This is a genomic window from Streptomyces sp. NPDC051740, from assembly GCF_044453165.1.
In the GTDB taxonomy this organism is placed as follows: Bacteria; Actinomycetota; Actinomycetes; order Streptomycetales; family Streptomycetaceae; genus Streptomyces; species Streptomyces atrovirens.
The window spans coordinates 109,200-165,365 of the sequence record NZ_JBITCL010000017.1; the positions used below are offsets into that span (position 1 = coordinate 109,200).

At 71.8% G+C, this 56,166-nt stretch carries 49 protein-coding genes and 3 pseudogenes; 27 read left to right on the plus strand and 25 right to left on the minus strand.

The window, feature by feature from the left end; translation table 11 throughout:
- Positions 1–163: 163 nt before the first annotated feature.
- Together ACIA6T_RS26040 and ACIA6T_RS26045 are read right to left on the minus strand one after the other, a co-directional pair.
- Complete coding sequence (locus tag ACIA6T_RS26040) at positions 164–850, minus strand: integrin alpha (RefSeq protein WP_399448941.1); 687 nt, start codon at positions 848–850, stop codon at positions 164–166.
- 261 nt (positions 851–1,111) lie between these two features.
- A pseudogene (locus ACIA6T_RS26045) lies at positions 1,112–1,756 on the minus strand (FG-GAP repeat protein); the annotation flags it as partial.
- A 208-nt stretch (positions 1,757–1,964) separates the two neighbouring features.
- On the opposite strand from ACIA6T_RS26045, the gene ACIA6T_RS26050 reads away from it, so the two are divergent.
- The gene (locus ACIA6T_RS26050; protein ID WP_399448890.1) at positions 1,965–2,831 is read left to right on the plus strand and encodes a hypothetical protein; all 867 of its coding nucleotides are present in this window, start codon (positions 1,965–1,967) and stop codon (positions 2,829–2,831) included.
- 223 nt (positions 2,832–3,054) lie between these two features.
- Positions 3,055–4,767 (plus strand): IS200/IS605 family accessory protein TnpB-related protein, encoded by a 1,713-nt coding sequence (locus ACIA6T_RS26055; protein WP_399448891.1) that lies wholly within the window; start codon positions 3,055–3,057, stop codon positions 4,765–4,767.
- Here the strand turns inward: ACIA6T_RS26055 and ACIA6T_RS26060 are convergent.
- A pseudogene (locus ACIA6T_RS26060) lies at positions 4,689–5,033 on the minus strand (VOC family protein); the annotation flags it as partial. The gene ACIA6T_RS26055 and the pseudogene ACIA6T_RS26060 sit on opposite strands and share 79 nt — an antisense overlap.
- Complete coding sequence (locus ACIA6T_RS26065; protein ID WP_399448892.1) at positions 5,003–5,503, minus strand: cupin domain-containing protein; 501 nt, start codon at positions 5,501–5,503, stop codon at positions 5,003–5,005. The pseudogene ACIA6T_RS26060 and the gene ACIA6T_RS26065, both read right to left, overlap by 31 nt.
- Positions 5,504–5,617: 114 nt before the next feature.
- Between ACIA6T_RS26065 and ACIA6T_RS26070 the strand changes: the two genes are divergently transcribed.
- The 6 genes from ACIA6T_RS26070 (at position 5,618) to ACIA6T_RS26095 (ending at position 10,912) form a co-directional block, all read left to right on the plus strand.
- A complete protein-coding gene (locus tag ACIA6T_RS26070) occupies positions 5,618–6,124 on the plus strand; it encodes a MarR family winged helix-turn-helix transcriptional regulator (RefSeq protein WP_399448893.1) in 507 nt (168 codons plus the stop codon).
- A 120-nt stretch (positions 6,125–6,244) separates the two neighbouring features.
- The gene (locus tag ACIA6T_RS26075; protein WP_399448894.1) at positions 6,245–6,406 is read left to right on the plus strand and encodes a hypothetical protein; all 162 of its coding nucleotides are present in this window, start codon (positions 6,245–6,247) and stop codon (positions 6,404–6,406) included.
- A gap of 116 nt (positions 6,407–6,522) precedes the next feature.
- Complete coding sequence (locus ACIA6T_RS26080; RefSeq protein ID WP_399448895.1) at positions 6,523–7,629, plus strand: hypothetical protein; 1,107 nt, start codon at positions 6,523–6,525, stop codon at positions 7,627–7,629.
- On the plus strand, positions 7,616–8,791 hold the full coding sequence (locus tag ACIA6T_RS26085) for a toxic anion resistance protein (RefSeq protein WP_399448896.1): 1,176 nt from the start codon (positions 7,616–7,618) through the stop codon (positions 8,789–8,791). Before ACIA6T_RS26080 ends, ACIA6T_RS26085 begins: the two co-directional genes overlap by 14 nt.
- Positions 8,788–10,332, plus strand: coding sequence for a substrate-binding domain-containing protein (locus ACIA6T_RS26090; RefSeq protein ID WP_399448897.1), 1,545 nt, complete (start codon positions 8,788–8,790; stop codon positions 10,330–10,332). Before ACIA6T_RS26085 ends, ACIA6T_RS26090 begins: the two co-directional genes overlap by 4 nt.
- Positions 10,319–10,912 (plus strand): hypothetical protein, encoded by a 594-nt coding sequence (locus ACIA6T_RS26095; protein ID WP_399448898.1) that lies wholly within the window; start codon positions 10,319–10,321, stop codon positions 10,910–10,912. The genes ACIA6T_RS26090 and ACIA6T_RS26095 overlap by 14 nt, the downstream gene beginning before the upstream one ends.
- 180 nt (positions 10,913–11,092) lie before the next feature.
- On the opposite strand, the gene ACIA6T_RS26100 is transcribed toward ACIA6T_RS26095, so the two are convergent.
- Positions 11,093–12,913 carry a phosphoenolpyruvate carboxykinase (GTP) gene (locus ACIA6T_RS26100; RefSeq protein WP_399448899.1) on the minus strand — a complete coding sequence of 607 codons (1,821 nt, stop codon included), beginning with the start codon at positions 12,911–12,913 and terminating at the stop codon, positions 11,093–11,095.
- 327 nt (positions 12,914–13,240) lie between these two features.
- On the opposite strand from ACIA6T_RS26100, the gene ACIA6T_RS26105 reads away from it, so the two are divergent.
- The 3 genes from ACIA6T_RS26105 (at position 13,241) to ACIA6T_RS26115 (ending at position 15,436) form a co-directional block, all read left to right on the plus strand.
- Positions 13,241–13,954, plus strand: coding sequence for a hemolysin III family protein (locus ACIA6T_RS26105; protein ID WP_399448900.1), 714 nt, complete (start codon positions 13,241–13,243; stop codon positions 13,952–13,954).
- 83 nt (positions 13,955–14,037) lie between these two features.
- Positions 14,038–14,691: a TetR/AcrR family transcriptional regulator gene (locus ACIA6T_RS26110; protein WP_399448901.1), complete on the plus strand. Its 654-nt coding sequence runs from the start codon at positions 14,038–14,040 to the stop codon at positions 14,689–14,691.
- Between the two features lie 13 nt (positions 14,692–14,704).
- Positions 14,705–15,436: a Mut7-C RNAse domain-containing protein gene (locus ACIA6T_RS26115; RefSeq protein ID WP_399448902.1), complete on the plus strand. Its 732-nt coding sequence runs from the start codon at positions 14,705–14,707 to the stop codon at positions 15,434–15,436.
- Between the two features lie 200 nt (positions 15,437–15,636).
- Here ACIA6T_RS26115 and ACIA6T_RS26120 read toward each other — a convergent pair whose 3' ends face one another.
- On the minus strand, positions 15,637–17,670 hold the full coding sequence (locus ACIA6T_RS26120; RefSeq protein ID WP_399448903.1) for a thioredoxin domain-containing protein: 2,034 nt from the start codon (positions 17,668–17,670) through the stop codon (positions 15,637–15,639).
- A 149-nt stretch (positions 17,671–17,819) separates the two neighbouring features.
- On the opposite strand from ACIA6T_RS26120, the gene ACIA6T_RS26125 reads away from it, so the two are divergent.
- Positions 17,820–21,020 carry a tetratricopeptide repeat protein gene (locus ACIA6T_RS26125; protein WP_399448904.1) on the plus strand — a complete coding sequence of 1,067 codons (3,201 nt, stop codon included), beginning with the start codon at positions 17,820–17,822 and terminating at the stop codon, positions 21,018–21,020.
- A 344-nt stretch (positions 21,021–21,364) separates the two neighbouring features.
- On the opposite strand, the gene ACIA6T_RS26130 is transcribed toward ACIA6T_RS26125, so the two are convergent.
- Entirely contained in the window at positions 21,365–21,607 is a 243-nt protein-coding gene (locus ACIA6T_RS26130; RefSeq protein WP_399448905.1) for a hypothetical protein, read from the minus strand.
- Positions 21,600–22,481, minus strand: a complete 882-nt coding sequence (gene mca / locus ACIA6T_RS26135) for a mycothiol conjugate amidase Mca (protein ID WP_399448906.1) — start codon at positions 22,479–22,481, stop codon at positions 21,600–21,602. Before mca ends, ACIA6T_RS26130 begins: the two co-directional genes overlap by 8 nt.
- Before the next feature lie 148 nt (positions 22,482–22,629).
- On the opposite strand from mca, the gene ACIA6T_RS26140 reads away from it, so the two are divergent.
- From ACIA6T_RS26140 to ACIA6T_RS26150, 3 genes and pseudogenes are all read left to right on the plus strand, one after another.
- On the plus strand, positions 22,630–23,028 hold the full coding sequence (locus ACIA6T_RS26140) for a DUF4307 domain-containing protein (RefSeq protein ID WP_399448907.1): 399 nt from the start codon (positions 22,630–22,632) through the stop codon (positions 23,026–23,028).
- A 168-nt stretch (positions 23,029–23,196) separates the two neighbouring features.
- Complete coding sequence (gene greA / locus ACIA6T_RS26145; RefSeq protein WP_399448908.1) at positions 23,197–23,694, plus strand: transcription elongation factor GreA; 498 nt, start codon at positions 23,197–23,199, stop codon at positions 23,692–23,694.
- Between the two features lie 138 nt (positions 23,695–23,832).
- Positions 23,833–25,101, plus strand: a pseudogene (locus ACIA6T_RS26150) (transposase); the annotation flags it as partial.
- 10 nt (positions 25,102–25,111) lie between these two features.
- On the opposite strand, the gene ACIA6T_RS26155 reads toward ACIA6T_RS26150, so the two are convergent.
- From ACIA6T_RS26155 to ilvA, 3 genes are all read right to left on the minus strand, one after another.
- Positions 25,112–25,957, minus strand: a complete 846-nt coding sequence (locus ACIA6T_RS26155) for an ABC transporter permease (protein WP_399448909.1) — start codon at positions 25,955–25,957, stop codon at positions 25,112–25,114.
- Positions 25,954–26,946: an ATP-binding cassette domain-containing protein gene (locus ACIA6T_RS26160; protein WP_399448910.1), complete on the minus strand. Its 993-nt coding sequence runs from the start codon at positions 26,944–26,946 to the stop codon at positions 25,954–25,956. Before ACIA6T_RS26160 ends, ACIA6T_RS26155 begins: the two co-directional genes overlap by 4 nt.
- 185 nt (positions 26,947–27,131) lie before the next feature.
- Positions 27,132–28,361, minus strand: coding sequence for a threonine ammonia-lyase (gene ilvA / locus ACIA6T_RS26165; RefSeq protein WP_399448911.1), 1,230 nt, complete (start codon positions 28,359–28,361; stop codon positions 27,132–27,134).
- A 168-nt stretch (positions 28,362–28,529) separates the two neighbouring features.
- Between ilvA and ACIA6T_RS26170 the strand changes: the two genes are divergently transcribed.
- The 3 genes from ACIA6T_RS26170 (at position 28,530) to ACIA6T_RS26180 (ending at position 30,028) form a co-directional block, all read left to right on the plus strand.
- Entirely contained in the window at positions 28,530–29,024 is a 495-nt protein-coding gene (locus ACIA6T_RS26170) for a MarR family winged helix-turn-helix transcriptional regulator (protein ID WP_235618020.1), read from the plus strand.
- A gap of 255 nt (positions 29,025–29,279) precedes the next feature.
- Positions 29,280–29,783, plus strand: a complete 504-nt coding sequence (locus ACIA6T_RS26175; RefSeq protein WP_399448912.1) for a sigma factor-like helix-turn-helix DNA-binding protein — start codon at positions 29,280–29,282, stop codon at positions 29,781–29,783.
- Complete coding sequence (locus ACIA6T_RS26180; RefSeq protein WP_399448913.1) at positions 29,780–30,028, plus strand: hypothetical protein; 249 nt, start codon at positions 29,780–29,782, stop codon at positions 30,026–30,028. Before ACIA6T_RS26175 ends, ACIA6T_RS26180 begins: the two co-directional genes overlap by 4 nt.
- Before the next feature lie 7 nt (positions 30,029–30,035).
- Here ACIA6T_RS26180 and ACIA6T_RS26185 read toward each other — a convergent pair whose 3' ends face one another.
- Positions 30,036–31,193, minus strand: a complete 1,158-nt coding sequence (locus ACIA6T_RS26185) for a cystathionine gamma-synthase (protein ID WP_399448914.1) — start codon at positions 31,191–31,193, stop codon at positions 30,036–30,038.
- Between the two features lie 132 nt (positions 31,194–31,325).
- On the opposite strand from ACIA6T_RS26185, the gene ACIA6T_RS26190 reads away from it, so the two are divergent.
- Positions 31,326–32,444: a hypothetical protein gene (locus ACIA6T_RS26190; protein WP_399448915.1), complete on the plus strand. Its 1,119-nt coding sequence runs from the start codon at positions 31,326–31,328 to the stop codon at positions 32,442–32,444.
- A gap of 130 nt (positions 32,445–32,574) precedes the next feature.
- On the opposite strand, the gene ACIA6T_RS26195 is transcribed toward ACIA6T_RS26190, so the two are convergent.
- A complete protein-coding gene (locus ACIA6T_RS26195; RefSeq protein ID WP_399448916.1) occupies positions 32,575–33,618 on the minus strand; it encodes an NAD(P)-dependent alcohol dehydrogenase in 1,044 nt (347 codons plus the stop codon).
- 174 nt (positions 33,619–33,792) lie between these two features.
- On the opposite strand from ACIA6T_RS26195, the gene ACIA6T_RS26200 reads away from it, so the two are divergent.
- Complete coding sequence (locus ACIA6T_RS26200; RefSeq protein WP_399448917.1) at positions 33,793–34,710, plus strand: helix-turn-helix transcriptional regulator; 918 nt, start codon at positions 33,793–33,795, stop codon at positions 34,708–34,710.
- Between the two features lie 182 nt (positions 34,711–34,892).
- Here the strand turns inward: ACIA6T_RS26200 and ACIA6T_RS26205 are convergent, their stop codons facing one another.
- From ACIA6T_RS26205 to ACIA6T_RS26230, 6 genes are all read right to left on the minus strand, one after another.
- Positions 34,893–35,405, minus strand: a complete 513-nt coding sequence (locus ACIA6T_RS26205; protein ID WP_399448918.1) for a hypothetical protein — start codon at positions 35,403–35,405, stop codon at positions 34,893–34,895.
- Between the two features lie 72 nt (positions 35,406–35,477).
- The gene (locus tag ACIA6T_RS26210; RefSeq protein ID WP_399448919.1) at positions 35,478–38,807 is read right to left on the minus strand and encodes a S8 family peptidase; all 3,330 of its coding nucleotides are present in this window, start codon (positions 38,805–38,807) and stop codon (positions 35,478–35,480) included.
- A gap of 209 nt (positions 38,808–39,016) precedes the next feature.
- A complete protein-coding gene (locus tag ACIA6T_RS26215; RefSeq protein WP_399448921.1) occupies positions 39,017–39,700 on the minus strand; it encodes an ABC transporter ATP-binding protein in 684 nt (227 codons plus the stop codon).
- A gap of 78 nt (positions 39,701–39,778) precedes the next feature.
- Positions 39,779–41,245 carry an ABC transporter permease gene (locus ACIA6T_RS26220; protein WP_399448922.1) on the minus strand — a complete coding sequence of 489 codons (1,467 nt, stop codon included), beginning with the start codon at positions 41,243–41,245 and terminating at the stop codon, positions 39,779–39,781.
- A 151-nt stretch (positions 41,246–41,396) separates the two neighbouring features.
- Positions 41,397–42,647 (minus strand): Ig-like domain-containing protein, encoded by a 1,251-nt coding sequence (locus ACIA6T_RS26225; protein ID WP_399448923.1) that lies wholly within the window; start codon positions 42,645–42,647, stop codon positions 41,397–41,399.
- A 242-nt stretch (positions 42,648–42,889) separates the two neighbouring features.
- A complete protein-coding gene (locus tag ACIA6T_RS26230) occupies positions 42,890–43,246 on the minus strand; it encodes a hypothetical protein (protein WP_399448924.1) in 357 nt (118 codons plus the stop codon).
- Positions 43,247–43,355: 109 nt separating this feature from the next.
- Between ACIA6T_RS26230 and ACIA6T_RS26235 the strand changes: the two genes are divergently transcribed.
- Positions 43,356–43,670: an LAETG motif-containing sortase-dependent surface protein gene (locus ACIA6T_RS26235; RefSeq protein ID WP_399448925.1), complete on the plus strand. Its 315-nt coding sequence runs from the start codon at positions 43,356–43,358 to the stop codon at positions 43,668–43,670.
- A 46-nt stretch (positions 43,671–43,716) separates the two neighbouring features.
- Here the strand turns inward: ACIA6T_RS26235 and hutH are convergent, their stop codons facing one another.
- The 3 genes from hutH to ACIA6T_RS26250 all read right to left on the minus strand — a co-directional run bounded on the left by hutH (position 43,717) and on the right by ACIA6T_RS26250 (position 47,346).
- On the minus strand, positions 43,717–45,255 hold the full coding sequence (gene hutH, locus ACIA6T_RS26240; RefSeq protein WP_399448942.1) for a histidine ammonia-lyase: 1,539 nt from the start codon (positions 45,253–45,255) through the stop codon (positions 43,717–43,719).
- Positions 45,256–45,330: 75 nt separating this feature from the next.
- Entirely contained in the window at positions 45,331–46,479 is a 1,149-nt protein-coding gene (locus ACIA6T_RS26245; RefSeq protein ID WP_399448926.1) for a diguanylate cyclase domain-containing protein, read from the minus strand.
- A gap of 66 nt (positions 46,480–46,545) precedes the next feature.
- Positions 46,546–47,346, minus strand: a complete 801-nt coding sequence (locus ACIA6T_RS26250) for an enoyl-CoA hydratase/isomerase family protein (protein ID WP_399448927.1) — start codon at positions 47,344–47,346, stop codon at positions 46,546–46,548.
- A 204-nt stretch (positions 47,347–47,550) separates the two neighbouring features.
- Here ACIA6T_RS26250 and ACIA6T_RS26255 point away from each other — a divergent pair, with 204 nt between their 5' ends.
- Positions 47,551–48,165, plus strand: coding sequence for a hypothetical protein (locus ACIA6T_RS26255; protein ID WP_399448928.1), 615 nt, complete (start codon positions 47,551–47,553; stop codon positions 48,163–48,165).
- Here the strand turns inward: ACIA6T_RS26255 and ACIA6T_RS26260 are convergent.
- Together ACIA6T_RS26260 and ACIA6T_RS26265 are read right to left on the minus strand one after the other, a co-directional pair.
- A complete protein-coding gene (locus ACIA6T_RS26260) occupies positions 48,162–49,268 on the minus strand; it encodes an adenylate/guanylate cyclase domain-containing protein (protein WP_399448929.1) in 1,107 nt (368 codons plus the stop codon). The genes ACIA6T_RS26255 and ACIA6T_RS26260 overlap by 4 nt on opposite strands.
- Positions 49,269–49,404: 136 nt before the next feature.
- Entirely contained in the window at positions 49,405–50,289 is an 885-nt protein-coding gene (locus ACIA6T_RS26265; protein WP_399448930.1) for a biotin--[acetyl-CoA-carboxylase] ligase, read from the minus strand.
- Between the two features lie 218 nt (positions 50,290–50,507).
- On the opposite strand from ACIA6T_RS26265, the gene ACIA6T_RS26270 reads away from it, so the two are divergent.
- The 4 genes from ACIA6T_RS26270 to ACIA6T_RS26285 all read left to right on the plus strand — a co-directional run bounded on the left by ACIA6T_RS26270 (position 50,508) and on the right by ACIA6T_RS26285 (position 53,232).
- Positions 50,508–52,097 (plus strand): acyl-CoA carboxylase subunit beta, encoded by a 1,590-nt coding sequence (locus ACIA6T_RS26270; protein ID WP_399448931.1) that lies wholly within the window; start codon positions 50,508–50,510, stop codon positions 52,095–52,097.
- 9 nt (positions 52,098–52,106) lie between these two features.
- Positions 52,107–52,313, plus strand: a complete 207-nt coding sequence (locus tag ACIA6T_RS26275; protein ID WP_399448932.1) for an acyl-CoA carboxylase epsilon subunit — start codon at positions 52,107–52,109, stop codon at positions 52,311–52,313.
- A gap of 137 nt (positions 52,314–52,450) precedes the next feature.
- Positions 52,451–52,579 carry a morphogenic membrane protein MmpB gene (gene mmpB / locus ACIA6T_RS26280; RefSeq protein WP_258039556.1) on the plus strand — a complete coding sequence of 43 codons (129 nt, stop codon included), beginning with the start codon at positions 52,451–52,453 and terminating at the stop codon, positions 52,577–52,579.
- Between the two features lie 32 nt (positions 52,580–52,611).
- On the plus strand, positions 52,612–53,232 hold the full coding sequence (locus ACIA6T_RS26285; protein ID WP_399448933.1) for a Maf family protein: 621 nt from the start codon (positions 52,612–52,614) through the stop codon (positions 53,230–53,232).
- Here ACIA6T_RS26285 and ACIA6T_RS26290 read toward each other — a convergent pair.
- The gene (locus tag ACIA6T_RS26290; RefSeq protein WP_399448934.1) at positions 53,201–53,686 is read right to left on the minus strand and encodes a hypothetical protein; all 486 of its coding nucleotides are present in this window, start codon (positions 53,684–53,686) and stop codon (positions 53,201–53,203) included. The two genes, ACIA6T_RS26285 and ACIA6T_RS26290, sit on opposite strands and share 32 nt — an antisense overlap.
- A 364-nt stretch (positions 53,687–54,050) precedes the next feature.
- Here ACIA6T_RS26290 and ACIA6T_RS26295 point away from each other — a divergent pair, with 364 nt between their 5' ends.
- Positions 54,051–55,823, plus strand: coding sequence for an acetyl/propionyl/methylcrotonyl-CoA carboxylase subunit alpha (locus tag ACIA6T_RS26295; RefSeq protein ID WP_399448935.1), 1,773 nt, complete (start codon positions 54,051–54,053; stop codon positions 55,821–55,823).
- Positions 55,824–56,166: the final 343 nt, after the last annotated feature.

Consider the following 56,166-nt stretch of genomic DNA (forward strand, 5'->3'; position numbering starts at 1 on the left):
CGGGGGGGGGGGGGCGCGGCGGGGCCGGCGCGGGGGGCCGCCCCCCCCCCCCCCCCCGCGGGGGCGGGGGGGGGGGGCCGGGGGGGGGGGGGGGGGGGGGCGGGGGCCGCCCCCCCCCCCCCCCCCCCCCCCCCCCCCCCCCCTCATGCGGCGTTACGGGGAATCAGCCGCCCAGCACCGAGCCGAACTCGGCGTTCGGGTGGGTGAGGCCGAAGTCCTGCGCTCCGAACGAGGTCGCGCCGGTCGTCGTCAGGCCGGTCGCCGAGCCGTACAGCACCCAGTCGGCGCCGTCGCGCACCGACCCGGTGAGGACGTCCTCGCCCTTCGCCGCGACCGTGAGGTCCGCCGCGCCGTCGCCGTCGAGGTCGGTGATGTCCACGGCGGAGCCGAACCAGTCGTCCGCCTCCGCCGTGTCGGGCACGCCGTCGGTGTCCTGGTGGAACACCTGGGCGCCGGTGTCGGTCAGGCCGGCGGCCGTGCCCCGGAGCAGCACCGTCGCGCCGGTCCCCGACACGCCTCGGACCGTCGCACCCGGCGCCCCGACCGCCACGTCCGCGTAGCCGTCGCCCGTGACGTCGCCGACCGCGACGGAGGCGCCGAAGTTGTCGCCGGACCGGCTCCCGCCCGGGGCGTCGAGCGTGGCGGTGCGGTGGGCGCCGAGGCCGTCCGCGCTGCCGTAGCGGACGTGGACGGAGCCCGCGGCGTCCGAGTACTCGCCCGTGGTCGTCGCCGACGCGGGAACGTGGCCGGTGACGAGGTCGGCGTGGCCGTCGCCGTCGATGTCCCCGGCGGCGACGGAGACGGTGGGCGCCTCGCCCGTACCGGACGCGTCGGCACCCGGGGACGGCACGGAGACCGCCTCCAGCCCGCTGTCGCTCCACGTGTGGACGCCGGTGTACTGGCAGCCGTCCGCCGTCCCACCGCAGTTCTCCGGGCCGGTGACGACGAGCTGGGCGCGTCCGGCGCCGGTGAAGTCACCGGCGGTGAGGGTGCGGGGCTGTATGTAGGAGCCGTAGTTGTGGAAGCGCGCCACGTCGGTGGGCGCCGTGCGGCCCGCCAGGTCGTCGTACGCCCACAGGTTGGTGCGGCTGAGGGTGGCGATCTGCGGGACGCCGTCACCGTCCAGGTCGGCGACGACGACCTTCTTGCCGTAGTCCTTCTCGGCGGACCACTCGCTGGTGGCGTACGGGCTGACCATCGTCATGCCGTCGCCGCTCAGACCGTCCGGGCCGCCCCACAGCACGGTGAGCGTGCCGTAGGAGCTGCTGTACCGCACCGCTTCGCCCGGTGCGCCGACGACGAGGTCGGTGTAACCGTCGGCGTCCAGGTCGCCACTGGCGTGCGTGGCACCGAACAGGTGGTACGAGCCGGCGTCGCCGGGGACGCCCGCGGAGTTCTGGGTGAGGGTGGTCGAGCGGGCGGGCGAGACGCCGTCGGCGGACCCGTACAGGACGGTGACCGAGCCGGCGTCGATGTGGCCGTCGGCGGGAGCGTTCGGGGTGGCCACGACGAGGTCGGCGACGCCGTCGCCGTTGAAGTCGTCGGCCGCGGAGGTGGCCGCGCTCGCTGTGGGGGCGAGGGTCAGGGACAGGCCCGCGGCTGCCGTGGCGACGGCCAGGGCGGCGGCCAGGGTGCGTGTGCGCAAGGTTGCTCCAGTCTCAAGGACAGAGGTGAGGCGTGGGGGGCCGCATGCATGACGATCAAGGTGTGGCGGGGGTTGCGCCGGACGGGGGGAACGAACACGGAAGCTTGACAAACAACCCTGCTTCCTTCACCCGCAGTTCACATCCGAAGCGCCCGGGTGGTCAGCGGTGGGGGAATCCCGCCAGGCCGGTTCCGCGGAGACCTTCCTCGGCGGCCGCACCGAGTCCGACCCGTCCCGAATACCGGGATTGTCCGTCGGCGTGATCGCGGACCCTGCGTTGTTGTACAGTCCGCGCCCTGTCGCGACGTAAGGAAACCCCATGCGAACTGGCCCTCCGCGCGCCGCCGTGCTCGTCCTCCCGCTCGCTCTCGCGCTGACCGCGTGCGGCACGGAGACGGAGGAGCCCGGCAGGACGGGGGACTCTCAGGAGGCTGCGGCGCCGCAGCCGTCCCAGGAGGCCCCGCGTCCCGAGTCCGCCGAGGACTTCCTCGATCTCGCCGAGAAGGCCATGGCCGACGAGTCCGCCTGGAGCTTCTCCGTGGAGGGTGAGGAGGGGCTGACCCTCCAGGGGCAGAAAAGCGCCGCCACCTACGAGGGCACCGTCCGGCGCGCGGGCGGACGGGCGGCGCTGCACTCGCAGGGCGTCAGCACCAGCAGCAAGGGCGCGAAGGGGACCGAGGAGCTCTACGTCGTCGAGGGCGCGGGCTACTTGAAGGAGGACGCGGGCGACTGGAAGGCCGTGGACCCCACCGGACCGGAGATGGAGAACAAGGTCGAGGACCCGGTCTCGGCCGTCGAGGACTTCCGGGGCTACGCTCGGGCCGCCGAGGGCGATGTGCGGGTGACCCGGGCCGGCACGGTCGAACTCCGTGTCACCAGCGGCAGGCAGAAGCTGAGCGCCGTGCGGGACCGGGCGTGGGCGGAGAAGGCCAGGCGCGAGTTCGAACCGACGGCCGAGCAGCTGGGCAAGGCCGGCATACCCGTGCGGGACGGTCAGTTGACGCTGTCCGGCCTGGAGGAGGTGCTGGTCCTGGACGCCAAGACGTACCGGATCAAGAGTCACCGTCTCGACTTCGGCTTCCTCATTCCGTACGACGGCCAGGAAGTCTCCTTCGAGCAGCGGGTCTCGGAGAAGAACCAGGGCCCGTACGCGGGGAAGATCGAGCTCCCCGCGGAACTGCGCTGACGCCTGGACACGCGGCGCCCGCCCCGGCACCTGGGGGCGGGAACTGCTGGCATTTGACCATGCATAGGTGTGTTCTGGCGCGTATGAGCGAGTGTCCGGGGCATGGCGTGGCGGGATCGTGGGAGGGAACGGGTGTGCTGCTGTCGTATGGGTGACCTTTGCCGGTGATGGTCGTTGGGTGGGGTGGCGGCTGTTGAGACCGGTACGGGGCGGGGGTGCGGGGATGGGCGGGTTGCGGGAGGTGGCGGCGCCGTTCGTTGCCGCGGGGCCCTCGGGTGTGGCGGTCCGTGGCAGGCTCAAGGGCCTGACGGCCGTGGACGAGGAGGTGCTGCGGCGGGTGGGTGACCACCTGGGCGCGCTCGCCTCCCGGGACCTGAAGGCGCGTTGCGCGGCAGGACTCCGGCACGGCAGTGAGCAGTGGGCCGTGCGCAAGCGTGCCCTGACGCCTGAGTCGTCGTCGCGTTGGGCAGGTGCGGTCACGAAGGCGACCCATGATCAGTGGGCGCTCGCCCGACGCGCGCAGCTTGCCCATGTCCGAGGTTTGGAGGCGGGGGTGCGCATGATCGCGCACCGGCTGTCCCTCCCGGTCGGGCAGAAGGGCAGCAAGCATGCTCCGGGTGGGTATCGCAGCAGATGGGAGTGGCATGCCAAGTCCCGCCGTCTGCTTGTGCTCACCGACCGGCTTCAGGCGGCCCGCGCGGACTGGAAGGCCGGGCGGGTGCGGGTGGTGCGCGGCGGGAAACGCCTGCTGAACACCCGCCACCACCTTGCGGCCGCGCAACTCACCGAGACGCGGTGGCGCACCCGGTGGCGGGCCGGACGCCGGTTTCTGCAAGCGGACGGCGAATCGGGGAAGCGGTTCGGCAACGAGACCATCCGCGTCACGGGCGACGGTGAGGTGTCCCTCAAACTCCCTGCCCCACTGACGTACCTGGCCAACGCCCCGCATGGCCGCTACGTACTCGCCGGCCGGATCGCCTTCCCGCACCGGGGCGAGCAGTGGGCCGACCGGGTATCGGCGAACCTGGCTGTCGCCTACCGCATCCACGAAGACACCGACCGCGGCCGCTGGTACCTGACCGCCTCGTGGACCATTTCCCCGGCCCGGACCGTTCCCCTGGAGGCGGCCAGGGCGATAGGGCTCATCGGTGTGGACACCAACGCCGACCACTTCGCCGCCTGGCGCCTGGATGCTCACGGCAACCCGACCGGCGAGCCCCGCCGCTTCTCCTACGATCTCGACGGGCCCGCCACCCACCGCGACGCCCAGGTGCGGCATGCCCTGATCCGTCTGCTGCACTGGGCGTGGCGTGAAGGCGTGTGTCTGGCGGTCGAGGACCTCGATTTCGGCGCGGAGACGACAAGGGAGAAGCACGGCCGCCGAAAACGCTTCCGCAGGCTGATCTCCGGCATGCCCGTCGCCAGGCTGCGGGCAAGGCTCGTGTCCATGGCCGCCGGACTCGGCATCAGTGTCGTCGTCGTCGACCCTGCCTACACCTCCCGCTGGGGTGCCGAACACTGGCAGAAGCCGCTCTTCACCACCCGCCGCAAGACCACCCGCCACGACGCAGCCGCCGTGGCGATCGGACGACGCGCCCTGGGGCATCCGGTCCGGCGTCGGACGGCACCGCCCCCACACGACCGGAGTGATCGTGTGGGGCATCGGACCGTCCAGGCCGTACCAGGCGCCCCGGGGCGTGAGGGACCCCGCCCCCGCGTTCCCGGACCACGACGGACACGATCCGTGTCGCCGGACGCGGAGCGAACGCGGGCGACCAGCGCATCCACAACCGTTCGGGATGCGCCAGTTGTGCAAGTTTGGGTCCAAGACTCACTCCTGCTCACTGATCAGGAACGGTTGTGCGCGGGAGTCCTGGCGCCCCCGTGCGCCTCCAGGCGTTCGACCAGCGATGCGTCGACCGGGGCGCCGAGGTAGACCACGAACAGGTCGTCCACCGTCGGAGTGGGCTCGACCGGCCGTTCGGGGTCACGGGTGAGTTCGAAGTGCCAGGCGGCGCCCGGCGGCCCGACCATGAGCAGGTCGTGCTCGCCGGGGACCCGTCCGGTGGTCCGCCACAGCACTTCGAGCCCGAGGCCCTCCGCGTAGAAGCGTTCGGCGGCGGCCAGGTCCCTCGAGGGCCGGGCCATCCGGATCCGGGTCGTGGGGCCGATCACGCGGAGCCCTCCAGGGCGGCACGCCATACGGGGCTGTCGACATAGTGGTTGTCGAAGCGCTCCGACGACTCGGCGATCTCCTTCGGGTCGGCCTCGCCGCGCATCACCCGGCCGAGCAGGCGCAGGTAGTCGAACCTGCCCATGCCGGGGGTGAAGACGAACAGGACGTCCGCCTCACGGTCCGGGGCGGCCGCGAAGGCGTGCGGGGTGTGGGGCGGGACCGCGAGGAAGTCGCCTTCCTCCAGGACGGTGACCTCCTCACCCACCAGCACCCGCAGGGATCCGCCGATCACGAAGAACAGCTCCGACGCCCGGGTGTGGAAGTGGGCCGGCGCTCCTGCCGCGCCCTTCGCGAAGGTGGACCGGTAGCTCGTGAAGCCACCCGCGCCGCCGTCCGAATCGGCCAGGAGGGTCATCACGCTGCTCGGGTCGGAACAGGTCTCGGCGTCTGCACGACGGGTCAGCACCACGGCGGGCGGAGTGTCGGTCGCGGACATGGCGGGCTCCTCCTTCAACCTTGATAATCTCAACGTTAAGATAAAAGCAGCACAGACGTCTCAACGTCAAGTCTCTTAACGTTGAGAAGATTTCGACGGAGAGGAGCGACGGAGATGAGCGACGCCGTGGACGCGATCATCGGCCAGTGGGCGAAGGAGCGTCCCGATGTGGTGGAGGACCTCTGGCCGGTGGAGCTCTTCGCACGGATCCAGCGGCTGGCCCGGGTGATCGACAGGTCCGCCAGGGCCACGGCCGCCGCGCACGGAGTGGAACACGGCGAGTTCGACGTGCTCACCACACTGCAGCGCTCCGGGCCTCCCTACGCCCTCACCGCCGGGGCCCTCCTCAAAGCGTCCATGGTGACCTCCGGAGCGATCACCAACCGCATCGACAGGATGGAGGCCAAGGGCCTCGTCGAGCGGGTACGCGAAGGCGGCGACCGGCGCACCGTCGGGATCCGCCTCACCGAGCACGGACACGAGGTCACCCGGGCCGCCTTCGCCGACCATCTGGCGGACTACGCACACCTGCTCGACGGCGTGGACCGCGACCTGGTCGGGAGGACCGCCGAGGGCCTCCGGCAGCTGCTGGAGAACCTCGGCGACACGGCCGTCACGTGACGGCCCGTCGACGGCCGGCCCGGCACCGGCAGCCGGAAGGCGTTCCAGCGGCACCTCGAGGCGAGCCGGGACCACGACGACTCGGTCGACGGCGTTCCCGGGACCGACACGATCAAGGCGTTGCGGCGCAAGCCGAGCCGGCCGGCCTACGGCTACGACGGCCCGGTCGACGGGATCGCCGGGGACGGCACCGAGGCCGCCTCCAAGAAGTGCGCCGACCGGGGAAGAGCGCCTGCCGATCCCGGCCACGGGACCACCGGCCGGCGGGCGCGGGACGAGTGACGTCCCTCGCCCGCCGGCCGGACTGGCCGGTTCCCGTTGCGTACCGGTATCACCCGGACACCGGCCGTTCACCGGGACCGCCGGGGAACGTTGGATTCCGGCGGGATGCTCCGGCCGTGAGAAGGATTACGGGAATCGTCCTCGCGGTACTGCTGACGGCCGGCGTGGTGGCCGCCGTCGTCGCGGGCCGGGACAGCGGGGAGACGGGCACGGCAACGAAGACCGTGCGCATGGTGATCGGATCGGAGAAGGCGGAGTTCTTCGCCGATCCGGACGTGGTGGAGGCCCTCGCCGCCAAGGGCTACACCGTCGAGGCCGAGACCTCCGGGTCCTGGGCCATGGAGGGGCTGGACCTCAAGGGGTACGACCTGGCGTTCCCGTCCAGCCGGGCGCCCGCCGCCGGACTGGCCGAGAAGCACGGGGTGCGGGGCATCCTGCCGCGCCCGTTCTACTCGCCCCTCGTCGTCGTGTCCCGCCGCGGTGCCGCCGAAGTACTGGCCGCCAACGGGCTGGCCGTGCTCGACGGGAAGAACCCGGGCACGCTGAGGACGGCCGCCTACCTCGACGCGGCCGAACGCGACCGCACCTGGCAGCAACTGAAGGGGGCCGAGGAGTACGGGGAGCTGACCGGCACCCTCTACGTCTCCAGCACCGACCCGGAGACCTCCAACTCCGGCGCGTTGTACCTGGCCGCCGCCTCCTACGTCGCCAACGGCGGCAAGGTGGTCGCGAGCGACGCCGAGATCGGGCGCACCGCCCCCCTGCTGCGCAAGCTGATCGGCGTCCAGGGCGCCCAGCAGTCGAGCACGGACGCGGCGTTCCGGGACTTCGTCAGCGGGGCCGGCAACCCGCTCGTCCTCGTCTACGAGTCCCAGGTGTCCGCGCTCCTCAACGAACAGCAGCACGCGGACGACCTCGTCGTCCTCTACCCGGACACCACGGTCAACAGCGACCACACCGTCGTCCCGCTCACCGGGAACGGCCGGAAGATCGCCGAACTCCTCGGCAGCGACCCGGCGTTGCGCAAGCTGGCCGTCCGGCACGGTTTCCGCCCGCAGGGCGACGTCGCCGAGTTCGCGGCGGCCGCCGTGGGCCGCACCGCCTACCTCAAGCAGCGACTGACCGGCGTCCGCCAGGCGCCCGTGCCCACCTCCGCGGTGCTGCACGAACTGGCGCGACGGGCGCGCGGACAAGGGGGAACAGCAGCAGATGAACAGCACTGACGGGGACTTCGTCCTCACACCGCCCCAGGCCGTCACGCCCGTGCCCCGGGAGAGGGCCGGCGGGCTCGTGCCCGTCGACGACGGCGTACGCGCCGACATGGCGGCCAGGGCCGCCGCGTACGTCGAGGGGCTGGCCTCCCTGGACGCCCGCTCGCCCGAGTTCGCGGGCAAGGTCGGTGAGATCACCGCACTGGGCGCCGGCGAGATGCGTACCGCCACCGCGCAGTCCAACCGCATGCTGGAACGCACGGTCCGGAGCCTGCCCGACAAGGGCGGCGACGCCCAGTCCAAGGTGGCCGGGTCGCTCGTGGAGCTGCGGCGCGTGGTCGGGGACCTGGACCCGCGCGACCTGCCCGGGAACAAGGGCCGCACGTTCCTCTCCCGGCTGCCCGGCGGCAACAGGCTGCGCGACCACGTCGCCAAGTACGCCTCCGCGCAGGGCACCCTGAACGGCATCGTGGGCGCGCTGCGCGGCGGGCAGGACGAACTGCGCCGCGACAACGCCGCGTTGCAGACGGAGCGGGTCCGCCTGTGGGAGACCATGGGCAAGCTCCAGGAGTACGTCGTCCTGACGGAGGCCCTGGACACGGCCGTGGAGCGGCACATCGCAGGCGTCGAAACCACCGATCCCGCGCAGGCCGACTCGCTCCGCGCCGACGTCCTCTTCCCCGTCCGGCAGAAGCACCAGGACCTGCTCACCCAGCTCGCCGTGTGCGCGCAGGGCTACCTCGCCATGGACGTCGTACGGCGCAACAACGACGAGCTGATCAAGGGGGTGGACCGGGCGGCCACGACGACCGTGTCGGCGCTGCGGATCTCCGTGATGCTGGCGTCCGCGCTCGACCACCAGAAGAAGGTCGTCGAGCAGGTCGACGCGCTGCGCGGGACCACCGAGGAGCTGGTCCGGGGCAACGCGGAGATGCTGGCGACGCAGAGCGGGGAGATCCAGCGCATCGCCTCCGACCCGGCGGTCGGGGCCGAGACCCTGCGCACCGCGTTCCAGCAGATCTACCGCACGCTCGACGCCATCGACACCTACAAGGTGCGGGCGACCGAGGCGATGGCGGCGACGGTGGAGAACCTGACCTCCGAACTCCAGCATGCCAGTACCTACTTGGAGCGCAGCCGGTCGCAGGGCGCGCTGGAGGGAGGCCTCGGATGAGACGACGGTCCCTGGCCGCGCTGCTCGCCGCCGGCGCGGTCCTGCTGGGCGCGTGCACCGCCGGGTCGGCCTCGCGGGACGACGAGGACCCGCAGGCCGCCGCGCCGGGCACGCTGCGGGTGCTGGCCTCCAGCGAGCTCAGCGACATGACGCCGCTCCTCGAACGGGTCGAGAAGGACACCGGCGTCACCGTCCGGCCGACCTACATGGGCACGCTCGACGCCGTGGACATGCTGGCCACGGGGAAGACGGACGGCCGGTACGACGCCGTGTGGCTGTCCTCCAACGACTATCTGCGGCTGCGCCCGGAGGCGGCCGGGAAGATCGTCTCGGAGACGCCCGTGATGTCCAGCCCGGTCGCCGTCGGCGTGCGGTCCGCCGTCGTCGAGGAGCTGGGCTGGAACCCCGAGGACGTCACCTGGTCCGCGATCGAGCGGGCCGTCCGGGACGGCGGGCTCACCTACGGCATGACCGACCCGACCCGCTCCAACTCCGGTTTCTCCACGCTGATCTCCGTCGCCTCGGCGCTCTCCGGCGCGCAGTCCGCGCTCACCGACGCCGACGTGACGAAGGCGACGCCGCGGCTGAAGGGGTTCTTCGGGGGGCAGAAGCTCACCTCGGGTTCGTCGGGCTGGCTGGCTGGCGCGTACGACCGCCGCGGTGACGTCGACGCGCTCCTCAACTACGAGTCCGTCCTCAAGGGCTTCGAGGGCCTGACGGTGATCCGTCCGAAGGACGGGGTGGTCACCGCCGACTATCCGCTCTCCTCCCTCGCCTCCACCGACGCGGCCACCCGCGACGACGTGCGCCGGGTGACCCGTGCGCTGCGCTCGGACGCCGTGCAGCGGCTGATCACCGACCGCACGCTGCGCCGCCCGGTCGTCGCCTCGGTTCCGCCCGCGGCCGGACTGGACACCGGCCGCAGGCGCGAACTGCCCTTCCCCGGCAGCCGTTCCGTCGCCGACGGGCTGCTCGACGCGTACGAGAACCAGCTGCGCCGCCCCTCCCGGACGGTGTACGTCCTCGACACCTCCGGCTCGATGGAGGGCGAGCGGATCGACCGGCTGAAGCAGGCCCTCACCGGCCTCACCGACGACTTCCGCGACCGGGAGGAGGTCACCCTGATGCCGTTCGGCACGGACGTGAAGAGCGTGCGCACCCATGTCGTACGCCCCGGTGATCCGCAGCGGGGGATCGCCGCGATCCGCCGGGACACGGAAGAGCTGCGGGCCGAGGGCGACACCGCGGTCTACACGTCCCTGCGGAAGGCGTACGACCATCTGGGCGGCGGTGAGGACACGTTCACGTCGATCGTGCTGATGACGGACGGCGAGAACACGGCGGGCGACGGGGCCGGTGACTTCGACGCCTTCTACCGGGGGCTGTCCCGCGAGCGGCAGGACATCCCCGTCTTCCCCATCCTGTTCGGCGACTCCGACCGGGCCGAGCTGGAGCACATCGCGGAGCTGACCGGCGGCCGGCTGTTCGACGGGCAGGGGTCGCTGGACGGGGCGTTCGAGGAGATCCGTGGCTATCAGTAGGTACGTGGAGTCCCGCAAGAACATCGCCGGGTGCGCGGGCGGGCTGACGGGGCTGGTGCTGACGTTCACGGGCGTGGCGGGACCGTACTGGCCGGTCGTGGTGGCCGGGCTGTACGGGGTGGGCGCGCTGGTCGCCCCGCCCGAGCGGCCCGCGCCGCCCGCCTTCCCGGACCCGTCCGCGCGGCTCGACGAGGTGCGGGCCGACTTCGGGCGGCTGCGGGAGTACCTGGCGGACGTCGACCTGCCGCCCACCGCGACGGACCGGCTCACCGGACTGACGGACATGCTGGCCGCGCTGCTGGACCCCGGGTGGGTGACCGAGATCCTCGCCCAGGACCCGGACGCCGTGCACACCCTGTCCCGGGCCGTGCGGCAGGACGTGCCGGAGGCCGTCGACGTCTACGTGCGGACCCGCTGGTGGACGCGGCTGACACCCGGGCAGGTGCCTCCGGAGCAGCACCTGGTGCGTCAGCTGGAGCTGCTGCACGCGGAGGCGGAGCGGCTGGCGCGGGGCCTGCGGGAGACGGAGGCGCGGCGGCAGGAGTCGCACACCCGGTACCTGGAGGACCGGTCCCCGTGAGCCCGGCATGGCGGGGCCCGTCGTCGTCCTCCCGCCGGGGCGGGCGGGAGGACGGCGACGGGCCCATGGTCCCGCACGCCGTTGTGCGGGCCTCGCCGGTGTGTTCCGCGGCCGGTCGTGGCGTGACGATCGCTGGTCAGGGCATCCTCATACCGACCGGCCGCGGGGTCTGTGCGGGCGTCAGCCCAGGCGCTTCACCAGCGCGTGGTACTGGTCCCACAGTTCCTTGGGCGTGTGGTCGCCGAAGGTGTTGAGGTGGTCGGGGACCAGGGCGGCCTCCTCGCGCCACACGTCCTTGTCGACGGTGAGCAGGAAGTCCAGGTCGGCGTCGGAGAGGTCCAGGCCGTCCGTGTCCAGGGCGGCCTTGGCCGGAAGTACGCCGATCGGGGTCTCGACGCCCTCCGCGCGGCCGTCCAGGCGCTCCACGATCCACTTCAGGACGCGGGAGTTCTCGCCGAAGCCGGGCCAGACGAACTTGCCGTCGTCGTTCTTGCGGAACCAGTTGACGTAGTAGATCTTCGGCAGTTCGGACTGGTCCCTGTCCTTGGCCACGTCGATCCAGTGCGCCATGTAGTCGCCCATGTTGTAGCCGCAGAACGGCAGCATGGCGAACGGGTCGCGGCGCAGCTCGCCGACCTTGCCCTCGGCGGCGGCGGTCTTCTCACTGGCCACGTTGGCGCCGAGGAAGACGCCGTGGTTCCAGTCGAAGGACTCCGTCACCAGCGGTACGGCGCTGGCGCGGCGCCCGCCGAAGAGGATCGCGGAGATCGGCACGCCCTTGGGGTCCTCCCACTCGGGCGCGATGATCGGGCACTGCGCTGCGGGGGTGGTGAAGCGGGCGTTGGGGTGCGCGGCGGGCGTGCCGGACCCGGGGGTCCAGTCGTTGCCCTTCCAGTCGGTGAGGTGGGCGGGGGTCTCCTCGGTCATGCCCTCCCACCACACGTCGTTGTCGTCGGTGAGCGCCACGTTGGTGAAGACGGAGTTGCCCCACAGGGTCTTCATCGCGTTGGCGTTGGTGTGCTCACCCGTGCCGGGGGCGACGCCGAAGAAGCCGGCCTCGGGGTTGATGGCGTAGAGGCGGCCGTCCTCGCCGAAGCGCATCCAGGCGATGTCGTCGCCGATCGTCTCGACCGTCCAGCCGGAGACCGTGGGCTCCAGCATGGCGAGGTTGGTCTTGCCGCAGGCGGACGGGAAGGCGGCGGCGACGTACTTGGACTCACCGGTGGGCGGGGTGAGCTTGAGGATGAGCATGTGCTCGGCCAGCCAGCCCTCGTCGCGGGCCATGACGGAGGCGATGCGCAGGGCGTAGCACTTCTTGCCGAGCAGGGCGTTGCCGCCGTAGCCGGAGCCGTAGGACCAGATCTCGCGGTCCTCGGGGAAGTGGGAGATGTACTTGGTGCTGTTGCAGGGCCAGGGGACGTCCTCCTGGCCGGGCTCCAGCGGGGCGCCGACCGAGTGCACGGCCTTGACGAAGAAGCCGTCGGAGCCGAGCTCGTCCAGGACCGGCTGACCCATCCGGGTCATGGTGCGCATGGAGACGGCGACGTACGCCGAGTCGGTGATCTCGACGCCGATGGCGGACAGCGGCGAGCCGAGCGGGCCCATGCAGAAGGGCACGACGTACAGGGTGCGGCCCTTCATCGAGCCGCGGAAGACGCCCTTGTCGCCCCGGAAGATCTCCCGCATCTCGGCGGGGGCCTTCCAGTGGTTGGTCGGGCCGGCGTCCTCCTCCTTCTCGGAGCAGATGAAGGTCCGGTCCTCGACGCGGGCGACGTCGGTGGGGTCGGAGGCCGCGTAGTAGGAGTTGGGGCGCTTGATCGGGTCGAGTTTGCGGAAGGTGCCCTTGGCGACGAGCTCCTCGCACAGGCGTTCGTACTCAGCCTCCGAGCCGTCGCACCAGACCACCCGGTCCGGCTGCGTCAGGTCTGCGATCTCGTTGACCCAGGAAATCAGTCCCTGGTGGGTGGTGGGGACGCCGGGAGCCGCGATGTCGCGCGCCACGATTGCTCCTAAATGAGGGGTTTTTTGTTGGGAGGCCCCGTGGGGGCTGCGACCCGGATGCTTCACGGTGGGAGCTTGGGCGCTCATCCGGTGTCGACCGCACTCATTTGATCATCCGACGAGAGCGCCCATCTGTCCAGAGGGCCGCACAGGTGAGCAACGTGACGATGGCCACGGTTTCTCGCGGACCTTTACGCGCACGTTGGGTCGACATGGTGGTTTCTTTGCGTGACATGCCGGTGGGGTGGCGTGAGATGATGACCACTTCGTGTGGCCAATTCGACACCCGGACGCATAACTTACGGTTCCGTAGGTACCATGCCGGACATGACTGCGTTCGCCCCCGACGCGCCCGAGGACCCGGCGGTTGACGGCCAGGGCCCGGTCGCGACTTCCCTGCCGCATCCGGTCAAACCCAAACTCCGCGGCTGGCTGCACCTCGGCATGTTCCCCGCCGCACTGGTCGCCGGGCTGGTGCTGACCGCCTTCGCCGGCTCGAGCCGGGCCCGCCTCGCCTGCGCGGTCTACGCGCTGACCGCCTGCCTGCTGTTCGGCGTGAGCGCGCTATACCACCGGGGCGACTGGAGCCCCCGCATGGACGGAGTGCTGCGCCGCCTCGACCACGCCAACATCTTCCTGATCATCGCGGGCACCTACACCCCGCTGACCATCCTGCTGCTGCCGGAGTCCAAGGGCCGCTGGCTGCTGTGGGGCATCTGGGCGGCGGCCGCCGCCGGGATCGTCTTCCGGGTGTTCTGGGTCGGCGCCCCCCGCTGGCTCTACACGCCCTGCTACATCGCGATGGGCTGGGCGGCCGTCTTCTTCCTGCCCGACTTCATGCGCTCGGGCGGCATCGCCGTACTCGTCCTGGTCATCGTGGGCGGTCTGCTCTACAGCGCGGGCGGGGTGATCTACGGCCTCAAGAAGCCCAACCCGTCACCGCGCTGGTTCGGCTTCCACGAGGTCTTCCACTCCCTCACCCTGGCCGCCTTCATCGCCCACTACGTCGGCATCTCCCTGGTGGCGTACCAGCACGCGTAGTGACCGGTACGGGCCGTAGTGACCGGTACCGGCCGTAGGGCTGGTACCGGCCATGGTGGCCGACAATCGCCGACAATGGCGTCATGAAGGCCGCACCCTCCCCCCTCACCCCCACCGACCCGCCCCGACCGGGGCTGCGCGAACGGAAGAAGATCAAGACCCGTGAGGCGATCCGCCGCGCGGCCTTCGCACTGATCGGGGAACAGGGCTACGACGCCATGACGATCGAGCGGATCGCCGAGCGCGCCGAGGTGTCGCCGTCGACCGTCATCCGCTACTTCCCGGCCAAGGAGGACATCGTCCTCACGGACGAGTACGACCGGCCGATGGCCGCGGCACTCGCCGAGCGGCCCGCCGGCGAGCCCTGGCCCGCCTCCGTCCGGCACGTACTGCGCGGGACCGTGCGCCGCGCGATGACCGAACAGCCCGAGGTGACACTGCTGCGGGCCCGGCTGCTGGCCGAGGTCCCGGCGGTGCGCTCCCGGACGCGGGAGAGCCTGTCGGCCACCGGACGGCTCCTCGCCGACGCGATCGCCGCGCGCACCGGGCACGACCCGGACGGCCTGGAGGTGCGGGTCGCCACGACGTCCCTGCTCGGCGGCCTGCTGGAGGCCACGACGTACTGGGCCGAACGCGGCCACACCGACGACCTCGCCACCCTCGTCGACCGGGCCCTCGACGTGGTCGAGCACGGCCTGCCCACCACGAAATCCCGGAGCCGCGGACACCGGACATGACATGCTTGGGCGGGTGAACGGTCCCGAGATCCACGTCGAGTTCGCCCCCGAGCTGCTGCTCTTCGTCCCCAGGGCACGGCCCACCGGTGCCACGAAGGCCGCCACCGACGGCGTCTCCAGCCTCGGCCACGTCATCGAGTCCCTCGGAGTCCCGCTGACCGAGGTGGGCGCGCTGCTCGTGGACGGCCGCGAGGTGCCGGTCGGCCACGTGCCGACCGCGGGCGAGTCGGTGACCGTACGCGCCGTCGCACATCCGCAGCGGGTACCGGGCGCGCCGTTGCGGTTCCTGCTCGACGTGCACCTCGGCACGCTCGCGCGCCGGCTGCGGCTGCTGGGCGTGGACACGGCGTACGAGTCGACCGACATCGGCGATCCGGCGCTGGCCGCGCGGTCGGCGGCGGAGCAGCGGGTGATGCTCAGCCGGGACCGGGGGCTGCTGCGGCGGCGGGAGCTGTGGGCGGGGGCGTTCGTCTACAGCACCCGGCCCGAGGAGCAGCTCACCTACGTGCTCGACCGGTTCCGGCCCGAGCTGCGGCCGTGGAGCCGGTGCACCGCCTGCAACGGGATGTTGCGCCGGGCCACCAAGGACGAGGTCGCCGACCAGTTGAAGGGCGGGACGCACCGTACGTACGACGTGTTCGCGCAGTGCGGTGAGTGCGGGCGCGCGTACTGGAAGGGGGCGCACCATGAGCAACTGGTCGCGATCGTGGAGCGGGCGGTGGCGTTGGGGGCCGAGCGGGGCTGACGCGGGACGAGCGAGGCCGACGCGGGCCGAGCGAGGCCGACGCGGGCCGAGCGAGGCCGACGCGGGCCGAGCGAGGCCGACGCGGTGGCGCCGCGGGGAACCGCGGGTGCGTCGTGGCTTGTCGCGCCCGCGCGGCGGAGCCGCATGTCGATACGGCCCCGCTCTCCTGTGAGGCGCTCAGCGCGCCCCCGGGTCCGGATTCAGCCGCCCAGCGCCCTCCGCAGCCGGTCGGGGTCGGTCGTCGGGGTGTCGCAGGTGAAGTTGCGGCAGACGTAGGCGGCCGGTGCGCCCTGGACCAGTGGGCGGTCGGCGAGCAGCGGGAACTCGTCGCTCTCCGGGGTTCCGACGGCGACCACCGCGCCGGGCGCGGAACCCAGGAGTGCCGTGCGGTGCAGGGCGGTCGTGGCCGGGTCGTCGAGCGCCGGACCGACCACCGCGACCTCCCGCGGCCCGTCCTGTACGGCCTCGGCGACCGCGAGCCCCCACCCGATGAACCGCGGGACCCGCGGGCCGAGCGCCTTCACCACGCCCAGCGCCCGTTCGGCGGTGGTGCGATGGGGCTCGGAACCGGTGTGCGCGGCATAGCCGAGCAGGGCGCCCGCGGCGGCGGTCCAGCCGGACGGGGCGGCGTTGTCGGTCGGGTCCTGCGGACGCCGGATGAGGCGCTCCGCGTCGGACGCCGTGTCGTACAGGGCACCCGAGCCGGGGTCGGTGAAGCGGGCCAGGACATGGTCGAGGAGCAGTCCGGCGAACTCCAGCCAGACGCCCTCGCCGGTCACCGACGCCAGCGCCAGGAAGCCCTCCGCGACGTCGGCGTAGTCCTCCAGCACCCCCGCGTTGGCCCCGGCGCGGCCGTCCTTGCTGGTGCGGGCGATACGGGCCTGGTCGTCCAGGTGCAGCCGGACCAGCAGGTCACCGGCGGCGACGGCGGCCTCGACGAGGTCCGGCCGGTCGAAGTAGGCGCCGGTCTCGGCGAGCGCGGCGATCGCGAGGCCGTTCCAGGCGGCCACCACCTTGTCGTCCCGGCCGGGCGCGGGCCGGGCGGAGCGCGCCGCGAGCAGCCGCTCCCTGATGCCGTCGATCCGCCCGGCGTCGAACACCTCTTCCCGTTGCGGGAGTTGCAGCACCGAGGCACCCTCCTCGAAGGTGCCCTCCACGGTCACGCCGAAGTACCGCACGGCGAGTTCCGCGTCGTCGTCCCCGAGGACCTCCCGCAGCTGCGCGGGCGTCCAGACGTAGTACGCACCCTCGACGTGGCGCCCCCTCCCGTCGTCGCTGTCGGCATCCAGCGCGGACGCGAAACCCCCCTCAGGGGTACGCAGTTCGCGGACCATGAAGTCGGCGGTCTCCAGCGCGACCCGGCGGGCGAGTTCGGAGCCGGTGGCCCGCCACAGATGGGCGTAGACCCGGCACAGCAGGGCGTTGTCGTAGAGCATCTTCTCGAAGTGCGGCACGATCCAGTCGCGGTCGACGGAGTACCGGGCGAACCCGCCGCCGAGCTGGTCGTAGATCCCGCCGCGCGCCATGCGCTCGCAGGTGTCCGCCGCCATCTGCAGCGCGCCCTCGGCACCGGTGCGGGCGTGGTGGCGCAGCAGGAACTCCAGCACCATGGACGGCGGGAACTTCGGCGCCCCGCCGAACCCGCCGCGCTGCGGGTCGTACTCCCTGGTCAGCCCGAGCAGCGCCTGGGCGAGCTCCTGCTCGCCGGGCACCTGGTCGTCGCCGTAGGACATCTCCCGGCCGGCCAGATCCCGGGCGATCTTCCCCGCCACCTCGTCGACCTCGCCGCGCCGCTCGTCCCACGCCTGGTGGACGCCCTGGAGCACCTGCCGGAAGGAGGGCATGCCGTGCCGGGGGGCGGGCGGGAAGTACGTACCGAAGTAGAACGGCTCGGCGTCCGGGGTGAGGAACACGGTCATGGGCCAGCCGCCCTGCCCGGTCGCCGCCTGCACCGCCTCCATGTAGACGGCGTCGACGTCCGGGCGCTCCTCACGGTCCACCTTGACGCTGACGAAGTGCGCGTTCATGTCGTCGGCGGTGGCCCGGTCCTCGAAGGACTCGTGCGCCATCACATGGCACCAGTGGCAGCTCGAGTAGCCGACGCTCAGCAGCACCGGCACCTGCCGCCGCCGCGCCTCCTCGAACGCCTCCTGGGACCACGGCCACCAGTCGACCGGGTTGTCGGCGTGCTGCAGCAGGTACGGGGACGTCTCACGGGCCAGTCGGTTCGGCATGGTGTCCATCCTGCCGCAGTACCCGCCCCGGAGCCCGGCAGCACACAGCCGGGAGATCCGGCCCTCTCCACACGACGGCCCCCGCACGACACACTTGTGGCCAGGGAACGCGGCCGGGACCGGCCGACGCCACCGGAGGGGGACAGCAGATGCGGGACAGTCAGCGGGCGGACGCCGAGCGGCTGTTGGCGCGGGCCGTGGAGGAGGAGGTGCGCAGGTCGGGCGGGCGCACCGACGGCAAGGCGCTGCTCGCGCGGGCGCGCGGGGCACTGGACACGATGGCGCAGGCGGCGGCCGAGGAGTACGAGGCGTACACGCGCGCCCTGGACGAGGCGGAGGCCGGGCGGCTCACCTTCCGGCAGCGTTACGCCCGCGAGGGCGCCGGGACCCCGCTGCTGGTGGCCGGGGTGGCGGGGGTCGCGGCCGTGGTCGCCGACATGGCGCTCGGGACGGGCACCGGGACGGCGCTGGGCGCGGGCGTGACCGTCGGGGTCGTCGGCGCGGCGGCGACGGTGGTGAAGGTGGCCGGCACGCATGTGCCCGCCGCGCACCACCGGGCCGGCGCGGTGAGCCAGCCGGGCGGGCCGCAGCAGCTGCGGCTGCAGTGGCTGACGGCGCTGGAGGTACGGGGGATCCGGCCGTTCCTGGACCAGCAGCGGGTGCTGGCCTCGTCCACCGGGCCGAAGAAGGCGGGGCCCCGGCTGCGCGGCACGGACAAGAGCGCGGCGGCCCGCGGGCGGAGCGTGCTGGAGCAGTCGTTCGGGCAGCTCCCGGAGCCGCTGGGCCCGTTCGCGGGGCGGCGGCAGGAGATGGCGCGCATCCGGCAGTGGGCGCGGGCGGCCCGCGCGACCACGGAGACCCGGCCGACGGTGGTCGTGCTGCACGGGGCGTCCGGCAGCGGCCGTACGACGCTCGCGGTGCGCGCCGCACACGACCTGAAGGACCACTTCCGCGGCGCCTGCGTCGTCGACCTGCGCGGTGACAGCCCCGGCGAGCCCCCGCTGTCCACCCGGGACGCGCTGCTGCATCTGCTGAACCGGCTCGGGGCGCCCCGCGAGCAGCTGCTGTTCCGTGAGCGGTCCTCCCCCGACCAGCAGGTCAAACGGCTGAGCGAGCTGTACCACCAGCATCTGACCGGGATGCCGGTGACGATCGTCCTGGACGACGCCTCCGATCCGCAGCAGGTGCGCACGCTGATACCGGAGCGGTCCGACAGCCTCGTCCTCGTCACCTCCCGCGCGCCGCTCGGGCTGCCGGACGATCTGCCGGCCCGGGTCCACCAGCTGCCGGTGGAGCCGCTGGACGCGGCCGGTGCGGAGGAACTGCTCGCGGTCGCCGCGCAGGATTCCCCGGGGCCCTACGACGCCGATTCCGCCGAGCGGGTGCGGGAGCTGTGCGGGGGCCTGCCGCTGGCGCTGCGCATCGCCGGGGCTGCCCTGGGTCCCCGCTCACCCCTCGCGCTCGCCACCGACCTGGGCGCCTACGGGCCCGTCGAGCCGGTCGAGCGGGCACTGTGGCTGCGCTACACCGACCAGCCGGAGACCCCGCGGCGGCTGCTGCGGCGGCTCGCCCTGGCCGGCCGGGCCTCCCTGGGCGCCGCCGCGGCGGCGGCCCTCCTCGCCACCGACGAGGCCGAGGCCACCCGGCACCTGGTCGCGCTGCACCGCGCCGGTCTGATCGACCGCGTACGGCACAGCCGCTACCGGCTGCACGACCTCGTCCGCGCCTTCGCCCTGGCCCGGCTCCTCGACGAGGAGGAACCGGCCGAGCGCGCGGCCGCGCAGGAACGGCTGATCGCGAACTACGCCGAGCTGGCCGACTCGGTGCTGCGGCTGGTCGACGGCAACATGTCGACCCGCTCGGACCGCTTCGGCCCGTACGGCTTCACCTCGCTGGACGAGGCGCTGCGCTGGCTCGACGACGAGTCCAGCTTCATCACGGCGGCGCTGCGGCACGCGGAGGGCGTGGACCGGGCGGCGGTGCTGAACCTGCTCGGCGCGCTGTGCGACTACTGCCTGCTGCGCGGCGACCTGTACCGGCTGGGTGAGATCAACGAGCTGGCGCAGGCCGTGGACGAGGGGCTGCTGGTGCGCTCCGTGCAGTGGCGCACCGGTATCGCGGCACGGCAGCTGGGCGAGCTGGACAAGGCGCGGACCACGCTGACGTCGGTGGTGGACCTGTACCGGGAGGCGCAGCACGACGCGGGCGCGGCACGGGCGCTGACCTCGCTCGGCATCACGCTGCACCACCAGGGCAACCTGACGGAGGCGTCGGCGAAGCTGCGGGAGGCGCTGGAGCTGCAGGCCGCGCCCGAGCTGGCCACCGACCGCGCCTGGACGATGCACGCGCTGGCCGCGGTGGAGCGGGACCGGGCCCGGCTGTCCGAGGCGCTGGACCTGCTCACCGAGTCGCTGGTGCTGCACCGCGCGGGCGAGTCCGTGCACGGGCAGGCGTGGGCGCACTTCCAGCTCGGCCAGCTGAACCTGCGGATGGACGACGTGCCGCGCGCCGAGGCCGAGCTGCGTACGGCCCTGGAGCTGTACGGCCGTACCCGCGACGCCCGCGGTGAGGCGTGGGCGCTGACCGAGCTGGCGCGGGCCCGGCTGGTCGACGGGGACGCCTCACCGGCGGTGGAGGACCTGCGCCGGGCCGCCGCCCGGCACCGGGACAACGAGGACGCGCGCGGCGAGGCGTGGACGCTGTACTACCTGGGCCAGGCGCTGGAGGAGACCGGCGACCTGGACCGGGCGGTGCGCGAGCTGGAACGCGCCCGCACGATGTTCTCCCGGATGCGGGACGTGTACGGCCTGGCCTGCGCCCGGCACCACTCGGCGCGGGTGACCCGGGACCAGCGGGCCGCCCGGACGGGGTCGCTGCGGAACTCCGGGTTCGCCCGGCAGCTCCTGGTGGACGCGCGCGCCGACTTCCAGCGCATCGGGGTCGCGCACGGGGAGGCGTGGACCTGCCTGGAGCTGGCGGTCGTCGACGCGGGCAACGCGCGCACGCAGCAGGCGCTGGCGCTGTGCGACGAGGCGGTGTCCCTGTTCGCGTCCTACGGCGACCGGCGCGGCGAGGACTGGGCACGCTTCCTGCGCTGCACGCTGCTGCCGTACGCGGCGCCGGGCGGCACGGAGGTCGGTACGGCGGTGGCCCAGGAGGAACTGTCCCAGCTGGGCCGGTCCGGCCACACCACCCGCGACGGCAAGCTGACCGACTGCGTGGAGGCGTACCAGCTCCTCCTGGAACGGGGCGTCACCCTGGAGGCGGGCTGGCAGGCCTGGCACCTGGGCATGGTCCCCAGCCGCCACGCCCGGGAGGTGATGGGGGTACCGGTGGACGAGAAGGCCTAGGTCACGCCGGCCACCCACCGGTGGGGGCGAGAGAACACAGGGTGTGCTGGTCACCGGCCGGTGGTTGTGGGCAGCCGCTGCAACGGGGCCGGTGGTTGTGGGCAGTCGTTCCGCAGGGCGGAACGGGTGGGCACAACCGCCCCGCAGCCGGCACCCGGCGACGTTGCGGACCGGGGGAACCGCGCAGTCCGGCGCTCACGGGGTGCCTCCCCCGCTCTCGGCTCCGCTCGAGCGGGGGGACCCCCATCGCCCTGGGGGTACCTCCCAGGCCCTTGAGGCACTGGGGAGGCACGACTGCCCGCGGGAACGCGGCATGCGGCTGCCCGCGGAAGCGGCGGCAGGGCTCAGCCCCGCTTCTCCTCGGCCGTCGCCTCGGCCTTCTCCGTCCCCGAGGCCTCGGACTCGACGAAGTCGACGCGGCCCATGTGACGGTTCATGGACTTCATCAGGGCCCACACCGCCAGAGCCATCACCGCGAACACGATGAACCCGAGAACACCAGGGGTCACCTTGTCCTCGTCGAGTTCCTTGGCCAGAGGCACCAGGTGGGTCATTGCCAGGCTTGCGCTTGCGCTCATGTCAGGCATTGTCCCGGATGCCCGCGAAGAGGTCGTCCTCGGGGAGGGAGGTATCGACGAGGGACTTCGCCAGCTCGTACTCCTCCGTCGGCCAGACCTCCCGCTGGAGATCCATCGGCACCCGGAACCAGCCCCCGTCGGGGTCGATCTGCGTCGCGTGCGCGATCAGCGCCTTGTCGCGGATCTCGAAGAAGTCGGCGCACGGCACGTGCGTGGTGAGCGTGCGCTCCTTGCGCTCGAACTCGCTCCAGCGCTTCAGCCAGTCCCCGTACGGCGACTCCAGACCGCGGTCCAGCATCGCCTGGTGCAGCGCCTCGGTGCGGGGACGGTTGAACCCCTGGTTGTAGTACACCTTCAGCGGCTGGTACGCCGGCCCGTACTCGCTCTCCGGGTACTTCTCGACGTCCGTCGCGCCCTCGAACGCCACCATCGTGATCTTGTGGGTCATGATGTGGTCGGGGTGCGGGTAGCCGCCGTTCTCGTCATAGGTGGTGATCACCTGGGGGCGGAAGGAACGGATCTTCCGCACCAGCTCACCGGCCGCCTTGTCGACGTCCTCCAGGGCGAAGCAGCCCTCCGGCAGCGGCGGCAGCGGATCGCCCTCGGGCAGCCCGGAGTCGACGAACCCGAGCCACTCCTGCTTCACCCCCAGGATCTCCCGGGCCTCGTCCATCTCCTTCTTGCGCACCTCGTGGATGTGCTCCTCGATGTACGCGTCGCCCTGCAGTTTCGGGTTGAGGATGGAGCCGCGCTCCCCGCCCGTGCAGGTCACCACCAGCACGTCCACCCCCTCGGACACGTACTTCGCCATGGTGGCCGCGCCCTTGCTCGACTCGTCGTCGGGGTGGGCGTGCACGGCCATCAGTCGCAGCTGGTCAGTCAAGACTCAATCCTCAAGTCGGTAGGCGCCCTCAGTGCGGCGGCGCAGTCGCAGGCTTCTATAGTGACCGAATCGGGGGACGAAAAATTCCGGATTTCACGCTCCGGGACCCGCCTGGGGACACCGGTCCCCTCCTGCCGAGGAGACGATCATGAGTACGTCGAGCACGCGGCTGCCCGAGGGCCGTTACGGCCGCTCCTCGGACCAGCGTGCCGACCGCACACTCAAGGTCGTCGGCGCCGTGCTGTCGGTGCTGATGCTCGGGCTGATCGGCTGGTTCGGCTACCACTACGTCGCCCAGAACGAGATCAGCGCCGAGGTGATCGGTTTCGACACCTCCGAGGACTCCGTGAAGGTGCACCTGGAGGTGCACAAGGACGCGGGCGTCGCCGGCTACTGCACGGTCCGCTCCCAGTCCGAGGACGGCGCCGAGGTGGGCCGCGCCGACTTCCGCTTCGACGAGGACGACACGCGCGTCGACGAGGTCGTCACGCTCCGCACCACCTCCCGGGGCACCTCGGCCGAGCTCGTCGGCTGTCACACGGACTGACACAGCGGGGAATACCTGGCCACTGACCTGCGCTGACACGAGTCCGGTGGCTTATGTCCTCCCCCTACGGGCACTCAATTGTTAGGCTCGTGGTTTCGCCCATCCCTGGAGGAACATCCTTCTGGGTAGGGCGATGCTTTGTATTCCCAGTACCTACGAGGAGCACCTGTGACCCAGACCAGCGAGAACGTCACCTGGCTGACCCAGGAGGCGTACAACAAGCTCAAGGACGAGCTTGCGTACCTTACTGGTCCCGCGCGCACGGAGATCGCCGCGAAGATCGCCGCCGCGCGCGAGGAGGGCGACCTGCGGGAGAACGGCGGGTACCACGCGGCCAAGGAGGAGCAGGGCAAGCAGGAGCTCCGTGTGCGCCAGCTCACCCAGCTCCTCGAGAACGCCAAGGTCGGCGAGGCCCCGGCGGCCGACGGTGCCGTGGCGCCCGGCATGGTCGTGACGATCGCCTTCGACGGTGACGAGGACGACACGCTGTCCTTCCTGCTCGCCTCCCGCGAGTACGCGAGCTCGGACATCGAGACCTACTCGCCGCAGTCCCCGCTCGGCTCGGGCGTCATCGGCCACAAGGTCGGCGAGGACGCGGAGTACGAGCTGCCGAACGGCAAGAAGGCCTCGGTGAAGATCCTGGAGGCGAAGCCGTACAACGGCTGACCCGCCCCCGCGAGTCCCCGACGGGCCCCCGGCACCCCTGCGGGACGCTGTTGGTTAATTCGGGGGCCTGCGTGACGTCGGCCTTCAAGACCCGGTTGTGGTTTTGAAGGCCGACGTTGTCGTGTGGGGTGGGTGCGGGTGTCGTTGCAGCCGATGGGACCGGGAGAGATCCCGGCGGAGACGGTGCGGGTGGCGCGGGCCGCGTTCCCGAAGGGGAGCCTGGCGATCCGGGTGCGGGACGAGCTGGGGCCGTTGTTCACGGACGAGGAGTTCGCGGACCTGTTCCCGGTGCGGGGAAAGCCGGCCTGGTCGCCGGGGCGGCTGGCGCTGGTGCTGGTCTTGCAGTTCGTGGAGGGGCTGACTGACCGGCAGGCCGCGGAGGCAGTGCGGGCGAGGATCGACTTCACATACGCCCTCGGGCTTCGGCTCGATGACCCCGGGTTCGACTTCTCGGTGCTGTCGGAGTTCCGAGACCGTCTGGTCGAGGCGGACACGGGGCGGCGGGTGCTGGACGGCATCCTGGCCGCGGCCGGTGCGCAGGGACTGCTCAAGACGGCCGGTCGGTCCAGGACCGACTCCACTCACGTGGTGTCGGCGGCGAGGGATGTGTGCTGGCTGGAGTTGGTCGCCGAGACCCTGCGGTCGGCGTTGAACGCGCTGGCGCAGGCCGCCCCCGACTGGCTGGGGCAGGTGGCCGAGCCGGACTGGTTCAAGCACTACGCGAGCAGGGCCGAGGACTCCCGCTTCCCCAAGTCCCGAACCCGGCGGGACGAGATGGGCTTGCGGATCGGCCGGGACGGGATGCGGCTGCTCGAAGCGGTCCACTCCCCGCGGGCACCGGAGGCATTGCGGACGTTTCCGCAGGTGGAGACCCTGCGGCAGGTGTGGGTGCAGAACTTCCACCAGGTCGATGACGAGGTGGGGCGCCGCCTCCCAAAAGACCGGCCGCCGGGCAAGACCTGCCTGGTCAACCCCTATGACGTTCAGGCGCGCAACAGCGTCAAGCGGGACGCTGCCTGGGCGGGATACAAGGTCCACTTCACCGAGACCTGCGACACGGACACCCCGAACCTGATCACGAACGTGGTCACCACCATGGCGACGGTCCCGGATGTGTCGATGACCGAGCACGTGCATGCCCAGCTGGCCGCAGCAGGCCGTCTGCCCGCAGAGCACCTGGTCGACGCCGGATACGTCGACGCCCACGCCCTGGCCGACGCCCGCCGTCAGTACGGCATCACGCTCACCGGACCGGTCGCCGCCGTGGTCAGCCCTCAGGCAGCCGCGGGCAAGGGATTCACCGCCGACGACTTCACCATCCATTGGGAGAACGAGCAGGTCACCTGTCCCGGCGGGAAGACCACCCGCCGCTGGAACCCCGACCGGTCGCCCGAGGGCACCCCGGTGAGGGGCTTCGTCATGCCGCCGCCGAGCGGTACTTGCGCACGGCGAGCGTCCGGAAGAACGCGATGATCAGGACCGAGTAGATCAGCGACGCCCACACCGGGTGCTGCATGGGCCAGGCGTCCGAGGTGGAGACCCCGGGGTTGCCGAAGAGCTCGCGGCAGGCCTGCACGGTGGCGCTGAACGGGTTCCAGTCGGCGATGTGGCGCAGCCAGGGCGTCATGTTGCTGGAGTCCACGAACGCGTTCGACACGAAGGTCACCGGGAAGAGCCAGACCAGTCCGCCGGAGGTGGCCGCCTCCGGGGTGCGGACCGACAGGCCGATGAGCGCGCCGATCCAGGTGAACGCGTACCCGGCCAGCAGGAGCAGGGCGAACGCGCCGAGCACCTCGCCGACGCTGGTGTGGGTGCGCCAGCCGACCAGGAGGGCGACGACGGCGAGCACCAGCAGGGTGAGCGCCGTCTGCACCATGTCGGCGAGGGTGCGGCCGGTGAGCACCGCGCCGCGCGCCATGGGCAGGGAGCGGAAGCGGTCGATGAGCCCCTTGTGCATGTCCTCGGCGATGCCCGCCCCGGCTCCGGCGGTGGCGAAGGTGACGGTCTGCGCGAAGATGCCGGCCATCAGGAACTCGCGGTAGACCTGCGGACTCGTACTGCCGCCGATGTCCATGGACCCGCCGAACACGTACGAGAACAGCACCACGAACATGATGGGCTGGATGAGCCCGAAGATCACCACTTCGGGGATCCGGGCCATGCGGATCAGATTGCGTTTGGCGACGACCAGGGAGTCCCGGATCGACTGGCCGACGGGGTTGCCGGGGGCCGTGACCCGGACGGTGTCGGTGACGGCGCTCATTTCGCGGTCTCCTTGGTGTCCTCGTCGTCCTTGGCCTCCGCGACATGGCCGGTGAGGGAGAGGAAGACGTCGTCGAGGGTGGGGCGGCGCAGGCCGATGTCGTCGATCTCGATGCCGTTGGTGTCGAGGTCGCGGATGATCTCGGCGAGGAGCTTGGCGCCGCCGGAGACCGGTGTGGTGATCTTGCGCATGTGGTCCTCGACCGTGGTGTCGCCCTGGCCGGCGCCGCGCAGGCTGTACTTGTCGAGGAGGGCGGACGCCGACTCGATGTGCTCGCGCTCGTGCACCACGACCTCGACGCGCTCGCCGCCGGTGCGGGCCTTGAGCTGGTCGGAGGTGCCCTGGGCGATGACCTTGCCGTGGTCGACGACCGCGATGTCGTGCGCGAGGTGGTCGGCCTCCTCCAGGTACTGGGTGGTGAGCAGCAGTGTCGTACCGCCGGAGACGAGCTGTTTGATCACCTCCCAGAGCTGCTGGCGGTTGCGCGGGTCGAGGCCGGTCGTCGGCTCGTCCATGAACATCACAGGCGGCGAGACGACCAGGGCGGCGGCGAGGTCGAGGCGGCGGCGCATGCCTCCGGAGTAGGTCTTGGCGGTGCGGTCGGCGGCGTCCGCGAGGTGGAACTGCTCCAGCAGTTCGTCCGCGCGGGCCTTCGCCGCCTTCGCCTTCATTTGATAAAGCTGGCCGACCATCTGCAGGTTCTCGCGGCCGGTCAGATACTCGTCGACGGCGGCGAACTGGCCGGACAGGCCGATGGAGCGGCGTACGGCGTCGGGCTGTTTCAGCACGTCGATGCCTGCGACGACCGCCCTGCCGCTGTCGGGCCGCAGCAGGGTGGTCAGGCAGCGGACGGTGGTGGTCTTCCCCGCGCCGTTCGGCCCGAGCAGGCCCAGGACGGTGCCCTCGGGGACCTCCAGGTCGACGCCGTCCAGCGCCCTTACGTTCCCGAAGGTCTTCACCAGACCTTCGGCATAGATGGCGCCTGGCATATGAGTCTCCACGTCGTCGTAATTTTTCGGAAAGCCTAGGTTTGCGCGCTTCGGTGTGCTGAGGTTTTTCGTCGGGCGCGGGCGGCGGGACGGACCGGGGCCACCCGGCGGCGAGACACACACCATAACGCGATGTATCGCGTATCACAATGGAATGACCCGAAGGAGTGACGCCCCGTCGGGCGTCAGGCCATGACCGTGTAACCCGCCTCGCGCAGAGCCCTGTTGACCTCCGCGCAGTGCTCCGGACCCTTGGTCTCCAGGTGCAGCTCGACCTCCGCCTCCGTGAGCCCGAGCCGTGGATCGGTCCGTACGTGGCTCACATCGAGGACGTTGGCGTCCGCCACTGACAACGCCCCGAGAAGCGAGGCGAGGGCGCCCGGCCGGTCCGTCAGCCGGAGCCGTACGGCCAGGTAGCGGCCCTGCGCGGCCATGCCGTGCCGCAGCACCCGCTCCATCAGCACCGGGTCCACGTTGCCGCCGGACAGCACCGCGACGACCGGCCCCTCGAAGGCGCCGGGCCGGCTCAGCAGCGCCGCGACCGGGCTCGCCCCGGCCGGCTCGACGACCAGCTTGGCCCGCTCCAGACAGAGCAGCAGCGCGGCCGACAGCTCGTCCTCGGTGACCGTGCACACCTCGTCCACCAGTTCGCCGACGATCCCGAACGGCACGTCACCGGGCCGCCCCACCTTGATCCCGTCGGCCATCGTCACCGGGTTGCGCACCGGCAACGGACGCCCGGCCGCCAGGGAGGGCGGATACGCCGCCGCGCCCGCCGCCTGCACGCCGACGATCCGCACGTCGGGCCGCAGCTCCTTCGCCGCGACCGCGATCCCGGCGGCCAGCCCGCCCCCGCCGACCCCGACGACGATCGTGCGCACCTCGGGGCACTGCTCCAGGATCTCCAGGCCCACCGTGCCCTGGCCCGCGATGACGTCCGGGTGGTCGAAGGGGTGGATGAACACGGCGCCCGTCTCGTGCGCGTACTCCATCGCCGCGGCCAGCGTCTCGTCGACCACCTGGCCCTGCAGGCGCACCTCGGCGCCGTACTCCCGGGTCGCGCTGATCTTCGGCAGCGGGGCGCCCTTCGGCATGAAGACCGTGGACCGCACCCCGAGCAGCGACGACGCCAGCGCGACACCCTGCGCGTGGTTGCCCGCGCTCGCCGCGACGACACCGGCGGCCCGCTCCTCGGGCAGCAGCCCGGCGATCCGGACGTACGCGCCGCGCAGCTTGAACGACCCCGTCCGCTGCAGGTTCTCGCACTTCAGGTGCACCGGTGCGCCCACCCGCCGGGACAGGTGCCTGCTGCTCTCCAGCGCGGTCGTCCGTGCCACGCCCGAGAGCGTCTTCTGGGCGCCGCGCACATCGTCGAGAGTGACGGTCCGCAGGGAGTCGGCCGTGCTGTAGCTCATGACTCCAGCATCGCAGTTCGCCGGTGGCGGCGACCGGTGTGACCAACCCGCGGACTCGGCTTTGCGCAGCGCCGGTACGGGCCGACGTCCGGCCGCGTACCCTGTCCCCCAATCAGCAGCCCTCCACGAAGTGAGTCCCCGGCCATGCCCACAACACCTGATATGTCGATGGACATGAGGACGGACCTGACGGCCGTCGGCGACACCGGTCTTCTCGACACGCTGCAGCACGAGGTGGCGCTGTTCGCCCGACGTGCCGAACAGACGCGTCTGGGCGGGGTCGGCCAGGTGCGCAACTCGATGGACCGCGCCGCGTACCTGCTGCTCAACCGCCTCGACAAGGAAGGTCCCATGGGCGTCAAGGCGCTCGCCGCGAGCATGGGCATCGACTCCTCGACGGTCACCCGGCAGGTCGCCCCGCTCGTGGACACCGGCCTGGTCAAACGGACCTCGCACCCCGAGGACGGCCGCGCGGTCGTGCTCCAGCTCTCCCCGCGCGGACAGTCGCGCCTGGAGGAAGTGCGCTCCTCGCGGCGCCAGTTGATGGCCGAGCTGACGCAGGACTGGGACCCGGAGGAGCGCGAGGCGTTCTGCGCGCTCCTGACGCGCTTCAACGGAGCGTTGTCGGCTCGGATGTCCACCCCTGAGCGGGTGGACTCCTGACCTCCGGGGGCTGCGCCCCCAGACCCCCCTTCGGCCCTACGGGCCTCGTCCTCAAACGCCGGACGGGCTGACTCCAGCCCCTCCGGCGTTTGAGGAGCGGGGTCTGGGGCAGAGCCCCGGGACGGGACGGGAAGGGGCGGGAAGGGGCGGCGGGGGCGAAAAACCGAAGCGTCGCGCATGCACGTCTCTTGACCGCGGGACGCGCCCTGCCCTGATATGAGAACCGAGGGCTCTCAGGGGCGAGGGGAGGCACGGTTGCACCCACGGCACACGTCCCAGGACGACCTCCGCGCCCGCGAGTTCGAGGCGTACGTCGCGGGCGCCGGCACCCGCCTGCTGCACACCGCGACCCTGCTCACCGCCGAACCGCCGGACGCCAACCCGCGCGCCCGGCGCCTGCTGACCCTCGCGCTGGCCCACACCTACGCGGCCTGGGACCGGCTGCACGGAGCGGACCCCTACGCACACACCCGCCAGTACCTGGCGACCCGCTTCGCGAACGGCTCCTGGCACCGGCGCGGCGGACTGCTCCGCCCCCGCGCCCGTCCGGAGGGCCCGCTGGCCCGGCTCTCCCCGCAGGAACGCCTGGTCCTGGTCCTGCGGCTGCACGAGGGGGTCGCCGAGGAACAGACGGCGGCTCTGCTCGGCCTGTCCGCGGAGCGCGTGCGGACCGTCTTCCACCGCGCGATGGCCGCCGTACTGCGCCCGCCCCCGAGACCGTCCCCGCCGGTGGGCGGCGTCAAGGCGGTGCCGTCGTGACCCGGATGAGGCGTGAGGCGACCGTACGGCGGATGCTGGAGCAGTCGCCGCCGCGCGTACCGCCCGAGCTCCACGCGGACGCGGTCCGCCGCGGGGTCCGCGTCCTGCGCCGCAGGACGCTCGTCCGCCGCGCGATGTGGCTGCTGTTGCTGGCGGTGACCGTGGCGTTCGTGGTGTGGGCGCTGACGGTCCGCCCGTGGGTGGAGCCGCCGTCGGAGACGACTCCACCGCTCACGGGCTGGTGACCGGGGTCTACCGGCCGAGCGCCTGCTGGAGGTCTTCGAGCAGGTCGTCGACGTTCTCGATGCCCACGGAGAGGCGCACCAGGTCGGCGGGGACCTCGAGCGCGGAACCGGCCGCGGACGCGTGTGTCATCCGTCCGGGGTGCTCGATCAGCGACTCGACGCCGCCCAGGGACTCCCCGAGCGTGAACACCTGAGCCCGGTTGCAGACCTCGACGGCCGCCTCCTCGCCGCCCTCCACGCGGAAGGAGACCATGCCGCCGAAGGCCCGCATCTGCTTGGCGGCGACCTCGTGACCGGGGTGGTCGGGCAGTCCCGGGTAGAGGACGCTCGTCACACGCGCGTGGCGGGTGAGCATGTCGGCGACCTTCGTCGCGTTCTCGCTGTGCCGGTCCATGCGGACCGAGAGCGTCTTGGTGCCGCGCAGCACCAGCCAGGAGTCGAAGGGGCCGGCGACCGCGCCCATCGCGTTCTGGTGGTAGGCGAGCTCCTCGCCCAGCTCCGCGTCGCCGGTGATCAGGGCGCCGCCGACGACGTCGGAGTGGCCGCCCATGTACTTGGTCAGGGAGTGCACTACGACGTCCGCGCCGAGCGCGAGCGGCTGCTGGAGGTACGGCGTGGCGAAGGTGTTGTCGACGACGAGCCGGGCGCCCGCGTCCCGGGCGACCTGGGCCACGGCGGCGATGTCGGTGATGCCGAGCAGCGGGTTGGAGGGGGTCTCCACCCAGACGGCCTTGGTCTTCGGGGTGAGGGCGGCCCGTACGGCGGCCGGGTCGCTCGTGTCGGCCACCGACCACTCCACGCCCCAGCGGGCGACGACCTTGGCGAAGAGGCGGAACGTGCCGCCGTACGCGTCGTTCGGGATCACCACGTGGTCGCCGGGGCCGAGCAGCGTACGCAACAGGCAGTCCTCGGCCGCCAGTCCGGACGCGAACGCGAGGCCGCGGCGGCCGCCCTCCAGGGCGGCGAGGTTCTCCTCCAGCGCGGTCCTGGTCGGATTGGCGCTGCGGCTGTACTCGTAACCGCCGCGCAGGCCGCCGACGCCGTCCTGCTTGTAGGTGGACACCTGGTAGATCGGCGGGACGACCGCGCCCGTCAGGGGGTCGGCGGTGTTGCCCGCGTGGATCGCGAGCGTCTCGAAGTGCTGACTGATGTGCCTGTCGCTCATGGGCACCGAGGGTAGTGCGCGTGCGGTGCGGATGACGGACGCGGAGCGGGCGGGGCGGGCGGACGCCGGGGTTTTCCACAGGGCCCGGTACCGGGTTGGCCAATTGTCGGCGTGGTCTGGTTCGCTTGTGACATGGAGATTCTCTGGGTCCTGATCGCGCTCGTCATGCTCGGCTTCGTGGTGCTGCCGTTCGTGAGGCGCGGGCGCGGGACGATCACGCAGGTCCCCGCCGGCCACCCGGACGCGGCGGACCCGGCGAACTACGGCTTCGCCCTCGAGGAGGAGCTGGACATCCGCATGCCCGGCCCCGACCAGGACCTGCTGGACGTCCTGGACCTGGTGCAGCGCACCCAGGACTACCGCGCGGCGCAGCAGCTGCTGGCCGGCACGGAGACGGGGGGCGAGTCGCGCTGGCAGCGCGTCCAGGCGTTCGCGGGCGCGGCCTCGCTGGAGCTGCGGCAGCGGCCCGGCGGGGTGGGCGAGGCGCCGGGCGGGCAGTGGCTGCGGGTGTGGCGGACCGAGATGCCCAAGGACGCGGGGGGAGCCGCGGTGCACGCCGAGTTCCTGGTGCAGCAGGCGTGGCGTACGGCGGCGCCCGGGACGGACGAGTTCCGGATCATCATGGAGGAGGCGAAGGCGGCGTGCGGCGAGGCCGCGCTGCTGGCTCCCGGTGACCCGGTCCCGTACATCGTGGAGCTGTCCGTGGCGCGTGGACTCGGTTACTCGCAGCAGGACTTCGAGCAGGTCTGGCTGAGGATCCTGGACCGCGCCCCGGCCCACATGGGGGCGCACCTGGCCGCGCTGCACTACTGGTGCGAGAAGTGGCACGGTTCGCGGCAGCAGGCGTACGCGTTCGCGGAGGCCGCGGCGGCGCGGGCGCCCCAGGGCTCCCTCCTCGCCGCCATGCCGCTCTTCGCGGTGTTCGAGCACCTGCCCGAGGTGAACCTGGTCGCCGGTTTCTACCAGAGCGAGACCGTCACCAAGGCGATGCACGGCGCGCTGCACGCGGTGCACTCGGCCCGCCCCGACGACCCGATGTCGGCGCACGTGCGGCACCTGCTGGTCTTCTTCCTGGTCCGCGGTGAGCGCTGGGCGGAGGCCATGAGCCAGCTCATACACATCGACGGCCACGTGGGCGCCCTCCCCTGGACCCTCTCCCCCGACCCGGCCGCCGAGTTCGCCGTCTACCGCGCCCTGGCGGTGGCCGGCTACGAGGCGAACGGCGGCAGCCCGGCGACACTCCCGCACTGAACACACCGGCACGGGCCCCCGCCGGAGGCGGGGGCCCTGGCCCGATTCCGCGCCCGCCGCGCCGCCGACGTTCACCCGGGCACCGGACCGGGCGGCCGGCCGGTACCGGCCACGTGGTCGGGGCCGAACGTCAGATCGTCGCCGTGTCGATCACGAAGCGGTAGCGGACGTCGCTGTTCAGGACGCGCTCGTACGCCTCGTTGATCTCGGCCGCGCCGATCAGTTCGATCTCCGCGCCGATGCCGTGCGCGGCGCAGAAGTCCAGCATCTCCTGGGTCTCGGCGATGCCGCCGATCATCGAGCCGGCGAGGGTCTTGCCGCCCCCGAGCAGCGAGAAGAGGTTGAGGGCGACCGGCTCCTCGGGAGCGCCCACGTTCGCCAGCGTGCCCTCCGTCTTCAGCAGGGACAGGTAGGCGTTGAAGTCCAGCGGGGCCGACACCGTCGACACGATCAGGTCGAAGGTGCCCCGCAGCTCCTCGAAGGTCTTCGGGTCGCTGGTGGCGTGGTAGTGGTCGGCGCCCAGCTTGAGGCCGTCGTCCTTCTTGCGCAGGGACTGCGACAGCACCGTCACCTCGGCGCCCAGCGCGTGCGCGATCTTGACGCCCATGTGGCCGAGGCCGCCCATGCCGAGGACCGCGACCTTCTTGCCGGGACCGGCGCCCCAGCGCTTCAGCGGGGAGTACAGGGTGATGCCGGCGCACAGCAGGGGCGCGGCGACATCGAGGGCCAGCCCGTCGGGGATGCGGACGACGTAGTTCTCGTCGACGACGATCTTCTCCGAGTAGCCGCCGTAGGTGGGCTCGCCGTTCCTGTCGAGGGCGTTGTACGTGCCGACCATGCCGCTGCCGGTGCAGTACTGCTCCCGGCCGGCCTCGCAGTTCTCGCACGCGCGGCAGGAGTCGACCATGCAGCCGACGCCCACGCGGTCACCCACCTGGTACCGGGTGACGCCGGGGCCGACCTCGGACACCACGCCGGCGATCTCGTGGCCGGGGACCATCGGGAAGATCGCCTCGCCCCAGCCCTCACGGGCCTGGTGGATGTCGGAGTGGCAGATGCCCGCGAACTTGATGTCGATCAGGACGTCGTGCTCGCCGACCGCGCGCCGCTCGACGGTCGTCCGCTCCAGCGGAGCCTTGGCGGCGGGTACGGCGTATGCGGCAACAGTGGTCATGCCGGGGGTTCTCCTCGTGAGGTCGTGCGCCCGGCTGTCTTCTGTCCGGCCGGGCACGGCCTCCAGCCTGCGACGACGTCCCTGGCTTACCCAGGCCACGGTTCTGCCTACGTTGGCTGTGCGTACCACTGACGGGGACAGGATGCTGTGCGTACGACCGGGAATACTGGAGTCATGGACGAGCAGCACACCCACCCGGCCGGCCCCGCGAACGGCGGCCTCGACCCGCGAGCGGAACTCAGCGAGTTCCTGCGCACCCGGCGGGCCCGGCTGAAGCCGGAGGACGTGGGCCTGCCGGACTTCGGACGGCACCGCCGGGTGCCGGGCCTGCGCCGCGAGGAGCTGGCCCAGCTCGCCGGGGTGTCCGTGGCGTACTACACGCGCCTGGAGCAGGGCAACGGGCAGAACGTGTCGGCGGAGGTGCTGGACTCGATCGCGCGCGCCCTGCGCCTCACCGACGCCGAACGGTCCCACCTCACGCATCTGGCGAAGCCGAAGCGGCAGAAGCGGAAGCCGGCGACCCGCACCCAGCAGGCCCGCCCCGCGCTGCGGCATCTGCTGGAGTCGATGGACGCGGTCCCGGCGTACGTCGTGGGCCGGCGCTCGGAGATCCTCGCCTGGAACCGGATGGCGGCGGCGGTCTTCGGGGACTGGGGGCGGCTTCCGGCGCAGGAGCGGAACTGGGCGCGGCTGGTGTTCCTGAACCCTGACTACCGCGAGTTGTTCGTGGAGTGGGAGCAGAAGGCGTACGACATGGTCGCCTACCTCCGCATGGACGCGGGCTGCCACCCCGACGACCCGCAGCTGTCCTCGCTGGTGGGCGAGTTGTCCGTGAAGAGCGAGGAGTTCCGCAGGCTGTGGGCGGCGCACGACGTCAAGGAGAAGAGCCACGGCGTCAAGCACGTCCGGCATCCGCTGGTCGGTGAGCTGACGCTGCTGTGGGAGTCGTTCCGTCCGGCCGGTGACGACACCGGGCAGTCGCTGGTCACGTACTTCGCGGAGCCGGGTTCACCGTCGGCGGAGGCCCTGAGGCTGCTGTGCAGCTGGGGCACGGACGCCCGGCGGGCCGGGGCGGACGCCACGGCTCCCTGAGCCCGGACGACCACGGCTCCCCGGACCCGGACGACCACGACTCCCCGAGACGGACCGCCACGACCCCCTGAGCCCGGACAACCACGACTCCCCGAGACCGGACCGCCACAACCCCCTGAGCCCGGACAACCACGACTCCCCGAGACCGGACGACCACGACTCCCCGAAACAGGCGGCGGCTCTCAGCCCTCGACGCCCAGGTCCTCCCGCATCAGCCTCCGCATCGCCGACAGCCGGTGCTCGGCCTCCTTGAGTTCGAGCAGGGCGCGTTCCGGGCTCTCGCCGTCGCGGGCCCGCTGCCGGTCGAGCCGCTTCACCGCGGCGTCGGTGCGGGCGAGCACCTCGTTGACGGCGCGCGAGGCGTCCAGGATCCGCTCGGGCACGATCATCTGGGCCTCGGCGTACCGGTCGCGGTAGTCGAGCCGCGCCTCCTCCAGCTGAGCGCGGTCGTGCTCGCCGTAGACGCCGTCACGGAGGCGGTGCAGGGCGTCCTTGAGGAGGGTGTGGAACTGACGTGAGGCGCGGTTCATCGCCGTGTACGCGCCGCGCCGCTCCTCGTACCGCCGTCGTTCCTCGGCCTCGACGGCCTCGTCCGCCCGCTGCCGCGCGGTGAGGCGCTGACCGATCACCGGGGCGAACAGGGTCCCGAGGACACCGACGACGGCGGTGATCATGGCAGTCACGGTGGCGGTCATGACAAAACTCTACTCAAGAACGCGGAACGACCCGCCGGAGGAGAACTCTCCGGCGGGCCGTCCGCTCACGGACTACTTGCCGTAGTACGCGTTGTAGATCGAGACCGTCGACGTGTTGCCCTTCTTGTCGGCGATCTTGGCCTGGAAGGAGACGGCCTTCCCCTTCGCCGGGTTCTTGAAGGTGATCTTCCCCTTCTTGACCGTGGTCTTCTTCCAGGTCTTGCCGTAGTCGTACGACACGTACACCGACAGGGACTTGAGGTTCTTGCCCTTGGCGGCGCCCTCGACGGTGACCGGGACCGTGACCTTCTTGCCGGCCGTCACCTTGCTGTCCAGACCCGTGGCCGCCTGGAAGCGGACCGTGGAGGCGGGCAGCTGCTTGAGGTCGGCGGTCTTCTTGGAGCGGAAGGTCCAGCTCGCGTCGATCCGCGTGGAGGCGGCGGCGACCTTGGCGCTGCGCTTGACCGAGGTGGTCAGCTTGTAGGAGGCGTCCCCGGACGGGACCTTGAACTCCTTCTCGCCGAACAGCGGGTCGTCGTTCGAGCCGACCTTCTTGCCGTTGCGGTGGAGACTCGTGGTGACCGAGGTGAACGCCGAGGAGCCGGCGTGGCCCTTGCCGTCGGCGAACAGCGGGACGAGCCCCGAGATGCTGTTGCCGTCACGGAAGACACCGTACTCGGAGGTGAGACGCGGTCCGAAGACGGCCGTGTTCACGGTCTCCTGGTACGTCTTGCCGCCCTTGTAGCCCTTGGCGTAACCGATGACGTAGCCGGCCTCGGAGACGGGCCAGCCCTCCTTGTCGACCCCGCCGATCTGCTCGAAGTCGAGGTCCCACTTCACCCCGGCCACGGTGGACAGGTGCAGGGTGCGGGTGCCGGGCAGGTTCTGCTCGTCGCCGAACGAGGAGGCTCCGCTGCTGCCGGGCAGCCAGCCCGTGGGGCCGACGACGCCCTTCTTGCCGCTCGCCGCGGCACCCATGCCGACCTTCACCGTGGCGAGTTCGCCGGCCTTGTAGTTCCGGGTGTAGCCGGTGGCGAGGTTCTTCACCTTGGCGCCGATGACGGTGCTGTACTGCTCCTTGGCGCCCTTGCTGAAGTGGGCGTCCCACTGCTGGCTCAGCGAGCCGTCGGTGATCTGCGGGCCGAGGTGGGCGGAGCGGAAGTTGTCGTACGAGTCCAGCCACCAGCCGAAGCCGTAGGAGGAGTCGTTCGTCTCGACGGTGTAGTCGGCGGAGGCGAACTCCGGCTTGGCCGCCTTGTCCGGCACGGTGATCCTCACCGGCTTGGCCTTGCGGGCGTCCAGGGTGATCGTCGTGTTCTTGGCGACGTTCAGCTTCGGCTGGGCGATCCAGTCGGCGCCCTGGTAGTCCTCCGGGTCGGGGCCGACCAGGATGCTGGTGTCCAGGACGTAACCGCCCTTGGGCACGCGGACGGTGACGGTGCCGTCGGCCTCGTAGGGCTGGTACCACCGGTCGGCGCCCAGGCCGGAGAGACCGGCGAGGTTGGCGACGTAGTTGGAGGCCGGCTTGCCCCCGCGGTCGAGGAACTTCAGCGTCACGTCGTACGACTCGACCTCGCGCTGCACCGCGGCGGCCGTGCGCACGGTCTGCCCGCCGCCGGTGGCGACCACGTACGCCGAGTACGCGCCGTCGGTCGTGCCGCCCAGCTTGGTGTCGACGGTCGCGTCCACGGAGGCCGTGCCGCCCGCGGGGACCGTGACCGTCGTGGCGCCCAGGGTGAAGAAGCCGGCCGGGGCCGCCTTGCCCTGGGGGTTCGTGGCGGTCGACGTCAGCTTCAGGGTGACGTCCTGGGTGCCGAGGTTGCGGTAGGTGAGCGCCTTGGTGACCGGCTTGTCGTCGGTGTGCGGCCACTGCTGCACACCGAAGCTCAGCGACACCGGGTCGGCGATCACGGTCTGCTTGATGGCCTTGTCGACCTGGACGCGGCCCGAACCCTGCTCGAACGGCGTGTACTTGCCGCCCTTGGTGGAGCCGGCGAGCGCGCCCTTCAGCTCCGCCGAGGTCCACTCGGGGTGCTGCTGCTTGAGGATCGCCGCCGCGCCCGCGACGTGCGGGGTCGCCATCGACGTACCGGAGATGGTCATGTACCCGGCCGGCTTCTCGCCGACCTCCTCGGCGATGGCGTTGCCCTTCGCCGAGGCGGCCGTGATGTCCACGCCGGGAGCGGTGACGTCCGGCTTGATGGCGCCGTCGCCGACGCGCGGGCCGGTGGAGGAGAAGTCGGCGAGCGCGTCCTTGTCGTCGACGGCGCCGACGGTGAGGGCGGCGTCCGCGCTGCCGGGCGAACCGATCGACTGCGGGCCCTCGTTGCCGGCCGCGATGGCGAACAGTACGCCCTTCTCGGCGGACAGCTTGTTGACCGCGGCCTCCAGCGGGTCGACCTCGGCCGTGTCCATGCCGCCCAGGCTCAAGTTGACGACGTCGGCGCCCTGCGCGGCCGCCCACTCCATGCCGGCGAGGATGCCGGAGTCGTCGCCGAAGCCGGAGTCGTCGAGGACCTTGCCGTTGAGGATCTTCGCGCCGGGCGCGACGCCCTTGAACTTCCCGCCGGACTTGGCGCCCGTACCGGCCGCGATGGACGCGACATGAGTGCCGTGGCCGACCTTGTCGCCGGCGGTGGCCGCGGAGGTGAAGTTCTTGGACGCGGTCACCTGGCCCTTGAGGTCCGCGTGGGTGGCGTCGACACCGGTGTCCAGCACGGCGATGGTGACGCCCTTGCCGTCGTAGCCGGCCGCCCAGGCCTTCGGGGTGCCGATCTGCGCCACGGACGTGTCGAGGGATGCCTCGCGGACCCCGTCGAGCCAGACGTGGGCGATGCCGGAGGCGGTGCGGTCGCCGTCGGTGACGGCGTCCCACAGCTCGGGCGTGTCCTCGTGCGGGGTCTGCACCGCGTCCGCGTTCAGGGACTTCAGGGTCCGGCGGACCGTGCCCGCGTCACGGACGTCGGCCTTGGCGGCCCGGGCGCCGCCCTTGTAGCCGACGATGACCTTCAGGCCCCGCTTCTGGGAGCCGCGGGTCGCGGCCTCGTTCAGCTCGGTGACGTCGAACAGCCGCTGGTCCAGCTTGCCGCTCGCGACCAGCCGGGCCGCGTCGGCCGGCAGCACGAGGGTGTGCCCGCCGGTGCGGCGGACCTGCACGGGTATGTGCTCCCGGCCCTCGGCCCGCTCCAGGCCGACCACGCGGCCCTTGGCGTCCACGGCGACCCGGTCACCGGTGATCAGCGTGATCCGGTGCTTGGCCTTCACCGCGGACGCCTCCGTCGAGGAAGCGGCGGTCGTGCGCTCCCCGTTCGCCGACGCCGGGCCGGCCATGCCCGCCGCGAGCGCCACGGCGGTCGCCGTGGCGACCGTGACCGCGCACGCCCTCTTCACTTGTCTGCGCAAGGTTCCCCCTAGCGGGATCGTCGGGTGAACTCGACGTCACCCGGCCGGGGGTGGTCTCGTACGCATGCGCGCACCCCCCGGATCTCGCAGTATGCCGAGGGGTGATCAAGCGCCTCAAGGGACACCGGAAAGGGAGCGGAAGTCGCCGGGTGACTGTAACGCCACCGTCGGAACTCCGTTACACAACCGCATGGTTGACGCCCTCCCGGTCAGGCCTTCGTGTTCTCCTTCACGGTGATCCGCCCCTTGCGGATCGTCGCCAGGCGCGGGGCCGCCTTCGCGATGGCCGAGTCGTGGGTGACCATGACGAAGGTCAGCCCCAGCTCCTTCCACATGCGGATGAGCACGTCCATGATCTCGTCGCGCATCGACTCGTCGAGGTTTCCGGTGGGTTCGTCGGCGAGCAGCACCTTCGGCTCCTTCACCAGCGCCCGCGCGATGGCCACGCGCTGCTGCTGACCGCCGGACATCTCGCTGGGCAGATGGCCCAGCCGCTCGCCCAGACCGACCGACGCCAGCGCCTCGGCGGCCTTCTCCCGGCGCTCCCTGGCCTTCACGCCGAGCGGGACGAGCGCGGTCTCGACGTTCTCCTGCGCGGTGAGCGTGGGGATCAGGTTGAACGACTGGAAGACGAAGCCGATGTTCTCGCTGCGGACCCGGGTGAGCCGGGCCTCGGGCAGCTTGGCCAGGTCGGTGCCGTCGAGGACGATCTCGCCGGAGGTGGGCCGGTCGAGGCCGCCGAGCATCTGCAGCAGCGTGGACTTGCCGCCGCCGGTGGGGCCCTGGATGACGAGCCGGTCGCCGTCGGGGATGGTCAGGTCGATTCCGTCGAGGGCGTTGACGGTCTCCTTGCCGCGCGTGTAGCGCCGGGTGACGCCTCTGAGTTCGTACATGGGTCTGCTCCTGGATCGCGTACGAGGGTGGGGGCCCGTCCGCTGCGGGCGGGCCCCTGGGCTGGTGCCGGGCGGGTGCTACTCGACGCGGCGGAGCGCGTCGGCCGGCCGCAGCCGGGAGGCGCGCCAGCCGCCGAAGGCGCCGGCGACGAGACCGCCGGCCACGGCGAGGCCGACCGCGAGGGCGAGGGTGGTGAGGCTGACCGGCGCGGTGAGCGCGACGTCGAGGGTCTTGGCGGCGGTCTGCCGGCCGGGACCGCCCATGCCGCCGCCACCGCCCATGCCGCCACCGCTGCCGCTGCCGCTGCCGAGCTGGGCCTGCAGGGTGGGGCTGACGGCGGTGACGGCGTAGGCGCCCGCCAGGCCGAGCGCGATGCCGAGGGCGCCGCCGATCAGGCCCTGGACCATGGACTCGCCGACCACCTGCCGGGTCACCCGGCCGGACTTCCAGCCCAGTGCCTTGAGGGTGCCGAACTCGCGCACCCGGCGGGAGACGGCGGAGGAGGTGAGCAGGCCGGCGACGAGGAACGCGGCCACGAGCACCACGATCGACAGCCACTTGCCGACGCCCGCGGCGAGCGAGGAGGCGGTGGACAGGGAGCCGGAGACGGTGTCCGCGAGGTCGGCGGAGGTCGTGACGGTCGTACCGGAAATGTTCTTCTGGATCCCGGACTTGACGCTGTCGATCTGCTGGGAGTCGGTCGCCTGGACGTAGATCGTGGTGACCTTGTCCTTGGCGTCGGCGAGGGTCTGCGCCTGCTTCAGCGGCAGGTAGAGGTTGGCCGCGGCGTCCCCGCTGGTGGCGGTGGCGATGCCGATGATCTTGTACTTGGTGCCCTTGACGGTGACGGTGTCACCGGTCTCGAGCTCCTTCTCCTTGGCATAGGCGGAGTCGGCGACGGCGACCTCGGCATTGGTCTCGGTCGTCTTGAAGGTGCGTCCGTCGGTGATCTCGGAGGAGGTCAGCGGGCCGAGGGCGGGCTCGGTGACGTCGGTGCCGTAGACGGAGTAGCTGTTGACGTCGAAGTTGGCGCCACCGCCCTCGACCTGGCCCTCCGGGGAGGACTGGCCGCCACCGGGACCGCCGCCCTGGCCGCCCTGGCCGCTCTGGCCGTCCTGCTGGAACTGACCCCGGGTGAACTCGCCGCTCACCTTCATGACTTGGAGGCTCAGTCCGCCCACCGCGTCGGCGACGCCGTCCTGCTTGCCGACCTTGGTCACGGTGGAGCTCGCCAGGGTCTGGAAGCCCTGCACCATGACGCGGTCGCTGCTCTGTTCCTCGCCGGAGTCGTCGTCCTGGGCGTCGAACTGGAACCGGGGGCGTTCGCCGGCGGTCTCGGACTGGGCCTCCGCGGCCTTGGTGACCGTCATGTCCGTGCCGAGCCCGTACAGGGACTCCAGGACCTTCTCCTGCGCCTTGCTCATGCCGGAGGACACGGAGTTGACCACGATGACCAGCGCGATGCCGAGCGCGAGCCCGGAGGCGACGACGAGGGCCGCCTTTCTGCGGCGGCGCAGTTCGCGCCTCAGGTAGGTGAAGAACATGGCGGCAAGCTAGGGAAGGTTGGTGATGAAGCGATAAGCGCTCCATAAGAGCCCCATGAGAAGAAGACCGATGCCGCCGCCCGCTCCCCGTGAGGGGCGGACGGCGGCATCGGTCGGGTGGTGGGGTGGGGCGCCGCGTGCGCGGCCGGCGTCAGACCGCCGAGCCCGCCTTCCACTGCTCCCAGCTCATGTTCCAGCCGTTGAGGCCGTTGTCCGGGGCGATGGTCTTGTCGCCGGTGTTCTGGACGACGACCACGTCACCGATGATCGAGTTGTCGTAGAACCAGGCGCCCGGCGTGCTCGGGTCGTTCGCGCCCTTGGTGTCGGACAGGCCCACGCAGCCGTGGCTGGTGTTGGCACTGCCGAAGATGGACTTGGCGCCCCAGTAGTTGCCGTGGATGAAGGTGCCGGAGGTGCTCAGACGCATGGCGTGCGGCACGTCCTTGATGTCGTACTCGCCCTTGCCGTCGTCGTCGGTGAAGCCGACCGTCGCGCCGTTCATCCGGGTCTCCTTGAACTTCTCGGAGATCACCATCTGGCCCTCGTACGTCTTGTTGTCGGGCGAACCGGCGGAGATCGGGATGGTGCGGACGGTCTTGCCGTCCTGCGTGACCTTCATCTGCTTGGTCTCGGCGTCGACGTACGTCACCTGGTTGCGGCCGATCTTGAAGGTGACCGTCTTCTGCTGGACGCCGACGACGCCCTCGGCGCCCTCGACACCGTCGAGCGCCAGCTTCAGCGTGACGGTGGACTCCTCCTGCCAGTACTCGTCGGGCCGGCAGTCCATGCGGTTGGCGTTGAACCAGTGGCAGACGACCTCCTGGCCGCTGCTGCTGGTGACGGTGACGCCCTTCTGCACCTCGGCCTTGTTGGTGATGGCCTTGTCGAAGTTGATCGACACCGGCATGCCGACGCCGACGGTGGTGCCGTCGTCCGGGGTGAAGGTGCCGATGAAGCTGTTGTCCGGGGCGACCGTGGTGAAGGAGGCGTTCTCGTGGGCGGCGCGGCCCTCGGAGTCCTCGGCGGTGGCCGACAGCTTGTAGGTGGTGGCGCGCTCGAGCTGGCCGCTGGGCTTCCAGCTCTTCTTGTCGGCGGATATCTCACCGGCGACGGCGGTGCCGTCGGTGGTGGTCATCTTCACCTCGGTGAGCGTGCCCTTGGCCACGGTCACGGCGGCGGAGTTGTTGATGGAGGCGTTGTTCGAGCCGTCCTTCGGCGTGATCTTGATCTGCGCCTCGGAGGTCTTCTTCGCCGCCGCCTCGTCGACCTGGGCCTGTGAACCGCCCTTGTCGCTGTCGCCCGAGGCACCGTCGTCGCCGCCGGAACACGCCGAGAGCACCAGCACTCCGCCGAGCAGAGCGGACGCGGCCGCCAGACCCCTGCGCCGCTTACCGTCCGTCATCACACGCTTCTCCATCGTTGCCGAATCCCAACCCCACGAGGCCTCGCCGCGAAGCCGAGGGACCTCGTCCACAACCTTCAACGCTACGACCGTGCCCTCCCGTTCCCCACGGCCCGCGAGTGTGGGGCTCGCCACGTCCGCCGGGGCGGACGGCGAGGGTTCTCCGGTCGGCGCTCCGTCGCTTGAGACGACAGGACCCCGGCGGCGGTTGCCACCCGGGGTCACTATTTCCCCAAAACGCCTCAGCCGACCCGGTCCACCCCGTCCTCCTCGTCGTAGGGCTCGTCGTCATCGTCCTCGTCGAGGTCCCACTCCGGCGAGTCGGGGTCGTAGTCGATCTCCTCGCCGCTCCAGGAGGCCTGGAGCAGCTCCACGCCCGGCACTTCGCCGAGCAGGGCGAACGGGTCGACGAGCTGGGCGAGGGCCTCCGCGGTGTCCTCCGTCACAGCGCTCTCGGCGTGTACCCGTTCCTCGTCCGGCATCTCGCCGTCGCCCGCGATCCTGCTCAGCGCGGCCCCGGTCACCGCCTCCTCGTCCTCGATTTCGAGGACGAGTTCCACGCGAAGCCGTACAAACCGTGATGTCTCTGGGGTGCTCATGCCCGGAGCGTACGGCCCCGGGCCCCCGTGGCTTTCCTGTGACCCGCGATTTTCACTAACATCTGCCCACACGGCCAATTCGCCAGCGCCACAAGGGGATCGATATTCCGTGTCTTCCGCGCTCCGTCCGTTGCTGACCGCCACCGCCGCGGGCACCCTGCTGTGCGCCCTGTGGTTCGTCCCGTCCGCGAACGCGACCTCGAACACACCGGTGGCCGACACGGTCTCGGCGAGTCCGTCTCCGCAGGTCACACAGCAGGCGAGAGTCGTGTCGACGTCCGTCGGCGACACGGGCGAGGACGTCCGCCTCGCGGACACCGGCAGCTTCGACAGCACCCCGTACATCGCCGGCGGCACGACCTGTCTCGCCCTCGGCGCCGGTTTCGTCGTCTACTCGGTGCGCCGGGAACGCCTGGGTCCGTGACGTCCGTACCGGGACCCGGCGGAACGGCCGCCGGGTCCCGGACGGTTCAGTTCAGCGGTCCGGTGACCGTCTCCACGGCCGCGACCAGCCGCCCGTCCCGCACGAACGCGTCCGCCGCCGCGAGGTCGGGAGCGAGATAGCGGTCCGCGCCGGGCCCGCCCACGCCCGCCTCCCGTACGGCCGTGACGACCGCCCGCGTGGCCGGGGCCGGGGTCAGCCCCTCGCGCAGTTCCACGGCCCGGGTGGCGGCGTACAGCTCGACGGCGACGACCCGGGTGAGGTTGTCGACGGCCGTACGCAGTTTCCGCGCCGCCGACCAGCCCATGGAGACGTGGTCCTCCTGCATCGCGGAGGACGGGATGGAGTCCGCCGACGCCGGTACGGCGAGCCGCTTCAGCTCGCTGACCAGGGCGGCCTGCGTGTACTGGGCGATCATCAGCCCGGAGTCCACGCCGGCGTCGTCGGCGAGGAAGGGCGGCAGCCCGTGGCTGCGGTTCTTGTCCAGCAGCCGGTCGGTACGGCGCTCCGTGATGGAGGCGAGGTCGGCGACGGCGATGGCGAGGAAGTCCAGCACATAGGCGACCGGCGCCCCGTGGAAGTTGCCGTTGGACTCGACCCGTCCGTCGGGCAGCACCACCGGATTGTCGACGGCGGAGGCGAGTTCCCGCTCGGCGACCAGCCGGGCGTGCGCCAGGGTGTCCCGTCCGGCGCCGGCGACCTGCGGGGCGCAGCGCACCGAGTAGGCGTCCTGGACGCGGGGCGCGTCGTCCTGGTGATGCCCCGTCAGTCCCGAACCCTTGAGCACGGCCAGCATGTTGGCGGCACTGGCGGCCTGACCGGGGTGCGGGCGGATGGCGTGCAGCTCGGGGGCGAGCACCTTGTCGGTGCCGAGCAGCGCCTCCAGGCTCAGGGCGGCCGTGACGTCGGCGGACTTGTACAGGAGGTCCAGGTCGGCGAGGGCCATGACCAGCATGCCGAGCATGCCGTCGGTGCCGTTGAGGAGGGCGAGCCCTTCCTTCTCGCGCAGTTCGACGGGCTGGATGCCGTGCTCGGCGAGCAGTTCACCGGCCGGCCGCACGCCGCCGTCGGGGCCCTCCGCCTCCCCCTCGCCCATCAGCGCGAGGGCGCAGTGGGACAGCGGGGCGAGGTCGCCGGAGCAGCCGAGGGAGCCGTACTCGTGCACGACGGGGGTGATCCCGGCGTTCAGCACGTCGGCCATGGTCCGCGCGACCTCGGGCCGGACGCCGGTGCGTCCGGAGCAGACGGTCTTCAGCCGCAGGAACATCAGCGCCCGTACGACCTCCCGCTCCACGCGGGGCCCCATCCCCGCGGCGTGCGAGCGGACGATGTTGCGCTGCAGCCGGGCACGGAGCTCGGGGCCGATGTGCCGGGTCGCCAGGGCGCCGAAGCCGGTGCTCACCCCGTAGACGGGGTCCGGCTTGGCGGCCAGGGCGTCCACGATCCCGCGGGCCGCGGTGAGGGCGGCCACCGCCTCCGCGGACAGTTCGACGCGGGCACCGCCGCGCGCCACGGCGAGCACGTCGGACGCGGTCACGCCAGAAGTCCCCACCACCACAGTGTGCATATCCATATTCAGGAGCGTACGCAGTGAATTCAATGATGTCACCCCTGGAAACCGCCCTTGCCCCTTACCGGCGCGCTACGGCGAATGCCGCCCCCGGAACCGGCGCCGCTCCCCGTCCGCCGCCCGCGACGGCTCGTCCGCGAGCCGTACGACGGGATCGTCCGGCCCCTCCCGCCCGGCCACGACGGGATGCGCGGCACGCTCGGCCTTGGCCCGGTACTGCGCCGCGTCGGCCAGCCGGAACAGCCGCCGGGCGGAGCGCACCGGCCCGACGGGATCCGCGGTGGACGCCACCCCGCAGGCGACACCGTCCCCGATCCCCAGCTCCACGGCCCGCCGGCACACCTCGTCGGCCGCCTTGACGACCTCGTCGGCCGACGGCCCCACCACCAGCAGACAGAACTCGTCCCCGCCGAGCCGCGCCGCCAGGGCCCCCGGCAGCATGGCCCCGCACAGCGACAGCACGGTCCCGAACCGCTCCAGCAGCCGGTCCCCCACGGCATGCCCCAGCGTGTCGTTGACCCGCTTCAGCCCGTTCAGATCGCACACCACGAGGCTGACGACGGCCCCGTCGCGCCGGTGCCGCTCCACGGCCTCGTCGAGCCGCGCGTCCACGGCACGCCGGTTGGCCAGCCCGGTCAGCGAGTCCGTGTACGCCAGCCGCCGGGCCTCCTCCAGCCGCTCGGTCTGCGCGATCCCGGCGGCCACGACGGCGGCCAGCACCGTCGCGAAGTCGGCGTCGTCCCGCCCGAAGACGGGCGCACCGGCCGGCCGGGCCACATACAGTTCGCCCCAGGCCCGCCCGTGCAGCACGATCGGCGCGACCACACAGCACCCGCGCCCCCGCCGCCTGAGCGCGGCCACCCGCTGGTGGCAGTACCCGGCACGCCCCGCCGAGGGCCCCTCGGCGGTCTCCACCCACGCGTCGGGCTCACCGCCCCCCGCCCACCGCTCGTGCAGGAACTCGGTGATCTCGGCGAACTGGTACACCGGATACGACTCGTCCTCCGGGAACTCCTCCTCCCCCTCGGCCAGCTCCCCGACGTTCACCAGAACCCGCAGCCGCCCCAGCTCGCGCTCCCACACCGACAGCGCGGCGAAACTCCCGCCCAGCGCCCGGCAGGCCCCGCCGGCCGCGGCCCGCCAGGCGTCCCGCGAACCGTGCGCGGCGGCCATGTCCTGGGCCAGCGCCACCACGGCCGCCAGCCGGCTCTCCTCACCCATCCCTCCAGGTTAGGAAGATTCAGGACCAACCGGGACATCAAAGGAGCGAACGGGCCCACCGGCCCCCTACTCCCCGGGCCACTCCGGCCTGCGCTTCTCGTTGAAGGCGGCGACCCCCTCCGCCCGGTCCCCCGAGAACGCCACCGACCGCCAGGCGGCGTCCTCGACCTCCAGCCCGGCGGACAGATCCAGCCCGTGCCCGAGCCGCAGCGCCCGCTTGGCCGCCCGCAGCCCCACCGGCGAGTTCCCGGCGATCCGGGACGCCAGGGCGAGCGCCTCCTCCCGGTCCCGGCCCTCCTCCACCAGCTCGTCGACCAGCCCCAGCTCCCGGGCCTCGGCGGCCTCCACCCGGCGCGCCGTGAAGATCAGCTCGGCGGCCCTGGCCGCCCCCACCCGCCGGGGCAGCAACTGCGTACCGCCTCCGCCCGGAATCACCCCGACCGACACCTCGGGCAGCCCCACGACCGCCGTACGGTCGGCGACGATCACGTCGCACGACAGGGCCAGCTCGAACCCGCCGCCGAGCGCGAACCCGTGCACCGCCGCCACCGTCGGCACGGGCAGTTCGAGCACCCCGGTGTACGCCCCGCGCGCCACGGGCCGCTGACGCACCAGATCGGCGTCACTGAAGGAATTGCGCTCCTTCAGATCGGCCCCCACACAGAACGCCCGCTCGTGCGAGGAGCTCAGCACCACCACCCGTACGCTCCGGTCCTCCCCCAGTGCCGCGCAGGCACCGGCGAGGGAGCGGGCCATCCCGGTCGACACGGCGTTCATGGCCCCCGGCCGGTCGAGGACGAGCTCCGCGACATGCCCCCGCCCATGCCGGCGCACCAGCACGAACTCCCCGAACCGTTCCTCACTCATCGACATCCTCCGGTTAACGCGGGTTAACTTTCGCTCGTCCCGATCATCGCAGCCCACGCCCACCGGGGAAAAGGGCGCACGCCCGGTTCCCTTGTCACCCCCCGACCACCCGTTCGAGTGACATCGCTCCGACTGCGGCCCGCCCCCGCACGGGAGTGCATAGCGTGCGCACACCGCGGCGCGCACGCAGGGGAGGGGACCGCGATGACACCGACCACGCCGGCCGGAGAACCACCGGCAGGCACCTCCCGCCTCCGGGGCCGCCACCGCAAGCCCCGCCCCCGCAAGGCCCTGCTGGCCGCGGGAAGCCTGGCCGTGGCCGCGAGCGCCGTGACCCTGGTCGGCCTGGCCACCACCCAGGACGGCGGCACGGACATCGGCACGGAGGCGGGCCCCCGCCCCGCCCCTCACACCGGCATCGGCACGGAGGCAAGCCCCCGGCCCGTCCCCCACACGGACGCCGGCACGCCCACCGGTTCCCCGACCGCACCCGGGGCCTTCGCCCCCGTCCCCGAGGCGAGCCCCTCCTCCCCCACGGTCCTGGGCGGCAAGAACCCGGCCCCGCTCACAGCACCCGAGCGATCGTCCCGGGCCCGGACACCCGTCCCGGACACGACGACCTCCCCCGCCACACCCGCCACCACGCGCCCGACGACCCGCCGGCCGCACCCACCCACGTCCCGGCAGCCCCCACGCGACACTCCGGGACCGGCCCCGCACGACCCGGCGCCACCACAGCCGGACGATCCCGCCCCGAGCCCCCGTCCCGGCCTGTGCGTACCGGTCATCGGGATCTGTGTGGGCGGCGGCCCGGGTTAAGGGGCGGTGGAAGCCCCGTTCCGGCGCGTGAGCAGCCAGGGCTCCACCACGCCCAGACCACGCACGGGCCGCTGCCACATCGGCTGGAGCGCGAACCGGTAGCTCGGCGGCTCCTCGCCCTCCTTCTCCGCCGCGGCCACCGCCTCGGCCGCCGCCGCCTCGGAGGCGGGCGCGTCACCGGTACGGATCAGCTCCTCGGCGAAGGCGCTGTCGACGAGCACGGCGTCGCGCGGCGCTATGGACGTGAGCCGGGAGGCCAGGTTCACGGTCGTACCGAACACATCACCCATCCGGGTGGTCACCGTGCCGAACGCCATGCCGACCCGAAGCTCCGGCATGGTCTCGTCGTTCGCCATGGTCTCGATCAGCCGCATCGCGATGTCCGCGGCCGTACCGGCGTCGTCGGCGGCGTAGAGCACCTCGTCGCCCAGCGTCTTGATGAGCCGCCCGCCGCGCGCGGCGACCAGGTCGGCGGCGGTGGTCTCGAAGGCCTCGACGAGCTCCCCGAGCTCCTCCTCCTCCATCCGCCGGGTCAGCCGCGTGAACCCCACGAGGTCCGCGAAGGCGACGGCGAGCCGCCGGTCGACCATCTCCTCGTCGTCGGCGCCCTGCACGACCCGCCCGGCCGACGCGGCGAGCTGCCGCCGCCAGACGTAGACGAGGAACTCCTCCAGCTCGGGCAGGAGCAGCTCGACGATCGGATACGTCACCTCGGTACGGGTCATGCCCGGCTCGGGCGGCTCGGTCAGCCCCTCCAGGAAGGAGTCGATCTGCCACTCGGCCAGCCGGGCGGTGGTCTGCCCGGTGGACCGCGCCACCTGTACCGCCATGGCCTCGCTCAGCAGGCCCGCCTCCACCAGACCGGCGAGCCGGCGCAGGGCGAGTACGTCCGCCTCGGTGAGGGCCTTGGCCTGGCCCACGTCGGCGAAACCCATCGCCCGCCAGAAGCGGGTGGCCAGCTCCATGGTGACGCCGGCGCTGCGGGCCGCCTGAAACGGTGTGTAACGGCGCTCGGCGCCCAGGATGAGATGTTCGAGGCGCAGGGCAAGCGGATCCTCGCCGGCGCCCTGCGCGTCCGTGGAACCCGAGTCGTCGACGGTCACGCGTGCCCTTCCGATCTGCCATGGCCAGGTGTCGACCGGGCTCAACTCTACGGCAGGTGTGCGCCAGCTCACTCCGTTCGGTTGGGCCGTGGGGTGAGGCCGTGGGGCCGCGGCAGCCCCCGCCGAAGCCGTGGCTTCACCTCGCGCGCACGTGGATGATGTCGCCCGCGCCCACCGGCTCCTGCACGCCCTCCCCCGTGGCCAGCACCAGCCGCCCGTCGCCGTCCACCGCGACCGCCTCCCCCACCAGTTCCCGGTCCCCCGGCAGCTCCGCCCGCACCACCCGCCCCAGCGTCGCGCACCCCGCCGCGTACGTCTCCTGCAGGCCGCTCGCCCCCGGGTCGCCCCCCACCGCCCGCCACCGCCCGTACCAGTCCTCCAGCGACCGCAGCACCCCCCGCAGCAACGGATCCCGATCCGTGCTCACCGCCCCCGCCAACGCCAGCGACCCCGCGGTCGGCACCGGCAGCTCGTCGTCCCGAAGGCTCACATTGATCCCGACGCCGATCACCACCCCGTCGTCACCGGCCCGCTCCGCCAGGATCCCCCCGGCTTTGCGCTCCTCTCCCCCCACCGTGACCAGCAGATCGTTGGGCCACTTCAACGCCGTGTCGACGCCCGCGGCCCGCGACAGCCCGGTCGCCACCGCCACACCCGTGAGCAGCGGCAGCCACCCCCACCGCGCCACCGGCACCTCGGCGGGCCGCAACAGCACGGAGAAGAACAAACCCGACCGGGCCGGCGCGGTCCACCGCCGGTCGAGACGCCCCCGCGCGGCGGTCTGCTCCTCGGCGACCAGGACGGCACCTTCCTCCAGCCCGCCCGCGTCGGCACGGGCCACGAGGTCGGAGTTGGTGGACCCGGTGCGCTGCACCACGTCCACCTGCGTCCACAGTCCGCCCGCGCGCACCAGCCCTCGCCGCAGACCGACAGCGTTCAACGGCGGGCGGCCGAGGTCGGACCAGCGTCCCGGACCCGGCTCACTGTGCCCGTCGGACGTACCTTCAGCATGGGGTGTCATGCGACCCACACTAGGTTCGGCACCCTCCGCCCCGCACAGGGGACGGATCCCGGCTCCGAGGGCCGAGGCTCACGGTCGGCTCTTCGAGGATCTCCTTACCCTCGTCTGTGAAGGGGAAAGCGGTGTGGGAAACACCGCACTGCCGATCGGAAGGCCCCCCACTACGCTACGGATGAGTAACCGTCCCCCCTTTTGAGCAGGCAGGGAGCCGCATCCCGATGTCCGAGCCGGAAGAGCAGCAGCCTGACATTCACACGACCGCGGGCAAGCTCGCGGACCTGAGGCGTCGTATCGAAGAGGCGACGCACGCCGGCTCCGCACGCGCCGTCGAAAAGCAGCACGCCAAGGGCAAGCTGACGGCTCGTGAGCGGATCGACCTCCTGCTCGACGAGGGGTCCTTCGTCGAGCTGGACGAGTTCGCCCGGCACCGCTCCACCAACTTCGGCCTCGACGCCAACCGCCCCTACGGCGACGGCGTCGTCACCGGCTACGGCACCGTCGACGGCCGCCCGGTCGCCGTCTTCTCCCAGGACTTCACCATCTTCGGCGGCGCCCTCGGCGAGACGTACGGGCAGAAGATCTGCAAGGTCATGGACTTCGCGCTGAAGACCGGCTGCCCGGTCATCGGCATCAACGACTCCGGCGGCGCCCGCATCCAGGAGGGCGTGGCCTCCCTCGGCGCGTACGGCGAGATCTTCCGCCGCAACACCCACGCCTCCGGCGTGATCCCGCAGATCAGCCTGGTCGTCGGCCCGTGCGCGGGCGGCGCGGTGTACTCCCCCGCGATCACCGACTTCACGGTCATGGTCGACCAGACGTCCCACATGTTCATCACCGGCCCGGACGTCATCAAGACGGTCACCGGCGAGGACGTCGGCTTCGAGGAACTCGGCGGCGCCCGCACCCACAACACCGCGTCCGGCGTCGCGCACCACATGGCCGGTGACGAGAAGGACGCGATCGAGTACGTCAAGCAGCTGCTGTCGTACCTGCCGTCGAACAACCTCTCCGAGCCCCCGGCGTTCCCGGAGGAGGCGGACCTGACGGTCACCGACGAGGACCGCGAGCTGGACACGCTCGTCCCGGACTCGGCGAACCAGCCCTACGACATGCACACCGTCATCGAGCACGTCCTCGACGACGCCGAGTTCTTCGAGACGCAGCCGCTGTTCGCGCCGAACATCCTCACCGGCTACGGCCGCGTGGAGGGCCACCCCGTCGGCATCGTCGCCAACCAGCCGATGCAGTTCGCCGGCTGCCTGGACATCACCGCCTCCGAGAAGGCGGCCCGCTTCGTGCGCACCTGCGACGCCTTCAACATCCCGGTGCTCACCTTCGTCGACGTCCCCGGCTTCCTGCCCGGCGTGGACCAGGAGCACGACGGCATCATCCGCCGCGGCGCCAAACTGATCTTCGCCTACGCCGAGGCCACCGTCCCCCTGATCACGGTGATCACCCGCAAGGCGTTCGGCGGCGCCTACGACGTCATGGGCTCCAAGCACCTCGGCGCCGACCTCAACCTCGCCTGGCCCACCGCGCAGATCGCCGTGATGGGCGCACAGGGAGCGGTCAACATCCTGCACCGCCGCACCATCGCCGAGTCGGAGGACCCGGAGGAGACCCGCGCGAGGCTGATGCGGGAGTACGAGGACGCCCTCCTCAACCCCTACGTCGCGGCCGAGCGCGGCTACGTCGACGCGGTGGTCATGCCGTCCGACACCCGCCGCCACATCGTCCGGGGCCTGCGTCAGCTGCGTACGAAGCGGGAATCCCTGCCCCCGAAGAAGCACGGCAACATCCCCCTCTAAGGAGCCGACGTGATCAAGGTCGTACGGGGCAACCCCACCCCGGAGGAGCTGGCCGCCGCACTGGCGGTGGTCCGGGCGCGCGCCGCGGCGGCGTCAGCCGTACCGCCCGGCGCGCCCACCCCCCGCGACTCCTGGTCCGACCCGTCCCGGATCGCGGCCCACGGCGTTCCGCGCCCGGGCCCGGCATCGTGGACGCGCACGTATTGGCCGAGCTGAGCCGCAGCCGACCTCAGGGGCGCGAGGCCGTGCCCCTGTGCGGCTCCGCCGCGCGGGCGCACGGTGGAACGACGAGGGGCGCCGATTTGAGTACGCCTACTCAGGCGCCCCGCCCTGCCGGGCCGCACGCTGGTGGCATGCTGTGGTCCGACCCGGAGAACGAACCCCCCGAAGAACTGCGCGACATGCAGAGCATGCTGCGGAGGCTGAGCGTTCTCCTGGCCATGGCCATGGTGCTGGCGATGCTCGTGATCGGCGTGCGGTGATGCGGCCCGGCCCGGATGACTAACCTGAGGGCATGACTGCTCAGCACCGCAGGCGACTCGTGCTCGCTTCCCAGTCCCCCGCCCGGCTCGGGCTGCTCCGTCAGGCCGGGCTGGATCCCGAGGTGATCGTCAGCGGGGTCGACGAGGACGCCGTCACCGCCCCCACCCCCGCCGAGCTGGCGCTCGCCCTGGCCGAGGCCAAGGCGTCCGTCGTCGCCGCGAAGCCCGACGTCAAGGGCGCGCTGGTGATCGGGTGCGACTCGGTCCTGGAACTGGACGGTCAGGCCCTCGGCAAGCCCGCGGACGCCGAGGAGGCCACCGCGCGCTGGAAGGACATGCGGGGACGCGCGGGGACGCTGCAGACCGGCCACTGCGTGTACGACACCGTCAGCGGCCGTTACGTCTCCGCCACCGCCTCCACCGTGGTCCGCTTCGGCGATCCCACCGACGAGGAGATCGCCGCCTACGTGGCCTCCGGCGAACCGCTCCACGTCGCCGGGGCGTTCACCCTGGACGGCCGCTCGGCCCCGTTCATCGACGGCATCGACGGCGACCACGGCAACGTCATCGGCATCAGCCTGCCCCTGGTCCGGCGCCTCCTCTCCGACCTGGGCGTCGGCATCACGGAGCTGTGGGCGCCGCGGGAGGCGTGACCGGCGAGCCGTCACCGCCGGCGCCGCTCCCGGGAGCGGCGCCGGACCCGGCCGGCTGCTCCGGACGGCCGTCGTACGTCATCAGCAGCAGCACGATGAGCGCGAGCACGAGCACCATGTAGAGGAACGCGGGCGGGCCGACCAGCCCCCATGTGACCGCGCCCAGCAGCGCGTGCACCACCGCCGCGCTGATCAGCAGTACCCGGCCGAGCCCGGCGGGCGCCCGGTCGCGCAGGGCGACCAGCAGGGCCACCAGGCCGCACAGCGCGAAGTAGAACCCGAAGACGATTCCGCCGATCTTCGAGGACGTCGACATCATGTCCGGGTCGAGACCGGCCAGCGACATGTCCTGCCGGTCGACGACGACGCCCAGGAACCAGTTCAGCGCCGCTGTGCCGAGCGCCTCCGCGAACAGTACGAGCGCCACGACCCATGCCACCGGTCTGCGCACCACCGGCCCCCACCCACTTTCGAGCACGCTTGCGGTTACCCCGAGTATGTTCGGGCCGACGCGCAGGCTACTAACGAGTAAACCTCGGTACAAGGGTTCTGTGGAAGGCAAAGAATCATTGGGCCATTCGTAGGGACTCCACAAAGAAACGGAGTGGGCCGCAGCACGCTCTCACAGAGACCTTGACCACACAGGACGGCTAGGGTTTCCGGGAGGAGTCCTGCGCACCGAGGTGCGACAAGGGCTTTCGCGGGTCGAGCGAGCCTCGTATCACGCTCCGTGTGGGCAAGCTCACCAGTGGGGACGGGTCGAAGTGCCGTGTCGGCAGTCCCTAAACTCGGCTTGTTTCAAGGAGGGAGCCTCAATCGTGCGCAAGGTGCTCATCGCCAACCGTGGCGAAATCGCTGTCCGCGTTGCCCGGGCCTGCCGGGATGCCGGAATCGCGAGCGTTGCCGTCTATGCCGACCCGGACCGGGACGCTCTGCATGTCCGCGCCGCGGATGAGGCGTTCGCCCTGGGCGGTGACACTCCGGCCACCAGTTACCTCGACATCGACAAGGTGCTGAGGGCCGCGAAGGAGTCGGGCGCGGACGCCATCCATCCGGGCTACGGCTTCCTCTCCGAGAACGCGGAGTTCGCCCAGGCCGTGCTGGACGCGGACCTGATCTGGATCGGGCCGCCGCCGCAGGCCATCCGTGACCTCGGCGACAAGGTCGCCGCCCGGCACATCGCGCAGCGCGCGGGCGCCCCGCTGGTGGCGGGCACGCCCGATCCGGTGAGCGGCGCGGAGGAGGTCGTGGCCTTCGCGGAGGAGCACGGGCTGCCGATCGCCATCAAGGCCGCCTTCGGTGGTGGCGGGCGCGGTCTGAAGGTGGCGCGGACGCTGGAGGAGGTGCCGGAGCTGTACGACTCCGCGGTGCGCGAGGCGGTCGCCGCCTTCGGCCGCGGCGAGTGCTTCGTCGAGCGCTACCTGGACAAGCCCCGCCACGTGGAGACGCAGTGCCTGGCCGACCGGCACGGCAACGTGGTCGTGGTCTCCACCCGTGACTGCTCGCTGCAGCGGCGGCACCAGAAGCTGGTCGAGGAGGCGCCGGCGCCGTTCCTGTCGGACGCCCAGATGGAGGAGCTGTACTCCTCCTCCAAGGCGATCCTGAAGGAGGCCGGCTACGTCGGCGCGGGCACGGTGGAGTTCCTCGTCGGCCTGGACGGCACGATCTCCTTCCTGGAGGTCAACACGCGCCTGCAGGTGGAGCACCCGGTGACCGAGGAGGTCGCCGGCATCGACCTGGTGCGGGAGATGTTCCGCATCGCGGACGGTGAGGAGCTGGGGTACGGCGATCCGGTGCTGCGGGGTCACTCGTTCGAGTTCCGGATCAACGGCGAGGACCCGGGACGGAACTTCCTGCCGGCGCCCGGTACCGTCACCCGTTTCGACGCGCCGTCGGGGCCGGGTGTGCGGCTGGACGCGGGCGTGGAGTCCGGGTCGGTCATCGGCCCGGCGTGGGACTCCCTGCTGGCGAAGCTGATCGTCACCGGGCGCACCCGCAAGGAGGCGCTGGAGCGGGCCTCCCGTGCGCTGGCGGAGTTCCAGGTCGAGGGCATGGCCACGGCCATCCCGTTCCACCGCGCGGTGGTGAAGGACCCGGCGTTCGCGCCCGAGCTCACCGGTTCGGCCGAACCGTTCACGGTGCACACGCGGTGGATCGAGACGGAGTTCGTCAACGAGATCAAGCCGTTCGCCGCCGCGGTCGACGCGGGGGCGGAGGAAGAGGTGGACCGCGAGACGGTCGTCGTCGAGGTCGGCGGCAAGCGTCTGGAGGTCTCGCTCCCGGCCTCGCTGGGCATGTCCCTGGCCCGCACCGGGCTGGCGGCCGGCGCGAAGCCGAAGCGGCGGGCGGCGAAGAAGTCGGGCCCGGTGGCCTCGGGCGACACCCTCGCCTCCCCGATGCAGGGCACGATCGTCAAGCTCGCCGTGGAGGAGGGGCAGGAGGTCAAGGAGGGCGACCTGGTCGTCGTCCTGGAGGCCATGAAGATGGAGCAGCCCATCAACGCCCACCGGTCCGGCACGATCAAGGGCCTGAGCGCGGAGGTCGGTGCCTCCATCACCTCCGGTGCGGCGATCTGCGAGATCAAGGACTGACACGCCTGACGCCTGCGGCGCCGCTGTTCGCCCCCGGTGGGGGCGCGGGTCTTGTGCCTGCGGCGCCGCGTTCGGCCCGGTGGGGGCGCGGGTCTTGTGCCTGCGGCGCCGCGTTCGGCCCGGTGGGGGCGCGGGTCTTGTGCCTGCGGCGCCGCGTTCGGTCCGGTGGGGGCGCGGGTCTTGTGCCTGCGGCGCCGCGTTCGGTCCGGTGGGGGCGCGGGTCTTGTGCCTGCGGCGCCGCGTTCGGTCCGGTGGGGGCGCGGGTCTTGTGCCTGCGGCGCCGCGTTCGGTCCGGTGGGGGCGCGGGTCTTGTGCCTGCGGCGCCGCGTTCGGTCCGGTGGGG

What these genes read in the sequence shown, in the direction of transcription:
- ACIA6T_RS26050 (WP_399448890.1), top strand. Translation starts at nt 1,965, where the DNA reads ATGCGAACTGGCCCTCCGCGCGCCGCCGTGCTCGTCCTCCCGCTCGCT.
- ACIA6T_RS26055 (WP_399448891.1), top strand. Translation starts at nt 3,055, where the DNA reads ATGGGCGGGTTGCGGGAGGTGGCGGCGCCGTTCGTTGCCGCGGGGCCC.
- ACIA6T_RS26065 (WP_399448892.1), bottom strand. Translation starts at nt 5,503, where the DNA reads ATGTCCGCGACCGACACTCCGCCCGCCGTGGTGCTGACCCGTCGTGCA.
- ACIA6T_RS26070 (WP_399448893.1), top strand. Translation starts at nt 5,618, where the DNA reads ATGAGCGACGCCGTGGACGCGATCATCGGCCAGTGGGCGAAGGAGCGT.
- ACIA6T_RS26085 (WP_399448896.1), top strand. Translation starts at nt 7,616, where the DNA reads ATGAACAGCACTGACGGGGACTTCGTCCTCACACCGCCCCAGGCCGTC.
- ACIA6T_RS26090 (WP_399448897.1), top strand. Translation starts at nt 8,788, where the DNA reads ATGAGACGACGGTCCCTGGCCGCGCTGCTCGCCGCCGGCGCGGTCCTG.
- ACIA6T_RS26105 (WP_399448900.1), top strand. Translation starts at nt 13,241, where the DNA reads ATGACTGCGTTCGCCCCCGACGCGCCCGAGGACCCGGCGGTTGACGGC.
- ACIA6T_RS26110 (WP_399448901.1), top strand. Translation starts at nt 14,038, where the DNA reads ATGAAGGCCGCACCCTCCCCCCTCACCCCCACCGACCCGCCCCGACCG.
- ACIA6T_RS26120 (WP_399448903.1), bottom strand. Translation starts at nt 17,670, where the DNA reads ATGCCGAACCGACTGGCCCGTGAGACGTCCCCGTACCTGCTGCAGCAC.
- ACIA6T_RS26125 (WP_399448904.1), top strand. Translation starts at nt 17,820, where the DNA reads ATGCGGGACAGTCAGCGGGCGGACGCCGAGCGGCTGTTGGCGCGGGCC.
- ACIA6T_RS26130 (WP_399448905.1), bottom strand. Translation starts at nt 21,607, where the DNA reads ATGCCTGACATGAGCGCAAGCGCAAGCCTGGCAATGACCCACCTGGTG.
- ACIA6T_RS26140 (WP_399448907.1), top strand. Translation starts at nt 22,630, where the DNA reads ATGAGTACGTCGAGCACGCGGCTGCCCGAGGGCCGTTACGGCCGCTCC.
- ACIA6T_RS26155 (WP_399448909.1), bottom strand. Translation starts at nt 25,957, where the DNA reads ATGAGCGCCGTCACCGACACCGTCCGGGTCACGGCCCCCGGCAACCCC.
- ACIA6T_RS26160 (WP_399448910.1), bottom strand. Translation starts at nt 26,946, where the DNA reads ATGCCAGGCGCCATCTATGCCGAAGGTCTGGTGAAGACCTTCGGGAAC.
- ilvA (WP_399448911.1), bottom strand. Translation starts at nt 28,361, where the DNA reads ATGAGCTACAGCACGGCCGACTCCCTGCGGACCGTCACTCTCGACGAT.
- ACIA6T_RS26170 (WP_235618020.1), top strand. Translation starts at nt 28,530, where the DNA reads ATGGACATGAGGACGGACCTGACGGCCGTCGGCGACACCGGTCTTCTC.
- ACIA6T_RS26185 (WP_399448914.1), bottom strand. Translation starts at nt 31,193, where the DNA reads ATGAGCGACAGGCACATCAGTCAGCACTTCGAGACGCTCGCGATCCAC.
- ACIA6T_RS26190 (WP_399448915.1), top strand. Translation starts at nt 31,326, where the DNA reads ATGGAGATTCTCTGGGTCCTGATCGCGCTCGTCATGCTCGGCTTCGTG.
- ACIA6T_RS26195 (WP_399448916.1), bottom strand. Translation starts at nt 33,618, where the DNA reads ATGACCACTGTTGCCGCATACGCCGTACCCGCCGCCAAGGCTCCGCTG.
- ACIA6T_RS26200 (WP_399448917.1), top strand. Translation starts at nt 33,793, where the DNA reads ATGGACGAGCAGCACACCCACCCGGCCGGCCCCGCGAACGGCGGCCTC.
- ACIA6T_RS26205 (WP_399448918.1), bottom strand. Translation starts at nt 35,405, where the DNA reads ATGACCGCCACCGTGACTGCCATGATCACCGCCGTCGTCGGTGTCCTC.
- ACIA6T_RS26215 (WP_399448921.1), bottom strand. Translation starts at nt 39,700, where the DNA reads ATGTACGAACTCAGAGGCGTCACCCGGCGCTACACGCGCGGCAAGGAG.
- ACIA6T_RS26220 (WP_399448922.1), bottom strand. Translation starts at nt 41,245, where the DNA reads ATGTTCTTCACCTACCTGAGGCGCGAACTGCGCCGCCGCAGAAAGGCG.
- ACIA6T_RS26225 (WP_399448923.1), bottom strand. Translation starts at nt 42,647, where the DNA reads ATGACGGACGGTAAGCGGCGCAGGGGTCTGGCGGCCGCGTCCGCTCTG.
- ACIA6T_RS26230 (WP_399448924.1), bottom strand. Translation starts at nt 43,246, where the DNA reads ATGAGCACCCCAGAGACATCACGGTTTGTACGGCTTCGCGTGGAACTC.
- hutH (WP_399448942.1), bottom strand. Translation starts at nt 45,255, where the DNA reads ATGCACACTGTGGTGGTGGGGACTTCTGGCGTGACCGCGTCCGACGTG.
- ACIA6T_RS26245 (WP_399448926.1), bottom strand. Translation starts at nt 46,479, where the DNA reads ATGGGTGAGGAGAGCCGGCTGGCGGCCGTGGTGGCGCTGGCCCAGGAC.
- ACIA6T_RS26250 (WP_399448927.1), bottom strand. Translation starts at nt 47,346, where the DNA reads ATGAGTGAGGAACGGTTCGGGGAGTTCGTGCTGGTGCGCCGGCATGGG.
- ACIA6T_RS26255 (WP_399448928.1), top strand. Translation starts at nt 47,551, where the DNA reads ATGACACCGACCACGCCGGCCGGAGAACCACCGGCAGGCACCTCCCGC.
- ACIA6T_RS26265 (WP_399448930.1), bottom strand. Translation starts at nt 50,289, where the DNA reads ATGACACCCCATGCTGAAGGTACGTCCGACGGGCACAGTGAGCCGGGT.
- ACIA6T_RS26270 (WP_399448931.1), top strand. Translation starts at nt 50,508, where the DNA reads ATGTCCGAGCCGGAAGAGCAGCAGCCTGACATTCACACGACCGCGGGC.
- mmpB (WP_258039556.1), top strand. Translation starts at nt 52,451, where the DNA reads ATGCTGTGGTCCGACCCGGAGAACGAACCCCCCGAAGAACTGCGCGAC.
- ACIA6T_RS26285 (WP_399448933.1), top strand. Translation starts at nt 52,612, where the DNA reads ATGACTGCTCAGCACCGCAGGCGACTCGTGCTCGCTTCCCAGTCCCCC.